Origin of the sequence: Paraglaciecola sp. L3A3, from assembly GCF_009796765.1 — a bacterium.
Lineage (GTDB): Bacteria > Pseudomonadota > Gammaproteobacteria > Enterobacterales > Alteromonadaceae > Paraglaciecola.
This window is the reverse complement of record NZ_CP047023.1, coordinates 785172-842842: the sequence shown is the minus strand read 5'-3', so window position 1 is coordinate 842842 and position 57671 is coordinate 785172. Positions and strand designations below refer to the sequence as shown.

General features: G+C 39.5%; 53 protein-coding genes (2 of these 53 cut by a window edge). 27 read left to right on the top strand and 26 right to left on the bottom strand.

What is annotated here, in order from left to right:
• From rpsG to GQR87_RS03495, 10 genes are all read left to right on the top strand, one after another.
• Positions 1 to 265 carry the 3' portion of a 30S ribosomal protein S7 gene (gene rpsG / locus GQR87_RS03540; protein WP_158966613.1) on the top strand. Its footprint begins 206 nt before the window's first position, so the window shows 265 of its 471 coding nt (coding positions 207-471); the start codon falls outside the window, past its left edge; the stop codon is at positions 263 to 265.
• A 12-nt stretch (positions 266 to 277) separates the two neighbouring features.
• The gene (fusA, locus tag GQR87_RS03535; RefSeq protein ID WP_158966611.1) at positions 278 to 2383 is read left to right on the top strand and encodes an elongation factor G; all 2106 of its coding nucleotides are present in this window, start codon (positions 278 to 280) and stop codon (positions 2381 to 2383) included.
• Positions 2384 to 2454: 71 nt separating this feature from the next.
• Positions 2455 to 3636 (top strand): elongation factor Tu, encoded by a 1182-nt coding sequence (tuf, locus tag GQR87_RS03530; RefSeq protein ID WP_158966609.1) that lies wholly within the window; start codon positions 2455 to 2457, stop codon positions 3634 to 3636.
• 1097 nt (positions 3637 to 4733) lie between these two features.
• Positions 4734 to 5576 carry a polysaccharide lyase family 7 protein gene (locus tag GQR87_RS03525; RefSeq protein ID WP_233267391.1) on the top strand — a complete coding sequence of 281 codons (843 nt, stop codon included), beginning with the start codon at positions 4734 to 4736 and terminating at the stop codon, positions 5574 to 5576.
• Positions 5577 to 5766: 190 nt separating this feature from the next.
• Positions 5767 to 6813, top strand: coding sequence for a YHYH protein (locus GQR87_RS03520; protein ID WP_158966607.1), 1047 nt, complete (start codon positions 5767 to 5769; stop codon positions 6811 to 6813).
• Complete coding sequence (locus GQR87_RS03515) at positions 6813 to 8123, top strand: sulfatase-like hydrolase/transferase (protein ID WP_158966604.1); 1311 nt, start codon at positions 6813 to 6815, stop codon at positions 8121 to 8123. Before GQR87_RS03520 ends, GQR87_RS03515 begins: the two co-directional genes overlap by 1 nt.
• Positions 8124 to 8222: 99 nt before the next feature.
• Positions 8223 to 8729, top strand: coding sequence for a DUF3087 domain-containing protein (locus GQR87_RS03510; RefSeq protein ID WP_158966602.1), 507 nt, complete (start codon positions 8223 to 8225; stop codon positions 8727 to 8729).
• A 15-nt stretch (positions 8730 to 8744) separates the two neighbouring features.
• The gene (locus tag GQR87_RS03505; RefSeq protein WP_158966600.1) at positions 8745 to 9269 is read left to right on the top strand and encodes a sigma-70 family RNA polymerase sigma factor; all 525 of its coding nucleotides are present in this window, start codon (positions 8745 to 8747) and stop codon (positions 9267 to 9269) included.
• Between the two features lie 88 nt (positions 9270 to 9357).
• A complete protein-coding gene (locus GQR87_RS03500; RefSeq protein ID WP_158966598.1) occupies positions 9358 to 10350 on the top strand; it encodes a permease in 993 nt (330 codons plus the stop codon).
• Between the two features lie 21 nt (positions 10351 to 10371).
• Positions 10372 to 10608: a thioredoxin family protein gene (locus GQR87_RS03495; RefSeq protein ID WP_158966596.1), complete on the top strand. Its 237-nt coding sequence runs from the start codon at positions 10372 to 10374 to the stop codon at positions 10606 to 10608.
• Positions 10609 to 10642: 34 nt separating this feature from the next.
• On the opposite strand, the gene GQR87_RS03490 is transcribed toward GQR87_RS03495, so the two are convergent.
• The 10 genes from GQR87_RS03490 to GQR87_RS03450 all read right to left on the bottom strand — a co-directional run bounded on the left by GQR87_RS03490 (position 10643) and on the right by GQR87_RS03450 (position 22700).
• Complete coding sequence (locus tag GQR87_RS03490) at positions 10643 to 11818, bottom strand: aminotransferase class I/II-fold pyridoxal phosphate-dependent enzyme (RefSeq protein WP_158966594.1); 1176 nt, start codon at positions 11816 to 11818, stop codon at positions 10643 to 10645.
• 136 nt (positions 11819 to 11954) lie between these two features.
• Entirely contained in the window at positions 11955 to 13184 is a 1230-nt protein-coding gene (locus tag GQR87_RS03485) for an ABC transporter permease (protein WP_158966592.1), read from the bottom strand.
• Positions 13181 to 13903, bottom strand: a complete 723-nt coding sequence (locus GQR87_RS03480; protein ID WP_158966590.1) for an ABC transporter ATP-binding protein — start codon at positions 13901 to 13903, stop codon at positions 13181 to 13183. Before GQR87_RS03480 ends, GQR87_RS03485 begins: the two co-directional genes overlap by 4 nt.
• Entirely contained in the window at positions 13903 to 15387 is a 1485-nt protein-coding gene (locus GQR87_RS03475; protein ID WP_158966588.1) for an efflux RND transporter periplasmic adaptor subunit, read from the bottom strand. The genes GQR87_RS03480 and GQR87_RS03475 overlap by 1 nt, the downstream gene beginning before the upstream one ends.
• 220 nt (positions 15388 to 15607) lie before the next feature.
• The gene (locus GQR87_RS03470) at positions 15608 to 16213 is read right to left on the bottom strand and encodes an outer membrane beta-barrel protein (protein ID WP_158966586.1); all 606 of its coding nucleotides are present in this window, start codon (positions 16211 to 16213) and stop codon (positions 15608 to 15610) included.
• 191 nt (positions 16214 to 16404) lie between these two features.
• Entirely contained in the window at positions 16405 to 17304 is a 900-nt protein-coding gene (locus GQR87_RS03465) for a fructose bisphosphate aldolase (RefSeq protein ID WP_158966584.1), read from the bottom strand.
• Positions 17305 to 17496: 192 nt separating this feature from the next.
• On the bottom strand, positions 17497 to 18015 hold the full coding sequence (locus GQR87_RS03460) for a DUF6436 domain-containing protein (RefSeq protein WP_158966582.1): 519 nt from the start codon (positions 18013 to 18015) through the stop codon (positions 17497 to 17499).
• 3 nt (positions 18016 to 18018) lie between these two features.
• Positions 18019 to 19518, bottom strand: coding sequence for a methyl-accepting chemotaxis protein (locus GQR87_RS03455; protein ID WP_158966580.1), 1500 nt, complete (start codon positions 19516 to 19518; stop codon positions 18019 to 18021).
• 630 nt (positions 19519 to 20148) lie between these two features.
• The gene (locus GQR87_RS22135; RefSeq protein WP_199271684.1) at positions 20149 to 20319 is read right to left on the bottom strand and encodes a hypothetical protein; all 171 of its coding nucleotides are present in this window, start codon (positions 20317 to 20319) and stop codon (positions 20149 to 20151) included.
• Positions 20320 to 20348: 29 nt separating this feature from the next.
• Complete coding sequence (locus tag GQR87_RS03450; RefSeq protein ID WP_158966578.1) at positions 20349 to 22700, bottom strand: peptidase U32 family protein; 2352 nt, start codon at positions 22698 to 22700, stop codon at positions 20349 to 20351.
• Positions 22701 to 22816: 116 nt separating this feature from the next.
• Here GQR87_RS03450 and GQR87_RS03445 point away from each other — a divergent pair, with 116 nt between their 5' ends.
• Positions 22817 to 23497, top strand: a complete 681-nt coding sequence (locus tag GQR87_RS03445; protein ID WP_158966576.1) for a glutathione S-transferase — start codon at positions 22817 to 22819, stop codon at positions 23495 to 23497.
• 26 nt (positions 23498 to 23523) lie between these two features.
• Here GQR87_RS03445 and GQR87_RS03440 read toward each other — a convergent pair whose 3' ends face one another.
• The 4 genes from GQR87_RS03440 to GQR87_RS03425 all read right to left on the bottom strand — a co-directional run bounded on the left by GQR87_RS03440 (position 23524) and on the right by GQR87_RS03425 (position 27224).
• Positions 23524 to 24888, bottom strand: a complete 1365-nt coding sequence (locus tag GQR87_RS03440) for a hypothetical protein (protein WP_158966574.1) — start codon at positions 24886 to 24888, stop codon at positions 23524 to 23526.
• A 71-nt stretch (positions 24889 to 24959) separates the two neighbouring features.
• Positions 24960 to 25619, bottom strand: a complete 660-nt coding sequence (locus GQR87_RS03435) for a phospholipid-binding protein MlaC (RefSeq protein ID WP_158966572.1) — start codon at positions 25617 to 25619, stop codon at positions 24960 to 24962.
• Between the two features lie 326 nt (positions 25620 to 25945).
• The gene (locus GQR87_RS03430) at positions 25946 to 26608 is read right to left on the bottom strand and encodes a phospholipid-binding protein MlaC (protein WP_158966570.1); all 663 of its coding nucleotides are present in this window, start codon (positions 26606 to 26608) and stop codon (positions 25946 to 25948) included.
• Positions 26609 to 26681: 73 nt separating this feature from the next.
• Positions 26682 to 27224 (bottom strand): acyloxyacyl hydrolase, encoded by a 543-nt coding sequence (locus GQR87_RS03425; protein ID WP_158966568.1) that lies wholly within the window; start codon positions 27222 to 27224, stop codon positions 26682 to 26684.
• Positions 27225 to 27412: 188 nt separating this feature from the next.
• On the opposite strand from GQR87_RS03425, the gene GQR87_RS03420 reads away from it, so the two are divergent.
• Both GQR87_RS03420 and GQR87_RS03415 read left to right on the top strand, forming a co-directional pair.
• Positions 27413 to 28396: a LysR family transcriptional regulator gene (locus tag GQR87_RS03420; RefSeq protein WP_233267390.1), complete on the top strand. Its 984-nt coding sequence runs from the start codon at positions 27413 to 27415 to the stop codon at positions 28394 to 28396.
• Positions 28397 to 28520: 124 nt separating this feature from the next.
• Complete coding sequence (locus GQR87_RS03415; protein WP_158966566.1) at positions 28521 to 29021, top strand: prepilin-type N-terminal cleavage/methylation domain-containing protein; 501 nt, start codon at positions 28521 to 28523, stop codon at positions 29019 to 29021.
• 125 nt (positions 29022 to 29146) lie between these two features.
• Here GQR87_RS03415 and GQR87_RS03410 read toward each other — a convergent pair whose 3' ends face one another.
• Complete coding sequence (locus GQR87_RS03410) at positions 29147 to 29308, bottom strand: hypothetical protein (protein ID WP_158966564.1); 162 nt, start codon at positions 29306 to 29308, stop codon at positions 29147 to 29149.
• 433 nt (positions 29309 to 29741) lie between these two features.
• Here GQR87_RS03410 and GQR87_RS03405 point away from each other — a divergent pair, with 433 nt between their 5' ends.
• Together GQR87_RS03405 and GQR87_RS03400 are read left to right on the top strand one after the other, a co-directional pair.
• Positions 29742 to 30248: a regulatory protein RecX gene (locus GQR87_RS03405; protein ID WP_158966562.1), complete on the top strand. Its 507-nt coding sequence runs from the start codon at positions 29742 to 29744 to the stop codon at positions 30246 to 30248.
• Complete coding sequence (locus GQR87_RS03400; RefSeq protein WP_158966560.1) at positions 30245 to 32017, top strand: DEAD/DEAH box helicase; 1773 nt, start codon at positions 30245 to 30247, stop codon at positions 32015 to 32017. Before GQR87_RS03405 ends, GQR87_RS03400 begins: the two co-directional genes overlap by 4 nt.
• 370 nt (positions 32018 to 32387) lie before the next feature.
• Here GQR87_RS03400 and GQR87_RS03395 read toward each other — a convergent pair whose 3' ends face one another.
• Positions 32388 to 32606 (bottom strand): hypothetical protein, encoded by a 219-nt coding sequence (locus tag GQR87_RS03395; protein ID WP_158966558.1) that lies wholly within the window; start codon positions 32604 to 32606, stop codon positions 32388 to 32390.
• A gap of 133 nt (positions 32607 to 32739) precedes the next feature.
• Positions 32740 to 33840 (bottom strand): mechanosensitive ion channel family protein, encoded by a 1101-nt coding sequence (locus GQR87_RS03390; protein WP_233267389.1) that lies wholly within the window; start codon positions 33838 to 33840, stop codon positions 32740 to 32742.
• 426 nt (positions 33841 to 34266) lie between these two features.
• On the opposite strand from GQR87_RS03390, the gene GQR87_RS03385 reads away from it, so the two are divergent.
• The 3 genes from GQR87_RS03385 (at position 34267) to GQR87_RS03380 (ending at position 36945) form a co-directional block, all read left to right on the top strand.
• Positions 34267 to 35163 (top strand): ABC transporter substrate-binding protein, encoded by an 897-nt coding sequence (locus GQR87_RS03385; protein ID WP_233267388.1) that lies wholly within the window; start codon positions 34267 to 34269, stop codon positions 35161 to 35163.
• A 68-nt stretch (positions 35164 to 35231) separates the two neighbouring features.
• Positions 35232 to 35474: a hypothetical protein gene (locus GQR87_RS22315; protein ID WP_233267387.1), complete on the top strand. Its 243-nt coding sequence runs from the start codon at positions 35232 to 35234 to the stop codon at positions 35472 to 35474.
• 310 nt (positions 35475 to 35784) lie between these two features.
• A complete protein-coding gene (locus GQR87_RS03380; RefSeq protein WP_158966556.1) occupies positions 35785 to 36945 on the top strand; it encodes an MltA domain-containing protein in 1161 nt (386 codons plus the stop codon).
• Positions 36946 to 37093: 148 nt separating this feature from the next.
• On the opposite strand, the gene GQR87_RS03375 is transcribed toward GQR87_RS03380, so the two are convergent.
• The 3 genes from GQR87_RS03375 to nadD form a co-directional block, all read right to left on the bottom strand.
• Entirely contained in the window at positions 37094 to 37234 is a 141-nt protein-coding gene (locus GQR87_RS03375) for a hypothetical protein (RefSeq protein WP_158966554.1), read from the bottom strand.
• Between the two features lie 208 nt (positions 37235 to 37442).
• Entirely contained in the window at positions 37443 to 38540 is a 1098-nt protein-coding gene (locus GQR87_RS03370; protein WP_158966552.1) for a glycoside hydrolase family protein, read from the bottom strand.
• Positions 38541 to 38650: 110 nt separating this feature from the next.
• The gene (nadD, locus tag GQR87_RS03365) at positions 38651 to 39223 is read right to left on the bottom strand and encodes a nicotinate (nicotinamide) nucleotide adenylyltransferase (RefSeq protein WP_158966550.1); all 573 of its coding nucleotides are present in this window, start codon (positions 39221 to 39223) and stop codon (positions 38651 to 38653) included.
• 189 nt (positions 39224 to 39412) lie between these two features.
• Here nadD and GQR87_RS03360 point away from each other — a divergent pair, with 189 nt between their 5' ends.
• From GQR87_RS03360 to larB, 4 genes are all read left to right on the top strand, one after another.
• Entirely contained in the window at positions 39413 to 40591 is a 1179-nt protein-coding gene (locus GQR87_RS03360; protein ID WP_158966548.1) for an aldo/keto reductase, read from the top strand.
• 144 nt (positions 40592 to 40735) lie between these two features.
• Positions 40736 to 42037 (top strand): LarC family nickel insertion protein, encoded by a 1302-nt coding sequence (locus tag GQR87_RS03355; RefSeq protein WP_158966546.1) that lies wholly within the window; start codon positions 40736 to 40738, stop codon positions 42035 to 42037.
• Positions 42034 to 42834: a hypothetical protein gene (locus GQR87_RS03350; RefSeq protein ID WP_158966544.1), complete on the top strand. Its 801-nt coding sequence runs from the start codon at positions 42034 to 42036 to the stop codon at positions 42832 to 42834. The genes GQR87_RS03355 and GQR87_RS03350 overlap by 4 nt, the downstream gene beginning before the upstream one ends.
• Positions 42827 to 43483 carry a nickel pincer cofactor biosynthesis protein LarB gene (gene larB / locus GQR87_RS03345; RefSeq protein WP_158966542.1) on the top strand — a complete coding sequence of 219 codons (657 nt, stop codon included), beginning with the start codon at positions 42827 to 42829 and terminating at the stop codon, positions 43481 to 43483. Before GQR87_RS03350 ends, larB begins: the two co-directional genes overlap by 8 nt.
• 343 nt (positions 43484 to 43826) lie before the next feature.
• On the opposite strand, the gene GQR87_RS03340 is transcribed toward larB, so the two are convergent.
• The 5 genes from GQR87_RS03340 to GQR87_RS03320 form a co-directional block, all read right to left on the bottom strand.
• Entirely contained in the window at positions 43827 to 46445 is a 2619-nt protein-coding gene (locus tag GQR87_RS03340) for an ATP-binding protein (protein ID WP_158966533.1), read from the bottom strand.
• Between the two features lie 154 nt (positions 46446 to 46599).
• On the bottom strand, positions 46600 to 47430 hold the full coding sequence (locus GQR87_RS03335; protein WP_158966531.1) for a spondin domain-containing protein: 831 nt from the start codon (positions 47428 to 47430) through the stop codon (positions 46600 to 46602).
• A 444-nt stretch (positions 47431 to 47874) separates the two neighbouring features.
• Positions 47875 to 48552 (bottom strand): NAD(P)H-binding protein, encoded by a 678-nt coding sequence (locus GQR87_RS03330; RefSeq protein ID WP_158966529.1) that lies wholly within the window; start codon positions 48550 to 48552, stop codon positions 47875 to 47877.
• A gap of 341 nt (positions 48553 to 48893) precedes the next feature.
• The gene (locus GQR87_RS03325) at positions 48894 to 50333 is read right to left on the bottom strand and encodes a sulfatase-like hydrolase/transferase (RefSeq protein WP_158966527.1); all 1440 of its coding nucleotides are present in this window, start codon (positions 50331 to 50333) and stop codon (positions 48894 to 48896) included.
• Between the two features lie 63 nt (positions 50334 to 50396).
• Positions 50397 to 51932, bottom strand: coding sequence for a sulfatase (locus tag GQR87_RS03320; protein WP_158966525.1), 1536 nt, complete (start codon positions 51930 to 51932; stop codon positions 50397 to 50399).
• Positions 51933 to 52247: 315 nt separating this feature from the next.
• On the opposite strand from GQR87_RS03320, the gene GQR87_RS03315 reads away from it, so the two are divergent.
• Positions 52248 to 52964 (top strand): ZIP family metal transporter, encoded by a 717-nt coding sequence (locus GQR87_RS03315; RefSeq protein ID WP_158966523.1) that lies wholly within the window; start codon positions 52248 to 52250, stop codon positions 52962 to 52964.
• A gap of 127 nt (positions 52965 to 53091) precedes the next feature.
• Positions 53092 to 54360 carry a sulfatase-like hydrolase/transferase gene (locus GQR87_RS03310; protein ID WP_233267386.1) on the top strand — a complete coding sequence of 423 codons (1269 nt, stop codon included), beginning with the start codon at positions 53092 to 53094 and terminating at the stop codon, positions 54358 to 54360.
• Positions 54361 to 54373: 13 nt separating this feature from the next.
• Here the strand turns inward: GQR87_RS03310 and GQR87_RS03305 are convergent.
• Positions 54374 to 55527 (bottom strand): IS3 family transposase gene (locus GQR87_RS03305; protein WP_158966521.1). Its coding sequence is split into 2 segments (ribosomal slippage): positions 54374 to 55254 and positions 55254 to 55527, totalling 1155 coding nucleotides; the frame shifts between segments, so codons are not numbered across the junction.
• A 121-nt stretch (positions 55528 to 55648) separates the two neighbouring features.
• Here GQR87_RS03305 and GQR87_RS03300 point away from each other — a divergent pair.
• From GQR87_RS03300 to GQR87_RS03290, 3 genes are all read left to right on the top strand, one after another.
• Entirely contained in the window at positions 55649 to 56053 is a 405-nt protein-coding gene (locus tag GQR87_RS03300) for a hypothetical protein (protein WP_199271683.1), read from the top strand.
• A 162-nt stretch (positions 56054 to 56215) separates the two neighbouring features.
• Positions 56216 to 57448: a class I SAM-dependent methyltransferase gene (locus GQR87_RS03295; RefSeq protein ID WP_158966519.1), complete on the top strand. Its 1233-nt coding sequence runs from the start codon at positions 56216 to 56218 to the stop codon at positions 57446 to 57448.
• 9 nt (positions 57449 to 57457) lie between these two features.
• A protein-coding gene (locus tag GQR87_RS03290; RefSeq protein ID WP_158966517.1) for an NAD(P)-dependent oxidoreductase crosses the window boundary here: on the top strand, positions 57458 to 57671 show its 5' end (the start). Its footprint extends 824 nt past the window's final position; only the first 214 of its 1038 coding nucleotides appear in the window; its start codon is at positions 57458 to 57460; its stop codon lies off the right edge, out of view.

Genomic DNA, 57671 nt, shown 5'->3' with positions numbered 1-57671 from the left:
CCGCCCTACAGTCGAGGTTAAATCTCGTCGTGTTGGTGGTTCTACATACCAAGTACCTGTAGAAGTTCGTCCCGTTCGTCGAAATGCACTAGGTATGCGTTGGTTGGTTGACGCTGCTCGTAAACGTGGTGAAAAATCAATGGCTCAACGCCTTGCAGCTGAAATGCTCGATGCTGCAGAAAATAAAGGTTCAGCGGTTAAGAAACGTGAAGACGTTCACCGTATGGCCGAAGCTAACAAAGCATTCGCTCACTACCGTTGGTAATAAGAGAAAGCTATGGCTCGTAATACGCCCCTTGAGCGTTATCGGAATATTGGAATCGTTGCTCATGTTGACGCGGGTAAAACCACGACAACTGAGCGTGTCCTTTTCTACACTGGTTTATCGCATAAACTAGGTGAAGTGCATGATGGCGCAGCCACTATGGACTGGATGGAACAAGAGCAAGAACGCGGTATTACCATTACTTCCGCAGCGACGACCTGTTTTTGGTCGGGAATGGACAAACAATACGAACAACATCGAATCAACATCATTGATACCCCAGGACACGTAGATTTCACTATTGAAGTCGAACGTTCTTTACGTGTACTCGATGGTGCTGTTGTGGTGTTTTGTGGTTCGTCTGGAGTAGAGCCTCAATCTGAAACAGTTTGGCGTCAAGCTGATAAATACCACGTTCCGCGTATGGTATTTGTTAACAAAATGGACCGAGCTGGAGCAGATTTTGAACGTGTAGTAGAACAAATTAGAAAACGATTAGGTGCTAATTGTGTGCCTATTCATCTCAACATAGGTGCTGAAGAAACCTTTGAAGGTGTAGTTGATCTTATCAAGATGAAAGCCATAGATTGGAATGAATCTGATCAAGGTATGACTTTTAACTACACAGAGGTTCCAGCAGATTTACTCGACCGTGCGACAGAGCTTCGTACTGAGTTAATTGAAGCTGCAGCTGAAGCAACTGATGAGTTGATGAATAAGTATTTGGAAGGCGAAGAGCTAACCGAAGAAGAAATCAAATTTGGTCTACGAAAACGTACTCTAGCGAATGAAATTGTACTTGCCACCTGTGGTTCGGCATTCAAAAACAAAGGTGTACAAGCGGTACTTGATTCAGTTATTGAATATTTACCTGCACCCATGGATGTTCCACCTATTAAAGGTGTGCTAAACGACAAAGATGAAACTGAAGCAACTCGTCAAGCTGACGATAGTGCTCCATTTTCTGCGTTAGCATTTAAAATTGCTACCGACCCCTTTGTTGGTACTTTAACTTTTTTCCGTTGCTATTCCGGTGTTGTAAACTCAGGCGACTCTGTTTATAACCCAGTAAAAGCTAAGCGTGAACGTTTTGGCCGTATAGTTCAAATGCATGCTAAAGACAGAGAAGAGCTTAAAGAAGTGCGCGCAGGCGATATAGCAGCAGCAATTGGGCTGAAAGATGTGACAACAGGTGACACTTTGTGTGATCCAAATCATATTATCACCCTTGAGCGAATGGAGTTTCCGGAACCGGTTATTTCTATTGCTGTAGAACCTCGCTCTCAACCAGACCAAGAAAGAATGGGTATCGCACTAGGTAAACTAGCGGCTGAAGATCCTTCTTTTAAGGTACACACTGATGACGAATCAGGACAAACAATTATTTCAGGTATGGGTGAACTGCACTTAGATATTATTGTGGACCGGATGAAGCGTGAGTTTAATGTTGAGTGTAATGTAGGTAAACCTCAGGTTGCCTATCGCGAAACAATACGCAAAAAAGTTGATGCTGAAGGTAAGTTTGTTCGTCAATCAGGCGGAAAAGGTCAATATGGCCACGTCTGGTTAACTATCGAACCTAATGAAGAAGGCGCTGGATACGAATTTGTCAACAAGATTGTAGGTGGAACGGTTCCTAAAGAATTCATTTCATCTGTTGATAAAGGTATCGAGGAGCAAATGCAAAATGGTGTAGTAGCTGGATACCCGGTGCTTGATGTAAAAGTCACCTTGTTTGATGGTTCGTATCATGATGTTGACTCTTCAGAAATGGCGTTTAAAATCGCTGGGTCGATGGGATTCAAGAAAGGGGCTGCAGAAGCAAACCCAGTATTACTTGAGCCTACTATGAAAGTTGAAGTTACCACTCCAGAAGACTGGATGGGTGACGTAGTCGGTGACCTTAACAGGCGCCGCGGTATGATTGAAGGCATGGATGATGGTATTGCAGGTATAAAAATAGTACATGCAAAAGTACCTTTATCTGAAATGTTTGGTTATGCTACTGACTTGCGCAGTGCAACTCAGGGGCGTGCGTCATACTCTATGGAATTTTATAATTACTCGGAAGTGCCCAGTAATGTCGCAAAAGCGATTACTGATGCACGACTGTCTTAGATTTTTAATGAAGGTCTGGTCTGGTCTCTACACTAAAAAGAGCCAGATTTTTAACTTAGGAAACCAGTAAAATGGCAAAAGCAAAGTTTGAACGTACTAAACCGCATGTAAACGTCGGTACTATCGGCCACGTTGACCACGGTAAAACAACATTAACAGCAGCTATCACAACTGTATTGGCAAAAACTTACGGTGGTGATGCATCAGCTTTCGATCAAATCGATAATGCTCCTGAAGAACGCGAGCGTGGTATTACTATTTCAACGTCTCACGTTGAATATGACACCCCTACTCGTCACTACGCACACGTAGATTGTCCTGGTCACGCCGATTATGTTAAAAACATGATCACTGGTGCTGCTCAAATGGATGGCGCGATTTTGGTTGTTGCTGCTACAGATGGTCCTATGCCACAAACTCGTGAGCACATCTTGTTAGGTCGTCAGGTTGGCGTTCCTTACATGGTTGTTTTCATGAACAAATGTGACATGGTTGACGACGAAGAATTACTAGAATTGGTAGAAATGGAAGTACGTGAATTACTTTCTGAATACGAATTCCCTGGTGACGACCTTCCTGTTATCCAAGGTTCTGCTCTTAAAGCTCTTGAAGGCGAAGCAGAATGGGAAGCGAAAATCATTGAACTAGCTGAAGCGCTAGATACATATATCCCAGAGCCAGAGCGTGATGTTGATAAGCCTTTCCTACTTCCTATTGAAGATGTTTTCTCAATCTCTGGTCGTGGTACGGTTGTAACTGGTCGTGTTGAGCGTGGTATTTTACGCACAGGTGATGAAGTAGAAATCGTTGGTATCAAAGATACAACTAAATCTACTTGTACTGGTGTTGAAATGTTCCGTAAGCTTCTAGACGAAGGTCGTGCTGGTGAGAACGTTGGTGCACTTTTACGTGGTACTAAACGTGAAGACGTAGAACGTGGTCAAGTACTAGCTAAGCCTGGTTCTATCAACCCACACACAAGCTTCGAAGCAGAAGTTTATGTATTGTCTAAAGATGAAGGTGGCCGTCATACTCCATTCTTCAAAGGTTACCGTCCACAGTTCTACTTCCGTACAACTGACGTAACAGGTGCTGTAGAGCTTCCTGAAGGCGTAGAAATGGTGATGCCTGGTGACAACTTGAAATTTAAAGTTGAACTAATCAACCCAATCGCGATGGACGAAGGTTTACGCTTCGCTATCCGTGAAGGTGGCCGTACTGTTGGTGCTGGCGTTGTAGCTAAAATCCTTTAATTGTCATAGACATTAAATGATTCAAGAAAGGTCACTTCGGTGGCCTTTTTTTATGGGAGCCAGCATCTACAGTACGGCCCCAAGCGGATACTCCGTGACTATTTTGTCTGGAACAAAAGTATTCGTCACGTCCATGTGACTCACCTGCTACGCAGGCCAGCTAAAGCTGTTCTGATTTGTTCCTACAAATCTTGGTGAACATGCGCAGCATGGCCCCGAAGGGGTGAAATCAGAATTTTTAGTTGCGCAGCAACGCCTGATTGAACGGAAAAACAAGGATGTTTTTTCTGGGTGATGATCATCATGGATGTGTGACATACATCAGTTGAATAGTGTGCTGGCGTAGGCAGATGATTGCTCCTGCATAATCGGTACTTCCGCCATCCCTGGCGGTCGTCACTAAAATCCTTTAATTGTCATAGACATTAAATGATTCAAAAAAGGTCACTTCGGTGGCCTTTTTTTATGGGAGCCAGCATCTACAGTACGGCCCCAAGCGGATACTCCGAGACTATTTTGTCTGGAACAAAAGTATTCGTCACGTCCATGTGACTCACCTGCTACGCAGGCCAGCTAAAGCTGTTCTGATTTGTTCCTACAAATCTTGGTGAACATGCGCAGCATGGCCCCGAAGGGGTGAAATCAGAATTTTTAGTTGCGCAGCAACGCCTGATTGAACGGAAAAACAAGTATGTTTTTTCTGGGTGATGATCATCATGGATGTGTGACATACATCAGTTGAATAGTGTGCTGGCGTAGGCAGATGATTGCTCCTGCATAATCGGTACTTCCGCCATCACTGGCGGTCGTCACTAAAATCCTTTAATTGTCCTAGACATTAAATGATTCAAAAAAGGTCACTTCGGTGGCCTTTTTTTATTGCTTTAAAAAGTGTTACTTGGAATTTTAAAAATTGGTAATGTCTATATTGGTCATTTGTTTAAATGATGTTATTACCAACAGATATTTAATTAATGTTATAGTTATTACCAATTTGTATATTGCTCGCTTTTTTATTTGAATTACACGATGCATTTCTTAAATTGTTCTCTTTTAAATAAGCTCAGGTTCGGGCGATTAATGTCTAGGTGATTGTTATGTTGTATATGTCTTTAAGTGTTGTGGTTGTATCTTTTGTTTCATTGTTTTTATGCGCATGTAGTGGCAGTTCTGCAGTTAAAGATGGGAGTATCAATGTATCTCCTACTGAAACTGAACAAGTAGAAGATCCTGATAAACAAGATGTTCATACCACTCTTGGTGTATTTGATATGAGCAACTGGGATAGAGAAGGTGCAGATCCAAGAGTGGGTGATAATATGGAATTTGATGCTTTACGCGAGCAACATGTCACACCAAACGGCAATGGTTGGAGACACGAGCTTAAAATCAAATCAGAAAAGCGTGTCGCTATGACAGAAGTGTACGAAGACTTCCAAGCCAATATAAAAATAGAAATGTCTGATGGATCTAAAACAATAATTGCTCAGCACCATGCCAGTGATACAGGTACCATAATGAAACTCTATGTTGCTGATACCAGTGAATCAGGGTTTACTGCCAATACTGCTGGTGTCGAAAGTGATAGTGTTGCCAGTAATGGGATTTTTGATGTGTATGTTAGGTTAGCAAGGGAAGATGGCTCAGGCGAAGACAAACAATTGTTAAGCACCATAATCAGTGGGCAAACAATTGATTTTAGAGTGATAAACGATCATGGTTTTGTCACAGTTTCTGCTTTCGGCGAAAGCTTTTCACGAACTGTTGAAGATAGCACCGAGTCATATCTTAAATTCGGTAATTACCTACAAGCTCAAGATCCACAAACTAGAGTAAATGTCGATAATTCAAATGATTGGGCTAACTTCTATGCCGTCCAAGGGATCATTGAAAGTTTGATAACCTTTTCTAACATTAACTACCAAAGAGATGTCGATTAAAGAACACACTAACGATAGATCCTTTCTAGTGCAGCGAATAACGATATGAGGCGAAATCTCTTTTAACCAGTACACTCAGCCGTCTAGTTTAATCACCTAGGCTTGTAAAATAACTGTAAAGGCCTTTGACTTATCACCTCTCCTCTTCAAGACTGTGCCTTAGTTTTGGTTATTATTAAGAGAGATTATTGTGCAATTAGCAATTCGTTTACTGAGCTTATCTTTGTGTTTAAGTTTAGTTACCTATGTCGCGGTGCATGCCGAAGCAAATAGCAGTCATACCTCAGCTAAACATATTGGGAAAATAGACATTACCGATCTAATACTTGGTAATACTTCAGGTAGTTGTATTGATTACGTGAATAATTACGTGTCTTCAGTTACCGATATTCAAAACAAAAAACAATTTTCTGGCAAGCTAGATATTCAATATAAGCAAGATACCTGCACGATCAATTCTAACAATATCCCTAATCACAACTTCAACGATGAAAACGCCCGGTTTGTGACTCCTGTGACTGAAATCGCCCAAGAATTTGTTATTCCTATCAAACCTACATTAGCCGACAATCCTACTCCATTAGGTCACAGAAGTTATCAAGCTGTAATGTTGAACGGTGTGGTAGTCGATATATTATCCGCTGGTTGTTATCGTCCAGATGGTAAACGTACGGACAAATATGGCAATGTAAAAATAGGCTGTAAACCTAATGATAAATGGGTCACAGATCCACTCGGTCCAGGTGCTGGCTTTGGCACTGATGAACATAATGCCCATGTACAACCTGGTGGCGTATACCATTATCATGGCAATCCTATGGCCCTATTTGATCAAACTCCTACTAAACAAGGCTCGCCAGTAATAGGTTTTGCTGCTGATGGCTTCCCTATTTTTGGTAGTTTTTTTAAAGATGAAGACGGCAAAGTTCGTAAAGCTCAATCAGGTTATTCATTGAAAAATGGCCAACGACCAAAATCTGAAAGTGATCCTGGTGGACAATATGATGGTATGTACATTGATGATTATGAATTTACAGCCCACGGTGATTTAGACCAATGTAATGGTATGACAGTAAATGGCCAATATGGTTACTATGTAACAGATGTTTATCCTTGGATTTTAGCCTGTTTATCTGGTGAACCTGAGCCTTCGTTTAACAAAAAACGTAGAGGTAGAGAGCAAAACTCTGGTATAAACCGCCCAAACAAACAGAAAAAGAATACGGATAATTTTTAATGAAAATCCTACTACCTATTTGTTGTTTTTTGTTGAGTTTATGCTCATTCCATCTGCAGGCTACCCCAACACAAAAACCTAATGTTTTATTAGTGATTGCTGACGATATGGGCTTAGATGCAAGTGCTTGTTACCAAGTAGGAACGCAACAAGCTAGCATGCCAAATTTAGAGCAACTTTGCGCCATAGGTATGACTTTTAATCATGCTTATGCGGCGCCGACTTGCTCCCCTACCCGAGCGACGATTCTCACCGGCAACTATGGATTCAGGACCGGGGTTGGTTTTGCGATGTCTCGTAAACAGGATAGTATTTCCAACCAACAAGAGAGTTTATTTGAATTAGTATCGCAACAAGGTTACAGCAGTGCTCTAGTGGGTAAATGGCATTTAGCCACCGAAAAAGATGGCTTGAATCAGCCAGCGAAATTTGGCATCAATGAATATTTCGGCCCCTATAGAGGTGGGGTTAAAGACTATGAAACCTGGAGTGCTGTGCACAATGGACAGGAAAAGAATATCACTGGCTACGCAACTAGCGTACTAACTGATTATGCAATTGATTGGCTTTCTAAACAAACGAAGCCATGGTTCTTGTGGTTAGCATATAACGCACCACACGTTCCTTTTCATCTACCCCCAAAAGAGTTGCTTACAGTAGACAAATTACCTGCAAACGACGCCAGAGCCATAAAACAAAACCCTTTACCCTATTTTAATGCGGCATTACAGGCTCTGGATACAGAAATGGGTCGCTTGTTAGCATCATTATCTGCAAATGAAAGACAAAACACTGTAGTTATTTTTGTTGGAGATAATGGTTCTCCCGGCCAAGTTGCACGAAAATTGTATAAAAACCGAGGAGCTAAAGGCAGCATTTTTGACGGTGGCACCCGTGTACCTCTCATTGTACAAGGACCTAAAATCCAACAAGGGAAATCGAATGTGTTAGTCAATAGTACGGACCTGTACGCCACTATCGCCTCAATCACAGGGGCTAAGTCTAAAGCGTTAGATTCTATTGATTTCAGCCCTAGTTTTAGTGGCCAAGCAGTACCAAGAAAACATATTTATGTGGAACAATTTTCGAGTGGAAAATCAAACAAAAAAGGCCCAACTTTTGGCTGGGCAGTCAGAGATAGCCAATACTCATTAGTTGTACCTGAAGGTGAAAGACAAATGTTGTTTGATCTGACCAAGGATCCATTACAACAAGAAGATCTACTGAGTACTGCACAAAGTTCTTCTTTTGAAAAATTAACTAAAGAGCTTTTGTTAATCAAACAGCAACTAAAAACAGATAACAGATAACAGATAACAGACCATAATAATTGTGATTATAGGCTCCAACAGACAGCATCTAATGGCATAATCAGTTTTTATCTATTTCACATTTACTTTTAGGTCATTATGCAACTCATTGGGATCAATAAAACACGTTATCGTAAACATTTAAACATTGTTATCACGGCATGTATCGCGAGTTTAATCATTGGCTGCTTAGGTATTTCACAATTATTGATTCACTTATTTCCAGATGAAAGTGGTAGCCATTTTCATTGGAATTTAGCCGGTGTTGTCATCACATGTATCTCTATAGCTTGGGTACTACATAAATACCGGCAACACGATTTTATGACCGAGGTAGTATATGTGTGGGAATTGAAACAGAGCCTGACCAAAATAAACCGCAAGATGCTAAAACTAAAAGCGGCTAGCAAGAAAGGCAATGTGGATGCTCTATTAGCGCTGCACTATTGTTATGCGGGCTCTCGCCAGTTATGGGAATTGGACGACAACACAATCGTGATGGACGAATTAGCAGTGCAACAAGCTGAGCTTGACGTACTAGCCGAGCAGTATAATGTCACGTTACATGCCGATGATTACGACCCCACAACTTTGAAGCAGTTTTAAACGGTTTAGAATACAGTGAAATGTATAACCCAAGCGATTCGAGACCACGAATCAGAGCTGAGAGCATTTTTGCGTAAAAGAGTGTCTAACGTCATAGTGGCAGAAGATCTATTACAAGAAGTCATATTACGGCTAGTTCAGCAAGGACATAAGTTTTGTAGTATCAGCCAACCTAGAGCATGGTTATTTCGTGTTACTCGTAATGTACTTGTCGATTACAACCGCCAACAAAAGCAAACCGTTGAATTATCCTCAGATATCTGCCAACCAGAGCATGATTTTGACAGCATAACCTTACTTAGCGAATGTGTCAGTCGCAATTTGGCTCGCCTGCCTGAATCAGATAAAGACATAGTCGAGTGCTGCGATCTAAGTAATAACACTGTGAAAAACTATGCACAAACCCAAGGTATTTCATTGCCAGCGGCTAAAGCTCGTTTGCTTAGAGTTCGACAGCGACTGCGTGATGCTATCGAACAACATTGTCATGTGCAGTTTGACGAAAATGGCAAAGTTTGCGGCTATACCAAGCCAGACTGATTTACTTGCCCTATCAATAATTAAAATAATTGTGCATCCTTTTTTGTATTAATGCGTCTACATTAATAACAGGTAAGAGAGACGCACTATGTTCCAAATTTTTACAGATTTAGCCAGTTGGTTAGTATACGACTTGATGGGATTATCATCCGCTACAAAGTTAGGCGATGCCTTACATTTCTTTGTGGAAGATGTGAGCAAAATTTTTGTGCTACTTCTGGTGATGATTTACCTTATCGCTTTAATGCGCGCTTCTATAAATGTTGAAAAAGTCCGTGATTTTTTAGCAGGCAGAAATCGAGGCGTTAGCTACTTATTGGCTTCTGGGTTTGGTGCCATTACGCCATTTTGTTCCTGCTCAAGTATTCCTGTATTTCTAGGCTTTACTTCTGCAGGGATCCCAGTGGGTATTACCATGGCGTTTTTAATAACCTCACCTCTGATTAATGAAGTGGCTGTTTTACTATTATTGAGCCTACTTGGCTGGAAGCTCACCCTAGCCTACGTTGTTGTCGGTATGCTGGTTGGCATATTAGGTGGTCTATTTCTTGACAGTATTCGAGCAGAGCGTTGGTTACAATCCTTTGCGGCAAAAGCCCTACAAAATGGCCGTGCAGAGCAAACGGTTAGCACCGACTCTACAAGCCTTAAGTTAACCTTCAAGCAACGTCATAACTTTGCTAAAGCCGAAGCTTTAGAGATATTTGGCCGGGTCTGGAAATGGGTCATAATAGGTGTCGGGTTAGGTGCCGCCTTACATGGCTTTGTACCAAATGGCTGGATAGAAGAACATCTTGGTGCGGGAGAATGGTGGTCGGTTCCTGCAGCGGTATTGGTAGGTATTCCTTTGTACTCTAATGCCACTGGTGTGATACCTGTTATGGAAAGTTTAATCACCAATGGCCTGCCCATTGGCACTGCACTAGCGTTTTGTATGAGTACAGTCGCCGCAAGTTTTCCTGAGTTTATTTTACTTAAACAAGTTATGCAGTGGCGCTTACTCGCCACTCTATTTGCCATGCTGTTAGTGTCATTCACAATGATGGGATGGATCCTCAATAGCTTATTATTTCTGTTATAAAATCTATCAAAGGAGTCAAAAATGAAAATTTTTAAAGTATTAGGCAGTGGCTGCACAAAATGTAAAAACACAGTGCAGCTGATTCAATCAACCGCTAACGCACTAGCTGTAGAAGTGACAGTTGAAAAGGTAGAAGATCCCGCTCAAATCATGGCCTATAGCGTCATGTCTACTCCAGCAGTTGTGATGAATGAAACTGTGGTGCATAAAGGTGGGATCCCCAGCAAAGAGCAAGTCACTCAGTGGTTGCAAGACTGATAATATTCTTTGGCACTGTTAACTCTGTGAGCTTTTAGTTATGTAAACTGGCCATAAAAATTGCCAAGCGCCGCAAACCTTCTTCAAGCTCTGACTCGGCAGAAGCAAAAGACAAACGTACAAACTGTTTGTCGTTTTGTTCGCTAAAGTCATTGCTTGGAGTTAGAGCAACATGGGCTTGTTGTAATACTTGTTCACAAAAGTCCATTGCCGACAGTCCTGTAGTCGTCACATCAATATACAGGTAAAAGGCACCATCAGGATGAACCGGCACGGGTAAACCACATTTTTCTAATCCGGCTAATACCAATTTTTTGCGGGAAATAAGCTGAGCACGTCGTGATTCGCACACTGCAATAGACTCAGGAGTAAAACATTGTAAAGCCGCTTTTTGCGCTAAGGTCGATGGGCAAATATAATAATTTTGTGCCAGTCTCTCCATCACATCCACTGCTTGTTCCGGTACCACGCACCAACCTAATCGCCAGCCTGTCATACCAAAATACTTTGAAAAGCTGTTGATCACCAACGCCTCATCGTCAACAGATAAAGCGGTTATGGGCTGTGAACCATCTTCGCCATGATGTAAGTTGAGGTAGATTTCGTCCACAATACGCCATGCGCCTTTGCTGCGGGCAAAATCACACATTGCGGCTAGTTCATCTGGTGCTATGGCTGTGCCAGTCGGGTTAGAAGGAGTAGCTAACATTAAACCTCGGGTATTGGGTTGCCAGTGTTGTTCGAGTAAGCTTTTATTTAACTGAAAATGGGTATCAGCTTGAGTCGATACCAATTGTACTTGCCCGCCAAAACCTTTTATAAACTCCTTATTACAAGGATAGGAAGGATCAGCCATAATCACTTGGTCGCCTTCATCTACAAAAGCAGCTGATAACAATAGCAAAGCTGCTGATGCTCCAGCAGTCACCACAACACGCTTGGGATCGATCTCTACTTGATGAGTGGTTCGGTAAAAATTAGCAATAGCCGCACGGAGCTCTGGTAGGCCTAGAGCTGAGGTGTAGGGTAAAGGCGCATCAGTCGCCAGTTGTTGCATTGCACTTGATACAGCAGGTGGCGCACCAAAATCAGGTTCACCTATATTCAACTTAACAACATGTTTGCCTTGGGCTTCTAAACGAGCGGCTTTTTCACTAAAAGCCATAGCAAAAAAAGGAGAAATGGCTAGGGCCCTTTGTGAATACTTCAAATGACAACACTCAACTGAATAAAAAATAGTAGTCTGCTATTTTGCCATTTGTAACTATGTAAAACACCTTTTAAAACGTTTTAATATTTAAGTACAATATGAATAATCATCTTGTACTTAATGTTTGAGGTTTAGCTTATTCGTACCTGAGTGCATCAATGGGTTCTAAACGTGACGCTTTTAAAGCAGGATAATAGCCAAAAAACACCCCAATAAAAGCCGAAAACCCCAAACTCATTAACACCACATCGGAATTAATCACACCACCAGCACCAATGCCATAATTGTTACCCAAGAATACAAATAGGTAAGCGATAATAACGCCTATGCCGCCACCCAAGCCACACAACACAATAGACTCGATTAAAAACTGTTTCAGTATATCTGCAGGTTTTGCTCCTACAGCCATACGTAAACCTATTTCACGAGTACGTTCAGTTACAGACACCAACATAATATTCATGATGCCAATGCCCCCTACCACTAAACTAACTGAAGCAACCCAAGCCAATAAAGTATTAAACACTTGCATGGTCTCAGCACGTGTGGCTATCATTTCAGAGACATTGCGGATCCTAAACAAATCATCACCGTTAACGGGTATACGCATTCTTTGTCTTAATAGCCGTGACATTTCGGCTTCAATATAATCCATGTCTTCACCATCATAGGCACTAACTTGAATAAAACGCACTGACTTAGGATTGGTTGAATCTATACCTGTAATTTTGTTACGTACTGTTTTGATGGGTAAAAAAATCACATCATCTTGGTCTTCGCCACGGGCATCTTGGCCTTTCGCTTCTAATATTCCGACAACCGTTACATTGAAGTTTTTTACCCGCATGGTCTGACCTATGGCTTCACTGACACCAAATAACTCTAGCCGCAACCGCTCACCAATAATGGCTACTTTCGCCCCGCTGTTGATCTCTTGAGTAGTAAACTCACGACCTGAAGCTATAGGCCAGTCTCGCACTAAAAAATAACGGTTATCAATACCGCTGATCTCTGTTGACCAATTCAGATTACCATAAATAATTTGCCCATTCGACGATAAATATGGCGCAGCTGCTTCAACACCCGGCACTTGGCTTTCAATCAAATTTGCATCGTTTTCATTAATTTTGACTACAGATGCAGCACGCGCTCCACCACTAGAGCGACGAGCCCCAGTAACAAAAAATACATTACCACCCAAGGACTTAATTTGTTCGTCAACTTTTTGTTGCGCCCCCGCGCCCATAGCCACCATAATAATTACCGCCGAGACACCAATAATAATGCCTAACATAGTTAAAAAACTACGTAACAAATTGACGCGTAATGCAGTACTGGCAGTTTTTAATAATATAAAAATCCTCATTTTAGCAATCCCTCACTTGCTAATTTGGGCTGTGGATTGGTTTCATCAGCCACCAATTCACCATCACGAAAGGTTAATTTACGTTTAGCAAATTCGGCAATTTCAGGTTCATGGGTGACTAATATTATGGTTTTGCCTTGCTGATTGAGCTGTTGAAATAAAGCCATCACTTCTAAACCTGTTTGCGTGTCTAAAGCCCCCGTTGGTTCATCAGCTAATATCATTACAGGCTCGTTAACCAAAGCTCTAGCAATAGCCACACGTTGCTGTTGCCCGCCAGATAATTGCGACGGATGATGATCCATACGACTACCTAAACCCACTTGTTCTAAACAACTTTTAGCCCGCTTTGGCCAGTCTGATTCAGGCACTTGGCTATACAATAAAGGCAAGGTCACATTGTCGAGAGCACTAGTGCGTGGCAACAAGTTGAACTGTTGAAAGACAAAACCGATACGTTGATTACGAATAGTTGCCAGCTCATTTTTAGATAAATGAGAAAGCTCAATACCATCTATGGCAATACTGCCTTCACTGGCAATATCTAAACAGCCCAATAAATTCATCATTGTGGATTTACCTGAGCCTGATGATCCCATAATAGCAACAAATTCACCCTGCTCAATTTGTAAGTCAACGCCTTTTAATGCATAGACTTTTTCCTCGCCCATTTGATAGATTTTTTTGGCTTGTTTAACCGTAATTAGTGCAGGTGACATTAGCTGCTTACTCTTTGTGCACGAACAATCACTAAATCACCAGCTTGCAGGTCTTCAGACTGTATCTCGCTATACTCTAAGTCAGCAATGCCCACTCTGACATTAATACGTTTGGGCTGCTCATCACGTAGCACCCATACGACTCCTCGTTGAAAATTATCATTACCTTCTTTCGTTTCACGAGGTTTACGACGCTGTTGATTTAATCCTTGGTATTGTTCCATTTGTTCAGGCGTTAAAAATCCACGTAACTCAATATCCAATTGACTACGAATTTTTTTCATAACATCGTTACCACCTGGTGCTCGGCCACCACCTCCTTGATCACCACGAGCAGCCTCTCTTGCTGCCGACATATTTTCTTGCATACTAGCTAAGGCCTCAGCCATTTGTGTCTGTTGCTCTGGGGTTAACTTAAGTTGTTCCGCTAGTTGCTCTACCTTAGAAGACATATCTCGGCCATTACCCTGGCCGCCTGTGGATTGGCCTTCAGGCGTAAAACGTAACGCAGAGTTACTGACCCGCAACACGTTATCTCTATGGCCTAAAATAATATCAACGTTGGCTGTCATACCTGGCAGTAATAACAAATCTTTATTTTCAAGACTAATAATCACTTTGTACGTCACTACGTTATTGGTCACTGTGGCCGATTTACGCACTTGCGTAACAATCCCAGTAAACTTACGTTCTGGGTATGCATCAACAGTAAACTTCACCTGCTGATTTTGTTTAATCCGACCAATATCGGCTTCATCCACATCAGTTTCTATTTGCATAGAAACCAAATCTTGGGCAATTGAAAAAAGAGTCGGAGCAGATAAACTTGCCGATACCGCTTGGCCTTTGTCCACTTGGCGATCAATCACCACTCCATCGACAGGCGAGCGAATATAAGTTCTATCTATGTCTAGTTTGGCTTGTTCTAAACTGGAGATAGACTGTTGAACTCTAGACTCTCCCACTAAAATTGCTGCTTTGGCAGTTTCAATACTTACCTGAGAAAGTTGGTATGAGGTTTCACTAATATCTAACACTGAGGCGCTAACTAAGTTTTTTTCACGTAATTCACGAGTACGCTGGTATTCTCGTTCAGCTAATTTATGTTCTGTTTCGGCTTTTTTAAGTCCGGCTTGCAACTGTACTAAGGAGGCTCGTGCAGACGCTAAATCAGCCTCACTTTGGCGTAACTTAGATTGCACAGTGCGATCATCGATACGCGCAATAACTTGGCCGCTGGTGACCACATCATTAAAGTCTACATTAAGTTGTGAAATCAAGCCTGACAACTCAGATCCCACATCAACAGTTACAACAGGTGAAATAGAACCTGAAGAATTCACCGTACTTTCAATTTTGCCTAGGGTGACTTCCTGAGTGTGATATTTAATTTGCTCATTAGTTTGTTCCGGTACCCACCACCAGTACAAAACCGCAGCGAGTAGAACAAGAGTCGTCGCTTTACCAACAGTTTGTAATTTCATTATTCCCTATACCTTGTCAAAATAAGGACGAGTGTCCCAATGTAAGAATTAAAGCACAAAAAAACCTTTAGATATGTCAAGGTTGTGTAAAGTTATTTAGCCAAGCTGTTTCAAGACGTAACGCCCTGGTATCCCTAGCTATTACTTAAATCAGTTATAAATAATGAGCAATAAAAAGGCCACATAAAGTGGCCCATATCAACAAATACAATCATTGAGTTTAAAAGTTATAGCTAATCCCAACATTAGCGGTAGTAGACACAAGATCGTCCATATCAAATTTTTCAAAACCCGCGCTCATACCTATGCCCATATCCCACTCATATTGCCAGCCCACAGCTAAATATAAACCAACACCATCATCATCAATTACCGTTCTATGTCGGCGATTAAGTTCATAATTATATAATTGAGCGCCAACTTTTGCATAAAGGCTATTGCGTTGAGTAACTGGCACAAGGCCTTTCACCGCAGCCACTAAGTTGGAATACTCCACCTCATTTACCTCCAAGCCAAATAAAGAATCATTATTATTTGTTGAGCAATGCCAATCATCATGCCTATCTTCATAACATTCCCAATCATCCACATCAGCGCCTATATTTAAACCCACTTCTAATGCAAAGTTTTCTGTGATTGCATAATTATAAAAGCCATAAACCTGAGCAACTCCGTCACCATCGGCAGTTGAATTGTTAAATTCAATTCCCCCGGAAGCAATATGGCCACCAAAACTGTGGGGGTTGGTAAGAGTGTCAGCAAAAGCGCTAATAGAGAGCGATGCGGTAAAAGCTAATAATAGCAAAAATGTTAATTTTCTATTCATCGATGTAAACCTTAAGTTAGAAGTAAACTGGATGGCAATAATTTACCCTAAAGAAAATAATTAAGTAGCAAGTTTTTGTCTATCAAGTGTTAGATTTTGTAAGAAAGTCTCTTAATGCAATCTAAACCTAACAGTTACACAATAAGATTAACGACTGTTATTGGCCAAGCCACAACAGTCCTAATACAACTTTAATTATTCGACGCCTGATAAATACTATCTATCGACTCATTTATGGTCGACTCAAATTCATCATGAGACATAAGATCAAATAACTCTTCAGATAAGGCTCTAGAAAAACTCGCCACCATACCGGTATTTTCAGCCAACAGACGATTGGCCTTTTCGCGGCTATAACCGCCAGACAAAGCCACCACTTTCAATACTCTGGGGTGAGAGACTAGTTTGTCATAAAAACCTGCAATATTGGGCAGGGTCAATTTTAAGATCACTTGTTGAGGAGCAGGTAGAGCATCCAATTGTTGCAACAAAATTTCTCGTAATACAGGCTCTGCCGCACCTTTATCTGCACTATAAATATCAATTTCTGGCTCTATTATTGGCACTAAACCTCTTGCTAACACTCGGGCAGCAATAGCAAATTGCTGGTCGACTAGAAGGTGAATACCAGTATAATTGGCCAATCGGATCAAAGAACGCATTTTGCAGCCAAACACATTTTTGCCGACAGCTTTATCTAATAAGTCATTCAAACGGCGAATTGGCTGCATTAGTTGCACGCCTTTATATTCAGCATCTAAACCTATATCAACTTTCAAAAAGGGCACTACCTTTTTGTTTTGCCATAAATAATCTGCAGATGGCAAACCTGCTATTTCATTATCTAAAGTATTTTCAAACAAAATAGCCGCTAAAATCCGCTCTCCAGAAAAGGCTTCACTGGTGATAATCCGAGTATTCATTTTATGCACTTTTGCCAACATTTCCTTATCACCTGAATATTGGCTCTCAGCTATGCCATATAGCTGTAACGAGCTTTTTATACTGCCAGTACTTTGGTCAAATGCAGCAATAAAACCTTTTCCCGTTTGTATTTTTTTTAACATTTCTAAGCGAGTTTGAGATGACATGAGCCGTTTCCTTATGGGGTAATTATTGAGATTCAGATAAGACCTAAATGCGTCCCTCTAACATCAACAACTATTACAGTTCGCAAGTTATTGCTAGATAGCAAAACCTCATTTGACTTAAGTATAGTCATATTAATTAAGGTATCTGTGCTATTAATTGCAATTAATGATGACATGATTCTTTACATCACTTTAGGTATTGCAATAGCAACCTTTGGCTTCTGTTACCAAGATTGTATTTTCAATAGAGATACTATTTATCTTGGTTATCAGCCCATCGACTAAACTAGTGCTTTGTAGGCAAGCATAACCTTCTGAATATGGACCTAAATAAATTAACTCCTTAAACATCCCGACAATTGCGACTGATGGAGTCGATGGAATATAATCTGCCAACTCTGGAAATTGATGCAAATCAATGTAGATACTTTTAAAACCTTGAACATCCATATCAGCAGAAAATTGCCGGATATGGTTGTCTGCTATAGTTTCGCAGAAACAGTTTTTATTCGTGAAATGTAATAAAGATTTATCAATATCAGGGTGAATTTTTTGCAGTTGATTTAATAGTTTTTGTTCGTAACCTGTGTCTGCTATGGCGGTTGATAGTTTTAGCTCGGGATCGAAGTCAGTTAACTGGTTTTCCGATAGATAAAGAACCCCAGCTAAACATGATAAAAACCAAAAAGTAACAAGCCACTTTATAAACATAAATCACGAAACAGAAAATTGTTTAAGCTGACTGTCGAGGGCCTCGCATAACTCACTCAACTTTTGAGCATCTTCACTCATAGCGATAACATCTACTTGCTCTTTTTCTGACAATTCACTGAGTAGCTGTGTTGAATCCACAATAGACCTCACTTTTTTGCTCTGTAAATCAGCAGAAGTGGCCACTCTAGCTATATTATCAGAGATTTTTTCGAAGTCTTCTATTACTCGATCCATACTCAACATAGTCGTATCAGTAGACTGAGCAGCTTCATCCACAATGGCAACACAGTCATTCATCTCAATGACAGATTTATTGGCGCTGACAATAAGATCTGATGTGATTTTTTCTATTTCTTCAGCACTATTTTTAGACTTAATTGCGAGATTACGAACTTCATCTGCTACCACAGCAAATCCCCTGCCATGCTCTCCTGCTCTAGCTGATTCTATCGCAGCATTTAAAGCTAACAAGTTAGTTTGCTCTGCTACAGACTTAATTGACTGCATCACTTCTGCGATGTTATTACACTTAAAGCTCAAATCTTCAATTTCAGTAGACGCAGAAGAAAGGGTATCCCTTAGCTTTAATACATTCTGACTTGACTGATAAATAGCTTTTTTAGTATCAGTAGTATTATTTTTAGCTTGTTCTGTATAAACACTTGATTGGGTTGAATGTTCGGCTACATCTTCTACACTTGAGCTTATCTCCATTATTGATGATGCAATATCTTGCACTCGTTCTGCACTCAATTTTACCGAATCACTTAATGTGTCAGAAGAATTATTGACTTTTTGGACTAGCGAAAAAACATTTCGGCTAAGTACATTAGACTCAGCAATCAAGTCTTTAAATGCAATAATTAAGCGCCGGAAATTAAAAATGTTTTTAGTCTGCTCTGGAATGTCAACAGTTAAATCAAGCACCTCTTTTTGTAGCATAATCTTTGATACAATATCGTTTAAGATCAGTGGACCTTTTGATTCCTCAAAACTAATCTTAGCCATGACCCCCAGTAACACGCCCTCAACAATTGCAAATACAGCATGAATAAGCAAAATATAGAAAGTAAGGCGATTGTCTTCAAACACCACTAAACTACCACCATTACTTTGTACTATAAAAAACAAAATATGGTGAACGGCTACAACGGCTGTACTTAACGCTATGACCTTCCAATCTCTAAAGTATGAAAGAAAAGCTAGTACCACAAATATTTCAAAATGTAGCTCTGTCATTCCATAAGTTTGTTGAATATGTAATGCCGCAAATAATTGCACTGCAATAGCAAAAGCATATCGACTCATTACCGAGCTTGCATGAGTAAAACTAAGTATTATTGGAAGAATAAGTATAGGTAAGCCAATTAAAAACGGTGGCAGCCAATTCGAGGTCATTAAGCCAATAAGTGCAGAAATCAACCATTGCACTAATAGAACGACTCTGAAAATTTTATTGGCACTTTCAACCCAAGGGTACTTCATAATTCTAGTATTCACCGCTCATCCCTTTTTGAATAGATTATCGAAAATTGTACATGAATGACTATAGTCAATTAGTCGTATTCTTACGATTTGATTTGCTCGAATATAAACCACACAGACAATGAAAACATAGCAGTCCTATTAACAATACACCAAATAATTTCCAGCCTATTTTATTACCCTAAATTATTTCTATTCTATTGATAAGCGAATGACATATAAAATTTTGTTATTCGATATTTTCTCTAATTCTTGCTCAAAACTATCATTCCAAAATTGTAGGCAAAGTTTTAGCGTTTTAACCCTTTGTCATATTCCCTTTAAAATTGAAAAACCATCAGGCCAGCCTTTTGTTTCACAATTAAGTCTTTTAACAATAGTTTATCCACTCCAGCCGCCATAGACTGTATCAATATCTTTATTCTTTCCATTTAATAGCATTAAATGCTAGGTTATTTATAATATAATTATTTCACATATTATCGGCCAATAGGCTGAGAGCACAGCACTAGAATATGAAAAAAGCATACATGAGCTGGTTGTCAATTTAGGCATGAAAAAATTTGCACATTTGCTTTTTTGAGGACTAGGACTCAATGCCCCTGCAGCTGAACCTGTTTATTGAAAGAATTATTTTTTAGGCAGCTAATCTTTTTTCTCAATTGTCACTTCAATATTTTTGCTAGTCCCAGCAAACCACTTTTGCACATAGATACTACCGATCACAGGTGGCATGCCGTCTTCTGGTACTTCTTTATAACGCACACTATTTTTATTCTGTTTCTCTAATTCAAACTTCACTTTTTTTGCTGACATAGGTCGTTTATTCCTTTGTTAATGTTTGTCTATAACCCAGTGTGATACTGACTAACCGTTGATTCAGGTACTAAGTTATTTAATGTGCCGGGTACGCCGCTATCACCTGCTAACAAGTCTTCGAATTGTTTAATCAGTTCCTCTTTGTCAGGCATTTGTTTATCACCACTGCCGATATTGGTTAAATCAATCATAAAGCCGTCAAACATATGGCTTAGATCTTTGATGATCTCTATATTTAAAAACTGATCTTGATTATAAATGCTAGGGTATCCAGCTTTTTGTTTATCAATCGCAAACGACACCCCTTTGAGATTGGTGATGCTGGTAGATTTATCACATGACAACATACAGCCATTATCTATCCGAGGCTTTTCACAGCCTACACTTTGTTGGAAAAAACACTGCCTGCTGGTCATTAATAAAATGGGGTGATAAATACTGTAAAACAATTTAAAGTTTTTAGGGCGAGCGATCTTTTGCATCTGTTGTTTGTTTATTTCGTTCGAAATAAAAGCACCACTACAATCAAACTCTTCTTGTATAGCCATTAAAGCGTAAGAGTTAGTGATATTCAAAAATGGCCCAGCTATCCACTTAATACCAAGTTTGTAGGCTTCATAAGCGATACCTGTGTTGTTGGTGACGATTAGCGGTGGCATCACTTGTTGTAAAATATTTATAGCAACATCGTAGTCTTTACCTATTAATACCGCTGGAAACCAGGGAATAATCTTCGGCTGTTGTTTGAGTAAATCTACGTACTTTGTACAGTCACGTTTGTAGGCGTCAGGTAATTTAAAGTACACATCTGCGTCAGTACTATCGGCTAATACAAAGTCAGCAGGGTCACAAATTAAAATGGATAGTTTAACGTCTGAATCTGCGGCTTTAGGGTAATTTTGTAATGCAGGCAATGTCACAGCAGGCAACACCGGCTTGTTATTATTTAATAAACGGGCGACTTCATTTTTAAGTAGGGTTAACTCTTTGAAGGGTAAACTCACACCATCGGCTAAGTCTTGCATATTCATTTCTTGCAATGTGAACTCTGCATTGTTGAAACTTCTAAAGCGCTTGTCGAGGGCAGCTTTAAGGCTGTCGCTCTGCTCTTTAAGCATTAACTGGCTGCTGGACAGCACAATAAATTCTTTGTTTTCAACAACCGCCAACTCAGCTGAACCTTGCTCGTTAGTCGCGGTATTGGTGGAGACGGTCACGGTTAATGGGCTATTTGGCTCACCAGAAAAGTGCAAAGTTAAGCGCGGTTTTTCAATATTTAAATACTTAATTTTGTCTTGTACTGTGGCATTCATCTGGGTCTTTTCATCGTGCAGTGTTTGCCCTACATCATGAATTTGCACTACTGAAATAGTATCAAACTTTTCATTAACCTCGTTTGTCTCAGTAACCTGTACTTCGCCAGTTGGTGGCGCGGCATTTTTAGCTAGAGCGTGAATTTTAGAATTATCTCTAGGGTTATCAATGAACATAGATTGGTTCAAATCGCCCCGTAAAAAGGCATTAGAAAAGTCACGATTAAAGACTTTATACAGGCGTTCGCCGTCTTCTAACAACTCACCTGTTTTTAAAAAACCATCAATTTGTTTACGAAAGCTATCAACCACTGTATGTACATATGTCGCACCTTTAATCCTCCCTTCAATTTTGAATGAATCTACTCCTGCTTCTATCAAGGCCGGTAAGTCAAAAAATGCCGAGTTGTCTTTAATATTCAGTGGAAAATTATTTCCTGACGGTGTGGTTTCGTATTCTTCGCGGCAAGCCTGACTGCAACGCCCCCTATTACCTGAGTTACCGACACTGGCAGAGGTGGAATAACACAAACCCGAAAACGCCACACACAATGAGCCGTGCACAAACACTTCGGTTAATATCTCATTTTCGCGACTGGCAGCTGTGATCGCGGTGATTTCTTTTAGGTTTAGCTCTCGAGATAAATTAACCCGCGAGGCTCCTAATTTTTTCAGAAAAGGAATTTGCCCTACATTGTGGGTAGTGAGCTGGGTCGAAGCATGGATATCTAGAGTCGGAAAATGTTTAGTGATTAAATTAAACAAACCAAGATCTTGCACTATCACACCGTCTAACGTGGTATTCACCAGCTTACTCAGTAGCTTGGCTAAGGTGGGAAATTCTCGTTCTAAAATAATGATATTCAGGGTCAGGAAAATTTCACATTGATAAAGGTGAGCCAGTCGTATTACCCCAACAAGTTGATCAAATGAAATATTAGCCGCACGATTACGGGCATTAAAAGTATCTAATCCGCAATATACCGCATCGGCACCAGCAATAATCGCTGCTTTAATGGCATCAATATCACCACCTGGGGCTAATAATTCAATTTTATGATTCATTTTTACAACTTGTTGTTTACTAAATTTAAAGGCGGCATATTACCCGTATATTTAGTCGATGAATATCGATACAGTAGATTAATACCAGTAAATAAGGCGATCACAGTTAATTAGCGATGAATGTCCCAAAAACCTACCCTATACTTTATTCTTTGCGCAATTGCCCTTATGCCATGCGTGGCAGAATCGCCATTTATAAAGCCAAACAGCCGGTGTCATTACGAGACTTAGTATTAACCAATAAACCAGCAGAAATGTTAGCCAGTTCCCCCAAAGGCACAGTGCCTATTTTGGTGTTGCCGAAACAGCCGGGCTCAACAACAGAAATCGTGCTTGAAGAAAGTTTAGAGCTGATGTTATGGGCCTTGTCCCAGAGCGATCCTGACGATCTCCTGCACTCAGAACAGCCGCCAGCTTTACCGAATATGCTCGGTGAAATTGCTCGATTTGATGTTGGATTTAAACAATGTTTAGAACAATACAAATGTGCCAAACGTTATCATGAAAGCACACTAAGCGATTGCCGACAGCAATGTGAAGTTTTTATTCAAGAGCTTGAACAACGCTTAGAACAACATGCCTTTTTGTGGTCGGATAAAGAGTCTCTGCTGGATATAGCCCTGTTACCTTTTATTCGACAATTTGCCCGTATCGAACGGCAATGGTATCTGCAAGCCCCCTACCCTAAAGTCAGGCAATGGCTGAACCGATATTTGCAAAGTGTGATGTTTACTAAAATCATGACCAAATATCCTTTATGGCTGGATAATCGTGAAGATCTGTTATTCCCAGAATAAGCCAAAAGAGACCATTATCTTGGGGCTCAATCAGACTGAATAGCCTCAATATTAATAATGTTAGAGCGATTTAGGGTAATTTTGAATCGTTGTGTTTGTTGTTGCTGTTCTTTGTCGGTATGCATTAACACCACATTAATTTGATAACGCCTTTCAACAGCTTGTTTGCTAATTTTACTACCATCTGAGGAATATAAACGCCCTTCACCTTTTTTTAAAAAACGGATAAAAGGGGTTAAATTAAAATAAGTTCTTTGTTGAATCGCATCATAACCAGGCAGAAAGCTTTTTGAGTTAACCTTAATGTCACTACGAAAATGCAACAATTGGGCGGCTTGTTTGTTTTGATGACGTCTGGTTTGAAATAATTGATCTACTTGTTCGGGTAAATCTTTATTGCGGATATATTGCAACCAAATAGTTTGAGTCGCCACCTTGGCTTTAGTCACTGTATGGCTATAAATTATTTTCCACTTGGGTAGCCCTTTTTGGATCCAGCGCCAAATAACACCGGTGATATCATCCTTAAATGTTTCTCGTAAACCATAAATCACTCCCAACATACCCAGTAAGGCTATAGTCACTTCAGTAAAATTGGTACGGGCATTTAACACCAGCGCCATAACAAAAGTCATAATAAAAGCAGTCACTACTCCACGTACAATGCGTTTTAAATTACTATTCAAGCTTTTAATTTGTTTTTGAAATACCACGCCGTATTCGATTAGGCGTTGCAACAATCGCATTTTATTGGTGATACGATTTGGGTCACCTAAAGTTAACTGGGAGTTATATTGGTTCTCTTCTCGGTATTCGTTTTCTCTGCGGCACAGAGCAAGCAAAAAATTTCGCTCACTAGAAAAGTCACTACTTTTAGGCGCTCTTGATAATAATTTTAAAAATGACTGCTCTACTTGCCAACTTAGGTAATTATCGGCATTTTCAAAATAGGCTCTGAGTTTTGTATCTGAAGGGGTATATCTTCTGAGCTTTTTCAGTAAGCCCGAAATTTGTTCGGCAACTTCTATCGCTTGGGGATAAAACTCTTCACACTCTTTAAGCTTAAGGGTTTGTTTTATGTCCGTATCTAAAGCAATACGAATTTGATAAGAAAATAAATTCAGGTTTAAACGATAGTCACTTTGTTCACCTTTTTTTTGGCTGATAAAGCGACTTCTAACTAAAGGCAAATGTAGCTGATCGGCAAAATAAGCACTATGAGTTTGAATACTGCTATGAAAATATTGCTCTTCAGCTAAAGTCTTAGCGCTAATGCCCATTTCTTCTGGTAAAGAGAAATAGATATCAAGGATTTGGTGGTCACTCGGCAACAAAGGATAACTAACTTTAATAGAAAGGTTTTCATCCTGAGTGAGTTTAACTTTGTCCACTTAACTCCTTATTAATTATTACGGGCTAATGAATAACCAATTATGCCTGATTTTCACTTTATTACCCAAGTTTAGTTATTCTTAGCAAGCTCCAAAGGCTCGCTGTTTTTAGATTTCATTACATCTATCACAGCCTGAATACCTTGTTGACGAATAAGCGAAGCAAACTCAGTTTGTTTACTCGACAATAAACTAATGCCTTCGGCCACTAAATCATAGGTTTTCCATTCTTGTGTTTTTGAATTTTTACGCAACTTAAAGTGAATGCTGATGTCTGGGCGCCCAGCGCCTCGAATTATACTTTTAATCGTCATACTTTTCGTATTTTTAGCCTCTTTGACAGGCTCAAATATTAGCTCTTGTCCACCATAATTAGCCAATGCCACCGCAAAATTAGAGATTAAATAGAGTCTAAATTGCTCTACATATTCTGGAATTTGTTGCTTAGAAACCGATTTGAATTGTTTACCTAATACTTTAAACGCAGCAAATTTGTGGTCAATGTGAGGCATTAATTCTTGTTCAATAATAGTCCGTAAATGTTCAGGATTAGCTTCAATACTTTGCTGTTCCAACTTAATTCGGGCGAAGGCAGCATTAGTCACTTTTTCCAAGCCTAATTGTGGATTATCTTGCTCAGTTGCAAAACTTGAGTTGGCTAAACCCAAAAATAGAATAACAAATACCACTTGGCAGAGTTGTTTAATAAAGTTAGAAAATACTATATTCATAAGATAAAAATCCGAGTTGAATTAAAAATAAATTTAAAAATACGGGATTAATTTACCTTAATAAAAATGATTAAGTAGTGAGCTTTTGTTTAGCAAATGTCAGTTTTTGTAAGAAGACTACCTATACTGGGATCCCAAAAAACACATTATCTAATTGAGGAAACTAATACCAATCCACATTGATAATTGATCTCGCACTTATCAATGTGGATTGCTATAAGACTAATGCTGCCATATAACACCTAGTAACCTTGGTACTTAAATTTCAAGAATTATAAGCCTTCATTTATCTCATCGTATCTCGTATCTCGTATCTTAAAATATTATTAGTTAGAATTTTTAGCCAACTCCAAAGGCTCACTATTTTTAGCCTTCATTACATCTATTACAGCCTGAATACCTTGTTGACGAATAAGCGAAGCAAACTCAGTTTGTTTACTCGACAATAAACTAATGCCTTCGGCCACTAAATCATAGGTTTTCCACTCTTGTGTTTTCGAGTTTTTACGCAACTTAAATTGAATATTGATATCTGGATAACCTGCTTGCCTAATAATAGCTTTAATCGCCATACTTTTAGCATTAGCACTATCTTTAACTGGTTCAAATATTAACTCTTGTCCACCATAATTGGCCAATGCCACGGCAAAATTAGAAATTAAATATTGTCTAAACTGTTCCACATATTCTGGTATCTGTTGCTTAGGAACAGACTTAAATTGTTTACCTAATACTTTAAACGCAGCAAATTTGTGGTCAATGTAAGGCATCAATTCTTGTTCAATAATGGTCCGTAAATGTTCAGGATTAGCTTCAATACTTTGTTTCTCAAGATCTATTCGTGTGAAAGTTGTATTGGTCACTTTTTCCAGTAATAACTGGGGATTATTAACTTCAGTGGCAAAACTTGAGTTAGCTAAACCAAAAAGTAAAATAGCAAATACCGCTTGGCTAAGATTTTTAAAGACTTTAAATAATTGTGTGTTCATGTGTGTAGGCTCCTTATGAGCATGTAAAAATTAAATATGTACTAAATTAGATTATTGAAAGCTCGTAACTATTTCAGAATGTCTTGGCATAAGACACATTCAAAAAGTCTACACCTGGGTTATGATCATCCAAGCCACCGTTTGAATAATGCATATAACGAACAGCCAATGAACTATCCAGTTGCTGGCCAAATTGCAAAACTAAACCGAGTCTGTCTTCAAACTGATAATGAGAGCCAATATCCTTGCCTGCAAAGTGAGTATCATTAACCAATGAAACACCTATACCAAACTCCCACTTGAGGGGATATTTGCCATACAAAGTATCGAATTGGTTAGAAAAGACCGGAGACAATGCCACCGCATAATTAGTGTCATGTTGGTTATGCGGGCCATACTCCCAAAAATTCACACTGACTTCCCAATAGACATCAAGAGAACCTAACCAATCGATTGACGTGAATTGAGTATTATAAGGACGATAAGCCAAGCGCACCCCTGTTATGTCATCTTCACCATACAAGTAGTCAATGGCGACAGCTTGCTCACTAGCTTGTACATTTTGACTGGGCAGAGAAACAGCTGATATAGCTATTAACAAGATGAACCAACGCATAATAAAAATATTCCAATAAGTTAAAAAGTGACTTGTTACACAGAAAATAAATCAATATTTGCCTGCGACGATTTTTGATATGGCTATTATGCAGCGCATAAAAACATAAAAATAATTATATATTCATATGGAATACATTTTATTTTGTGATGTATAATCCAACCACGATTTTGCCAATGGACATATTTATGCGCCCACAAGAACTCAACCTTTTAATGGTATTTGATGCCATCATGACTGAACGTTCCATTACCCGAGCAGCAAATAGATTAGCGATGACTCAGCCAGCGGTATCTAACGCGGTAAGTAGAATGAGAACAGCTTGGAAAGATGAGTTATTTGTTAAAGATGGTCGTAATATTCAACCCACATTACATGCGCAGAATTTATGGAATCAAATTCGCGAGCCGCTTATTTCCCTGACCGAAGCGGTTGATCCTAAAAGTTTTGTTCCAGCCACAGCTAAACGGACATTCCGCATTGCCGTATCAGATATATTAGTCGACATGGTGTGGGCAGAGCTACGTTGTACCATTGAGAAAGAAGCGCCTGGGGTCAATATTCATGCAGTGCCTTACACCATAGTCAATACCGAACAAGTGTTAGAAGATGCTGAAGTAGATATGGTAATTGGCAGTACCGGTCTTATTTCTAACACCTTCAGAGCTGAGTATTTATTCTCCCCTATCTACGTTTGTGTAATGAATCATGATCACCCTCTGGCCAAAGCAGAACTTAGCTTAGAAGAATTTGCTGCTGCTGATCATTTGTTAGTTTCATTGTCTGGCGATACAACCGGCTATACCGATCAAGTCTTGCTACAACACGGACTATCGAGACGTATTGCAGTTACCGTAAACCATTTTTCTACAGTTGCCGACTTAATAGCTCGCAGTGACCTGATATGTGTCACCCCAATTTCTGCCGTCGCCAAAGAAATTATTGCCGGTAAGATTTCAGCCACTAAACCACCAATAGAATTAATGCCTCAACAAGTTTCCATCATGTGGCACAAACGACAAGACAGAGACCAAGGTTTAATGTGGCTCAGAGAACATTTAAAACGCATCATCAACCGCAACGTCGAACTTGAAACAACCCAAGTTATGGATAGTTTATGCAAGAATAATTCTTCTATGTGTAAAAAAACGCAAATGCTAGAAGCTATTTAAAAATCCAGAAAAGCTCTTGCTAGCAACGAGCTGCGAGGCAAAAGAAAAAAAACGGCTAAATGCTTGTTTGCAATATAATTTAGTGTTGTTATAGATAACTATATTAATAGAGAATAATATTTATATGCATAAAAATTTACAAAATGGTTTTACCCTAATTGAGCTAATTATAGTCATAGTTATTTTAGGAATTCTGGCCGTAGTCGCCGCTCCTAAGTTCATAGATTTAAAAGGCGATGCCGTAGCTGCCGAATTAAAGGCTGTAGAGGGGGCGTTAAAATCGGCCAACTCCCTAATTTATGCTAAAGCAATTATGGCAGGGCAAGAAAAGCTTGAGCCCGGCTCGATTACCACCAACGGAGTGACTATTAGTACCACTATAGGAAATCTCACCCCTTTAAGTGCCAACGTTATTTTAGCCCTCGACGGGAATTACCAAATAATGACTAACGCAAACGATACAATTACCGCTGATTGGGGTGTATATGATGTACCTGGTGGGAAATCCATGTATATAGTCCCCAAGGGCTACGCAACCTTTGATAGCTGCAGTTTACTTTATAATATTGACACTACAATTACAGCCGATCCAATTTACTATGCCGTAACCAATAGTGGCTGTTAGCCTTAAATTTGACTGTTTTCAAGGTATGTAATGATAGGACACACATACAAAAAGGCCTTAATATAAAGTAAGGCCTTCCATAAGTTACAGTATATGAATACAAGCTAAGTCTGCTCTTCATTCAACTACCTAGGCAATGACACTCTTCTTCTTGCCAATAAACTGGGATAATCCACACTTACAAAGAATACATTGCCTGAAGCAATGGTTAAGCCAAAACCACCCCCTGTTAAATCAGAACTCACTGGTAAATCTAAAAAGATGTCGACAATGAAAATTTCACCCATTGTCACTGTATCGTTATAATCAAATTCTATTCAGGCTGCAGTGGGAATTCACGCAACATAAACACAAGACCTCAGAGTATTTAACAATCACTAGCGGATTTATGATTTTCGTCTGTACTGACTTTTTAGTGAATAGCCTGTAAGTATTATCGGCGAAGTCGCGTTAATAATTCTCTGTGAAAGTCATTGACAAATTCTTTTGCTTTTCAACGCTGTTCATTTGTAACCTGCTGAATATTAAGTATAAAATAAATTGACACAACACTTAGTAACCCAAGTTCAGCTTATGTAGAATATCATTTACCAAAACAGCAATTTCAATTTAACTAAATCAGGCTTTGTATCATGTTAATGTTGAGGATCTTGCCAAAGTATTAGGTTGAAGTACTAAGTAATGAAGAATCTGGGTGAATAACATTGGAAAACCTGAAAGATGTTTAAAAACAAGCAAGATGCCAAACCTAAGGAAATAACCTACGAACGAGTCAAAGGTTATTACTTGTGGTTGATCGGTAAATATGGAGATTACACAGCAAAAACCTTAATACAAAAGGCCAACACATTATTCAAAGAAGACCCCTCATTTAATGAAGAAGCCCTTAACTACCTTATCGAGCAAGGCATTGTTGATGATCTTCGTTATGCTCAACGCTTGAGCCAAAATTATTCAGAAAAGAATATTGGTCCCAACAAAATAAAACAAAAACTCTATGCCAAAGGCTTCGCATCCCAAATCATCAATGAGTGTGTAGGATCACTAGATAATACTGAAGATGACTATTTAGCTAAGGCACTAGCACTTAAAGTAAAAAAATTTGGTGAGCCCCCTATTGTCGATGAAAAACTTAAACAAAAAGCATTGCGACATTTGATTGGTCAAGGATTCTCTTATTCAATTGCCAATAAAGCGATTACCACCTTAGGTAATGAGGATTTGTGAGCCAGACATTCATATTACGAGATTACCAAATTCAAGCTGTTGAGGCTGCTGTAAAGCACTTTCGTCATGGTGATGATCCAGCTGTAATTGTATTGCCTACCGGTGCAGGTAAAAGCTTAGTGATTGCTGAGTTGAGCCGATTGGCAAAAGGTAGGGTTATTTGCCTTGCCCATGTGAAAGAGTTAGTTGAACAAAATCATGAAAAATTTCTTGCTACGGGTTCGCCATCTGGTATTTTTTCAGCAGGGCTAAACCAAAAAGAGAACGCCGCAAAAACTACTTTTGCCAGTATTCAGTCACTGTCTGCTAACTTAGACTCTTTTCAAGTCCCTGTCAGCCTGATTATTATTGATGAATGTCATCGAGTGGGCCAAGACGAAAGCGGGCAATACCATAAAACCCTAGCGCATTTTCGTACCCTTAATCCTAACGTCAAGGTACTGGGCTTAACCGCAACCCCTTATCGATTAGGCAGCGGCTGGATTTATCAGCATCATTACCATGGTTACACACGCCCCTGCACCGACTCTTTTTTTAAAAAATGTATTTTCGAACTACCCCTGCAACACATGGTAAAAAAAGGCTATTTAACACCGCCCATTCATTATGATGCGGCTATTGCCCATTATGACTTTAATTTGTTGACAGAAAGTTTAGACGGCGAACAAAACACCGATGATATCGCCTTAAATGAACTCATCCACAAACATCCACGGGTGACCAAGGCGGTGACCGAGCAAATCATACAGCTGAGCCAAGACCGCCAAGGGGCGATGATTTTTGCTGCGACCATAGAGCACGCACAAGAAATTTGTGGTTATTTACCTGCTGAGCAAACGGCCCTAATTACCGGCAGCACAAAAATAAAACAACGTGACGCACTAATAACCGCGTTTAAAGCCAAACACATTAAGTATCTGGTGAATGTATCGGTATTGACCACAGGCTTTGATGCCCCCCACGTAGATGTCATAGCTATTTTGCGGCCCACGCAATCCATCAGTTTATTTCAACAAATTGTAGGTCGAGGTTTGCGCTTGAGTCCGGGCAAAAAAGACTGTTTAGTGTTGGATTACACCAATAATGGTTACAATATTTTTCAGCCAGAAATTGGCGAAATAAAGCCCACCCAAGATTCAGTTGCAGTACAAATCCATTGCCCTCAATGCGGTTTTGCCAATGCATTTTGGGGCAGGAAAGACCCACAAGGTAATATTCTTGAGCATTTTGGTCGCCGTTGTCATGGTTTGATTGGGAGCTCAGATGGTGCTGCAAGCCCAGAAATAGAGACCCAATGCACTTACCGTTTTCGTTTTAAATGCTGTCCTTATTGCAACCAAGAAAATGATATCGCCGCTAGACAATGCCAACACTGTTCAGAAAAATTAATCGACCCCGATGATTTATTAAGAAAAGCCTTAAATTTAAACAATAACAAAGTATTGCGCTGCGCGGCCATTACCCCAGAGATTAACAAAGCCGACAAGTGCTTAAAAATCACCTACCACGACGAAGACGGTTTGACGTTATCGGAAACCTTCCGCTTTAAATTTAAAAAATCGAGACAATCCTTTAACGACTTATTCGCACGCAGAATAGCCAACGGCACACAATCTATTCAGTTCAACTCGCTAGAAGAGTTAGAACGCTTTTTACCTCACCTGCCAACACCAGACTTTGTGATAGCCAAAAAGCAAAAACACCACTGGCAAGTAACCGAGCGGTTATTTGATTACGAGGGGCCTTACCGAAAGGCGAATGAGTTGTAGGTTGGGCTTCAGCCCATCAACTTATCTAACGATGACCAATCATTGCTGTCTTGACGCCCTAAAGGGCGACCTACAAGCAAAAAGCTGATAACTAAAGATATTTAACCTACAAGGGCACAGAGAACACAGAGAAAAAGACTCCCCCTGTAGGTTGGGCTTCAGCCCATCAACTTATCTAACGATGACCAATCATTGCTGTCTTGACGCCCTAAAGGGCGACCTACAAGCAAAAAGCTGATAACTAAAGATATTTAACCTAAAAGGGCACAGAGAACACAGAGAAAAAGACTCCCCCTGTAGGTTGGGCTTCAGCCCATCAACTTATCTAACGATGACCAATCATTGCTGTCTTGACGCCCTAAAGGGCGACCTACAAACAAAAAGCAAATAATCGATGATCCCACCCCCTCTTTCCAGGCAGTCCCCCTTCTTTTTGATTAATATCTTGAACCCAAAAAAATGGCTTGTTGCTCTCCCTAAACAACATAATTGTTTGATTAATAGTTAATGCCGCTTTTTCCATTGACTTTTTACAGTAACCAACTGCATATGCTTTCTGCATGTCAATAATCATCAGAGCTAAATTCATTCTTTTGTCGCTTATTTTGATCCGATATTATTACTATAACTTTGTACTGACCCTGATATTTATTTCTGATATTTATTATGGATTCTCCATTCTTTGTGCGCACACAATACGTGATCTAAAAATGCTTAGCACATCACTGTGATTTGTTCCTCAACACCTCATCACTGCCTTCCTGATTGAGATTTACCGCACGAATTGGATATGGAATTATAATTCCTTCTTGGGCGTACCTTTTGTGTAAAGCTTTGATAAATGCTGACCTAATAAAAAAGCGATTAAAATACTCTTCAGCCCGCAGCATGACAGTTAGGTTAATACTGGAGTTGTCAAAGCCGGTAAAGATTACAAATGTGTCATATTCGGGGATACCCCATTTGTGACTTTTAAGCACTTGTTTGGCCACTTCAAGTGTCACTCTCTCTACATGATCTAGGTCAGAATCATAGTGCACGCCGAGATCTACTGGCACCGACAGCTGTTTTTCTGGATAGTAATAATTAATAATTTTCGATTGAGCCAGTTTACTGTTAGGCATAATGACCACATTATTTGGCAGCATTTTTATCCATGTGGAACGCCATCCAATTTTATCGACAAAGCCTTGCTCACCAGAATCTAGTTCAATAAAGTCCCCTACTCTGATGGGTTTATCTGCCAGCATTTGAATACCTGAAAAAAAGTTTTCTAAGGTAGGTTGTAATGCCAGAGCTACCGCAAGAGAACCAAGCCCTAGTGAAGCCACAAGGGGTGTAATGGAGATACCCATATTGGTTAATATGATTAATACACCAATAACAATAATCACGCCTCGTAAAAGGCCCCTTAAAAGGGTACCACTACTGCGTAAACCACTTCCTTTGGAAATAATGCGAGTAATGGTCATACGTGCAAAGTGATCGGTAAAAATTAGCATTGCTACAATAGTGAACATCACCGCTACTAGGTTAACCTGCGTCCCCCAGGTATTAACGGCTTCGTCATAAAGCTGCACAAAGGTAACGGTTGTTTTTAAGCTAATGGATACAATCAATAAGCTTAAAGGGCGCTTGGCTGCTCGTACCGTAATGCCTAACCAGTTGTAATTAGTTGGCTGATTCAATGCTTTCAGGTAGATATATAAAAAACGTTTGATGAGCCAAAGACCAATCAAAACAATGCAGAAGAATATGGGCCCAATCGCCCAAATAGGCACCAACTCTGTGAGCGAGTTAGAAATATCGTCGATGACTGACAAGAGCTATACATCCTGTTAAAAGCTTAAATATTAATCAAAGCAATTTTTACACCACTAAGGCTTACAACTTTTGTAAGGTAGCTTATTGAAATATACCCATAAAGTAGCCTTGCCAATACTGTATAAAATATAATCGCACTCCATCTATGCAACACTGCACCACATTAATGGCAAATTAAATAAGTCAATTAACCTGTGTCCGTACGTCGAACTTAGGTTAATAAGCAACAGGCAAACGTTCAAACAACTAGAAAATGGATTTTGGTTTACCGTGATTGCTGAATAGTGTTAACAGGGGTTGTCGGAATAACGTCGATGAAATTACGACAATATTAATGCAATTTGTTGAACTTACGAACTTAACCTACTAGATTAAACTCAGGAATAAAGGAGAATAATATCCGCATTCTAATCGTTGCACTTACCGTGGTTTTAGCCTTTCCTGGGTTTGCTAAACAACAGCTAAAAATAGCTGCGTCTATTTCAAATAGTTCCCAACGTGCCGCCTATTACAATTTAATTCAAGCATTCGAAGACGCCAATCCTAATATACAAATCAAAATAACCTCTTACACCAGCGAGGAATACAAAGCTAACTTTCCAAAAATGCTGGTATCAAACCAATATGATGTTTTATATTGGCATGCTGGCGAGCGTTTATTTGAATATATTGAACAAAATAAAATTGCTGCAATAGACCATATAATTGCAGCAGACGAAATGGCTCAACTATATGACAAAGCGGTGATTGATGCGGTTTCATTTAAAGGAAAAAGCTTTGCGTTACCGATATCCTATTATCAAATAGGCTTTTATTACTTTAAACCTTTGTTTTCCAAATTCGACCTTTCTGAACCCCAAAATTGGCAGCAATTTCTTGCTGTATGTGAAGCTCTCAAAAAAAATAACATCACTCCTATTTATATAGGCAGCAAAAGCAATTGGCCTGCCACCGCTTGGTTTGACTATTTGAATTTACGACTAAATGGCATTGCATTTCACCAAGAATTAGTAGAAGGGCAAATCTCTTATTTAGATGTCAGGATTACTAAGGTTCTTAGAAAGATTGAAGAAATATCAAGGGCGGGATACTTTATTAAAAATCATCAAAAATTAGAATGGAAACAGGGCCTTCCATTATTATTTAGGGGGCTCGTAGGTATGTCAATGCTAGGTAATTACGCTGTTCAAGCATTTCCAGAAAGCATTAAAAGCGAGATTGGTTTTTTCAAATTCCCGCTTTTTGAAGGACAGTCAGTTTATTACGAAGAGGCACCGCTTGATGTGTTGGTCATACCGCAACAAACAACAGAAAGAATTTAACCCAATCCTTCATTGAATTTGCCGTTCTCAGTGAGAGTCAGAAAAAATTCAACAACAACCTCGGAATAATGTCACCCCATAAAAGTGCGCAACAAAATAATTCAAGCCTTACACAAGAAGCTTATGAAACCATCGTTAACGCAGAGGGAATAACTCAGTTTTTTGACCGCGATAGTAAAAAAACTTACGCGGATCAAATTATGCCTATTATCGATGCGTTTATGGTCAACCTAAACGTTGAAAATACTCAAAAAGCCTTAGAGAAAGTGAGGCTAAATATACTGAGTCATCAGTCATTTAAAAATAATTAACGTAGGTTATTGCTGCTCTTAAATTTTGCATCCAGCCTGAGCTGATGCTGTAAACAAATTTCGAATTAGACTCTGTTTCAACTTTTGCTTTCTAGATGTCGTCAGCAGGCACTACCAGAATGATATAATAGAACTAATCATTTCCCCGGTTTTGGCTTATCCATGACTCACGGCTCGCTAATATTGTGATAAGTTCTGTAGGGTGAAACTGGATTATTTAGCAGCAATGCAAATGCTTGGTGAACCTGATAAATAAGTGTAATACCCTTACATCCATAAAATAAAAAGTAACTATTGGTAAACTGCTTAGATGAAACCTTTCCCCAATTTTTCCGCTTGCTGGTTATTTATTTTGGTCAGCATCAGTTTTTCTAGCCATTGTGCATCGGCTAAGTTTGTTTTAGAGGAAAGCCCTGATTTTGGACAAATGCAATTATTTAAAACTAGCGACCTATGCAAGGTTGCCAAAAACACTCTGCAATATATTGCTCACAACAATGATTATGAGAATGAAAGTGCGCAGCCACCGCCTATGGAGTTACTAGTCAAAAGCGAGAGCACTGCACAATTGCTGAACAAAGAATTGGTAAAAGACACACTTGAATTTATTTGCAGCACCTACCAAGATGATGTACGTAATAAACGACAAAGTCGCTTACAAGACAGTCAGTTTTTACGAGAAAACTTTCACTTTTATCGTTGGCATCCAGATACTGACCAAGCCCAAGCCATTGCGCAAAAAAGTACTAACCAAGTTAAAAGCAGACTATTAAACAACATTCCTGACGAGCAGTTATTTATTACCAAATATTACACTAAATTATTAACCGCAAGTTCAGTGAAAACCCCTGAATTTAATCATGCTTTATATGCTTTGCCATTTGATGAAGCTAATTTGACCTTAGACGAAGCTGAGTTACAAAAGTCGAAATTAACTCGTTTTAAATATACTCGCCAACAAATTATGCAAGGTGTGCTTTTACAAAAGAAATTAGCCAAGCCACTGATATGGTTAACAGAAGCCGGTTTACATGACGTGTTATTACAAGGCACGGGGGTGTTAAATGTTGACGGTAAAACCCGCTACTTTAATGTGCATCGCAATAACGGTATTAGCTACGATTACAGTATTGGTAAAACAGCACAAGGGCGCTATTGGTATTTTGCAGAAGTCCCTTCAATAATGGGCTACGGAACCGAAATAGGTAACAAAATTGAAGTAAAACCACGGGTTACATTTGCTGGTAATGTTGACCAATTAGGCCTAGGTAAGCTGGTCATGATTAACTATCTAAACAATGGCGCTTCAGTGAGTCAAATGGGAATATTAGCCGATACCGGCGGCGCATTTGATAACAACTTATTCCAACTAGATTTTTTAACCGACAGCTATTACGGCTGGGACGATTACTACAAAGCGAATAAGCACTTACCTGATTATGCTAATACTTGGATCTTGATCAAAAAATAACAACCAATACTTAGAGCTGATTATTAGCATTTAGGGCAGAATAAACCGCCCCAACCTTTTTCAACAAACCTAACACCGCAGGTCCTTTCATATGGGCGCTTAGGGTGTAAGGTATGGTATCTTACAAAAGTTCTTTTCTTAAAAAGAGCTATGCCAACAATAACAAAGCTAGAAATTTTGCAAAGGGGGTAATATTTCGCTCGACACTTACTGTTTCTAAGGCCTCCATATAGTCAGTTCTTCGCTCAACTGGCACAACAGTCCAAGAGTAACCACCAGCAGTCATCATCAAATTCACCGAAAAAACAGCTTCGCTGATGTTTTGTCTATTGACCTCCCAGCGCCTCAGACCTCGCTAACTTTTACCGCAATTTAATGAGCAACCGCCAGAGATGGCGGAAGATAGAACAAGTCGTTATCGAGACAAGCGGTAAACAACACACGCTTAATCTGCTTTTTTGATTTTGCTCTATGTACTTAAGCTTTTTAAAAGCCCGCTATTGTTTAAGCGGAATGAATAACGAATGAGTATCACCGTTCTTCAAAAATATTCCTGCTGTCATTACCAGCGGTTTACCGTTTTCAGAATATATCCCCATTCGCTCATATCGATGAACTTCCACGGTTTCCCCTGTTGTGGTTACATACTCTTTATCAGCCACTTTATAATGTTTGGCTCTTTGCCAATTTAAACCGTCGGTTGAGGTTAACATTCCCATATAACCAAATGCATGATACAAGTTATAATAACGCTTACGCTCTGCGTCATACCAAACTTCTGGATCTTCTGAATTATAATTAATTACCACAGGCTTATGTTGCATTTTCCAAGGACCTAGAGGGTTGTCTGCTAATAACGCAGCCTGCATTCGGATAATCTCATTCGGTTTTTGATCCGGTTGATCACCACGAATAACCATTAAATAGTCACCTTCAGGGCGCTTAGTAACCGTGACGTTATTTGACTGATTGGCAATGGGTAATTGAGGTTCAAATACGGGTCTAGCAAAGCGTTTCCACGGTCCTTCGATATTATCAGCAACCGCAACCCCAATACGTTGGTTTAAACGCATCATGCCACGTAAATTATCAGGCTTCCATTTACCGTGACGAACTTCTTCAAGTTGCGCTGGCGTTAAGTCCGTAATGCCTGAATTTGTCGACATATAGTAAAGGTAATATTTGCCGTCAAATTCATACACCTTAGTACAATGCACTGTGTATTGATCCCAATGACCATCGCCTCTTCCACCCATGACTTCTTGAACTTTTGTCCACGGCCCGGTTGGGCTATCAGAAACAGCACGAGATACAATGCCATCGGTTAACCAAGAATAAAAACCATGCTTTTTAGGCATTTGGTCGTAAAACAAATGATATTTTCCATCTTTGCCTTTAACAATGGTTGAACCCCAGTTGAAATATTCATCATCATGAAAAATATTTTCTTGCGCAACCGGCAACATAGCTGCTGACAAGTTATAATCATCGGTGTCTTTGGCCTTTGCTTCTAATGTAAATAAAATTAATGTTAGGGATAAAAAAAGGCTAATATAGCGGTGGCGAATAAACGAGTGTTGTATATTTTTGTTCATTGTTACTTTTCCATATTATCGAGTTAATAGCACTCGTATTGCTTAGCATACGGAGCCATGAGTAATTTGTTATTCCCTTCTTTCATACGGTTATCAAGTACCGATGAATGTTAGAGATAAAAACCTTTATCTTGAATAAAATCGTACACTTTAGAAGGTAAGTAGTGGCGGATATCTTTACCTGCTTTAATAGCTTCCCTTATAAAACTAGAAGAGATTTCCATTCTGGGGGCAGGTACGAATTTAATATTTTCCTCCTCTTTGTATTTCTCAACATCTTCTTCTAGCCGCGGATATATATAGCGTGTAAATTTATCCTGAATTATTTGGGCGCTTTTCCAACGAGGGAAAGTGACTAGACCATCCGATCCCATTACAAGTACAAAGTTTTTATTGGGGTAAAGCTCATTTAGATAAGCTAAAGTATCAACAGTATAAGAAGGCTTAGGCATATTAAACTCAACATTACATACCCTAAACCTTGCATCATCTTTAATCGCTAATTGCAGAATATCTAAACGAAACTGCTCATTTAACAGTGTTTTCTTCTGTTTAAGAGGGTTATGCGGACTAATCACAAACCATAATTCGTCTAGGTTGGTAAACTCGACCATATAATTTGCTATGGCTAAATGTCCTATGTGAATTGGGTTAAAAGAACCAAAATATAATCCAGTAAACATGGCCGGTTATTTCTCAATAAAACTTATTTGTCTATACACAATTAGGTCACCGCCTAGTAAGTTAAACATTATTGATTGACGCAAAAAGTTAACAATTTTATATTTAAAGTATAAAGTTTAATTGCGACATGTTCAAAGTGTTATTCATGACGTATTATACATAATATTCAAATTAATGAGATTAATAGAATGACTAAGCCAACAAATTCGCGAAGAGATTTCTTTAAAAAAACTGCTGCAGCCTCCATAGGGCTCACGCTAACACCCAGCTTGTTGGCAGAAACGAATAATCAAAAAACACCCAAACCTTTAGATCAGATAAAACCTATTTGGCGAAACAAACAAGATGGCGTTGCTTATCGAATGATGGGCAGAACTGGAATGATGGCTTCTGAGGTGGTGCTTGGCACTTTCCCTTTTACTGACGACTCTTACGATCGAGTATTGGACTATGGGATTGATCGAGGCATTAATTACATAGATACGGCGCCGGCATATAGCAATGGACAAGTTGAGGCGACCATAGGTAATTATCTTAAAAAGTCTGGTAATAGAGACAAAGTATTCCTATCGACTAAGTTAAGTTTTTACTATGGGTATATAGACAGAGTAATTCGAGATATCGAAAAAGGCTTACCACAAGGTAAAAAAGACGCTTTGCTTAAAAAAGCCAATGCAATGATTGAGCAGCGTTCGGTAATGAAACCGGGTTACCATATGAATTATTTTACTGGTCAAGAAGCACAATTCCCCAAGACATATTATCGACATTTGATGCTTCAGGAGTATGGTTTCAAATCTGAGTGGCGAGGTAAAATTAAGCAGCACGCATATAAGTTACTCGAAGACTCACTTAAACGTTTACAAACCGATCATCTAGACGTATTACATTGCCCTCATGGTATCGCTATGCCCGAAATGATGGACGATGAAGTGCTTCAAGAAGTATTGGCTGAATTTAAACAAAAAGGTTTGATTAGCGCTTCAGCCGTTTCCTTTCATAATGATGTGACGGGGCATTTGGCAAAAGCTATCGAGGTAGATTATTACGATATCACTATGTTTGCCTACAATATTGCCAATCATGCTGCCCTAGAGAATCTCATGTTCAAAGCCAAACAAGCGGGAATAGGTATGGTAGCCATGAAAGTAGCTAAATTATTATGGTTAAAGGATCAGCCAGAATGGCGCCTCGAAAAGTTAAACACCGCTATTCCCGAGCAAGGTATGTCTAAATTTTCTAAAGCATATTTATGGGCTTTACAAAACCCTAACTTGTCATGCTGTGTTTCTGAAATGCATACAATAGATATCATTGCTGATAATTTAAAAGTAATGGGCAGAAAAGTAGACATTCAAACAGTGTAAAACCATATACTGAGTCACTTAAGCCTGTATATTCTAATAGCTTAAAAACGGTGAGAAAAACATCTATATGCGCCCTATTATTAGTTTTTGGGGCTCTTTAAGAAGTAAGTCATTCATCTGAGTTGGCACTATTAATAGGTAAAAATGAAAGCTAAAGTTGAAAATTCTCATATACATTTAGACATAGTTGGCGGTATTGCTGGCGACATGTTTATCAGTGCGATGTTAGACACCTTTGAGGATTTACAGTCATCTGTGCATTCGGCTGTTGCACTAGTCGTGCCAGCGAATATTGGCACTGCAGAAGTATTGGTGGGAGTGAATTCAGGGATCAGTGGCCTGACATTTTCTCTACAGCTTAATGAAGTCAATCACACTCATACGCCACAATCACCTCAGTCTGAACATAGTCACATTCATGAGGGTGAGCACAATGAGCATGCTCACAGACATGATCATTCTCATAACCCAACCCATAGCCATAAAACAACCTATCGTTATTTATGCCAGTTAATCTCTGACAGCGAACTAAATAGTGATGTGATTAAAGTGGCGATAGAGCTGCTAACAATTATTGGCAAAGCAGAAGCAAAAATCCACAATAAAACCCTTGATGCTGTGCATTTTCATGAGTTAGCAGATTGGGACTCTTTGATGGATGTGGTAGCAGCGGCTGTTATTTTGAGTGCCTTGTCTAGCTGCAGTTGGAGTACCTCAAAATTGCCTATTGGCGGTGGCTTAGTCAATACACAACATGGCCTTATTCCTGTTCCCGCCCCTGCCACCGCAGAAATATTGCTCGGTTTCGAATTTTTTGATGACAATATTAAAGGTGAGCGCATTACACCTACTGGGGCTGCAATACTCAGGTATTTAGCCGACCATCAGCTAATAATCCCGGCGCCTCAAGGTCAGTTGCTAGCCACAGGATATGGTTTAGGCACAAAGGTATTTCCAGGCATGCCAAACATTCTGCGCGCCATGCACTTTGATACCCATAATAGCCAAGACTGCCAACAAGATACGGTAGTGATTATCGAATGTGATATCGATGACATGACCGGTGAAGAAATCGCCTTGTCACTTGATTTACTCAGATCACAACAAGGTGTAATTGATGTGACAGTACAAACGGCGAGGGGTAAAAAGAATCGCGCGGTAGAATTAGTGCGTATTTTAGCTTCAAGCCAGCATTACAAAAAAGTAATGGATACCTGTTTTATACAAACCACCACCATTGGCCTGCGCTATCGTTTTGAAACAAGACGTTACTTACCTAGAGAGCCCCACACACAGCAAAAGTACGCTTATAAAAGTGTGTTGCGACCAAACGGTGAGTCGACACAAAAAATAGAGCATGATGAATTAACCTCATTGGATACATTGAGTCAACGTAGAGCAGTCAAATATAAAGTGGAAACAGACAACAAAAAAGGTCATTCGTGAACACAAATAAAGTAAAAGAGCTTGTTCATTATCTTGACCAATTTCCACAATGTTCTATTGCCGTGAGCGGCGGTATAGACAGTATGTTACTGGCCTATATTGCCCATCAACACTCCACTACAAAGGTCAAGATGGTGCATGCTTATTCTCCTGCGGTACCAGTTAGTGCACTAGAAAGAGTGAAGGCTCATACCAAACAATATGGCTGGGACATGTTAGTTATTGATGCAAAAGAGTTCGATGACAAAAATTATATTAACAATCCGGTAAATCGTTGTTATTACTGTAAAAGTAACTTGTATATTCGCATTGGTGAGCATACACAAGGGGCAATATTCTCTGGTACCAATATGGATGACTTAGGTGACGTTAGGCCAGGACTAGCAGCGGCGGTTGAACAAAATGTACAACATCCCTACGTTGAAGTGGGTATTAATAAACAACAGATTTATGCCATCGCAAAGTTTTATAATTTATCGCAATTACATTCATTACCCGGGCAACCCTGCTTGGCGAGTCGAGTAGAAACTGGCATAAAAATCAAATCAGATGACATGCTGTTTATTGATCATATGGAAGAAAAAGTACGGGAGCTATTACCTTCCTTCAAAAAAATACGCTGCCGTATTTCTCATCAAGGTATTTTTATTGAATTGGATCAGTTGCCTGAAGCATCTATATCAGAAAAGTTGTCGGAACAATTACGTCACTTCTGTGCTGAACAAAATAGAATTTTTTCAGGATTGAAGGTGTATCAAAAAGGCTCAGCATTTCTGAATGGCATTACTCATGGATAACTTTGTTTGGGATAAAGATCGAAAGTCGCGCACAGGGGTGGCAGAAGCCGTATTTTGTTCCCATAAAAGTCATACTGATTTACAAGCTATTATTCGTTTTAATATGACCAATAACAGCCCTGTGCTTTTCACTCGTTTATCCCTGCAACAATGGCAAGCATTACCCACTGAATTGCAGGCAGTTCTGGATTACGATCAATGCTCTGCCACCGCTTTACTGAATTTCGGTTCTGAATTATCAACAAAAAAACAGGTGTGTATTGTTACCGCTGGCACCTCTGATTTGGCGGTTGCTACAGAGGCAAAGCGCACCTTGGCATTTAATGGCTATCAAGCACCTATTTTTGCTGATTTAGGTGTGGCTGGTCTTTGGCGCTTAATGGACAAAATAGATGACATTCGCCAATACAAAATTATCATTGCCTTGGCTGGCATGGAGGGCGCACTGTTTAGTGTGTTAGCAGGCTTAGTACGGGCGCCTATTATCGCCGTACCTACCTCAGTTGGCTACGGTGTATCCAGCGAAGGTAAATTGGCATTAGACAGCGCATTGGGCTCATGTTCACCTGGGATTTTAACTGTCAACATTGATAATGGTTTTGGTGCAGCGAATGCGGCCATTAAAATTATGAATCAATTTAACCTGTGACTTAAGAAGCAACAATGCAAGATAGTATTTAAAAACCTGCGAGATCCCCCGCAAGTTCTCTTGCATTCCTACAATGCGACTATCGGGGCAAAACAAAATTAAACCATCCTGAGGATGATATTTATACCCCTCCGTTACAAAACGATTTGATATCTATAGAATCAATATATTGCATGTACTATCAATGACTGTCACACCAAGACTTTTCGGCGTAGCCGTATTCTTAATCTCTGTGAAACTCTGTGACAAATTACTTTGTTTTTTCCTTTTGCTCGAATTTACAATTTTTTTGCTCGTATCTAGCTATTGATTTTAAACTGCCACTTTCTGCTCTTAAACTTTTTCAAGTATCAGACACTTGATGTAATTGCTCCATACAGGATTGTAAATCAGTTAAGTAACGTTTAGCTTCTGTCCATTCTTGCACATCTATTTTTTCTTCGACTAACCCTGCCAAATCACTTAACACTTGAAAACCATAACTGCCAGCAGAGCCTTTTAGATTATGCATCATTCGTTTAATATCCTGCCAATCATCTTTGCCTAAAGCTTGTTGAATAGCGTCTAATTTCTGAGTAAAACTTTGTCGATAGTTATCAATTAACTTATCAAACTCAGTACGAACTGGTAAAGACTCTTCTAGTTCTAGCTCGTTAATATCAAGACTTTGGCCGAGATATTTATCTAACATTGCGTAAAATCTTTGTGTATCTATTGGTTTAGAGAAATGTTCTCTGGCACCGGCTGCTAATACGTCTTTTTTACTACTGGCGTCGACATTAGCAGTCAACATAATAATAGGTGCCTTAAACCCTTGAGAAGTTAATAATTCAGTAGCGGTTAGGCCATCCATTTCTGGCATTTGCATATCCATTAATACCAAATCGAAGGGCGTATGTTCGGCTATTTCAACAGCCTGCTGGCCATTTTCTACCAAGGTTAATTTAGCCCCTGTTTTTGCGACTAAATAAGCCACCAGCTGACGATTATCTTCGTTGTCATCAGCACAGAGTATATGCCCCTCAAACTGCGGGACCTCTAAGCTAGGCTGTACTTTTTGACTATAAAATACGTCTACATCAGCCTGCGATGTCATCATTTTTTTATTCTCAGCTTCGACCCATGGCATATACACTGCAAACTGGCTGCCTAAGCCTTGTTGACTAGTTACCTTAATATGACCGCCTAACATTTCAGTAAGTTGTTTACTGATATACAAGCCTAAACCGGTGCCACCATACTTACGACTACTTGACTGATTACCTTGGGTGAAAGCAGTAAATAATCTTAACTGTTCTTCATCACTCATACCTAAGCCAGTGTCCGACACCACAAAAATAAAGCGCTGGCGGTAAGTATCTAAATGCACTTGTAAATCTACCTGCCCTGCTTCTGTAAACTTAATGGCGTTGTTACATAAATTGAGTAATATTTGTTTTAACCGCGTAGGGTCAGTATTAAATTCAAATGGTAATGGGAAATGTAATTTAAGATTAAATTGTAGATGTTTTTCTAGTGCAAAGCCTTCCATGTGAGTGCTCACTTCATCCAACAAACCTAACACACTTGTATCCATGTTTTCTAACTGGATTTTCCCAGCTTCTATTTTCGACAAATCTAATACGTCGTTAACTATATTGAGTAAATATTTTCCGCCACTATGAATAGCAATCGCCGCTTTGGTTCTATCTTGTTTGCTGGCTTTTTCATCACTTAACACTTCAGAAAAACCAATAATTGAGTTCAGAGGCGTACGTATTTCATGGCTGACATTAGCCAAAAACCGGCTTTTTGCTGCGGTGGCAGTAGCGGCAAGTTGTTGCTCTTTTTGTGCTATTTCGATCTGATACTTAATAGTGTTGGTTTGGCGGATTTCCTCTGCTTGGTCTTTTATTTTTTGTTCACGCTCCATAACGGCACTTTGCATACTAGCGAACTCTTTAGCTAATTCACCTAGTTCACTTTTTTCAGAGATTTCAATTTGTTCGGTATAACTACCAGTAGCAACTAACTTGGCCGCATTTAATAAACGGCCAACCGGTCTTGTGATACTACGAGCAATAAAAAACGAACCAATTAAAGCTAATAATATACCCACAATAAAAAAGGGTACCAGTTCAAATAGAAAGGCGTCTCGAGTTTTAACCCAAGCTCGAATGGAGTCTTGTAGTACTACGACAATTTTATTTTGATCTTTGCTCCATAACTCAAAAGGCATCACAACTAACTCTTCGGTTTGCGCGATACGCATATCTTCCGATTGATTTTTATCGAGAAACCCCTTTGTTAAAGCTAATAATTCTTGGGTAACTATTGAGTTATTTTCAGCGGTGGACAAGACTAAAAAATCACGCTCGTTATTACTCACTATAAAATTAATATCTAGCGAAATAAGTCCTTTAATACGCTGCAAAAATTCTTTATTGAGCTTTTTACCAATTAATAACCAGCCAATAGTCGCTGGCGCTTTGATAGGTTTGGCAGAGACAATAAATGGGTCATTGCCTACCATAACAATCCAAGGCCGTGTTTTTTGCAAGTCATCTAAATCTTTACCTAAAGATTGATCAACTGTGACTTCTTCACCACCATATTGAGTAATCAACATAAATTCTTTGTCTAACACTAAAGCAAGATCTGCTTTTATCCGCTTACCATGATTAAACAACACACTTTTAATAAAAGCTTTGTCATGGCCCTGCCCGATTGCACTTCTTAACGCCCAATCTTTGGCTATGGTATCGACGCTAGAGTCTAGGTGCAGTTTGGCAATTGCCACCTCATTTGAGAATACATTTTTGCCCACATTTAAACGGGCTACGAACTCTCTTTCAGCTTGATTGTAAGCCGCTTGATAGATGCTCCATAAGGTCAAAGTAAACACTAGAGTAAACAGACTGACTACAAGTAGAAATATTTTCTTTTGTAGTGCTGTCCATACTAGCGTGCGGGATTCTTTCATGGTGACCTCAAGGGGGTAATGTAAACAGTATTTTACACAACAAACGAATAGGTGCTAGTTTATATCTCTGAACTCAAGGTCAGTACAAAATTAAACAACCCTCTGCATAGAGGGTTGTTTTTATAGTAGATACCGCAAGTTTTTAAACACTTAACTACGCGGTTTTACGTCTTCTGTAGGCAGCACCCATTGCCAATAAACCAAACATGAATATTGCCGCGGTCATAGGTTCTGAAACCTGTTCAACACGAATAGTGGCGACATTAAAGTTTGCGGGATCAGATAGAAAATCAATCAAACTTGCATCGAGTACTTGACCATTAGCTAGATTAAGCCCAGCAAATGCTGATAATGATTCTGCAGCACGAATACTAGAATCTGCATCCGCTGGGTTATCCATAGGGTTAGAGCCTGAAACAAAAGGCGCAGCATTAACGTTAAGTGCTTCTGTGCCTGCGTCCCACAAATCTTCACCCGTTATTTCAATCACTTTATTTCCTAAGTAATTACCAGCTAAATCAAAGATTTGTAACGGGTCATCACGACCTAAAAAGGTATCATTTGACGGTAACAACATAGACAAGAAAGAAAAGTACATATTACTCATTGGATCAGCAATATTAAACACCATTGAGCCAGACTCACCAGCAAAGAAAGGGCGCATACCTGCATCAGGAAAAATGGGCGAACTGACAGAAGTCGGATCGGCAGCCGCTCTTTCTGCATCTATCGGACCTATCATGCCTAATTCAGCAAGACTCTTTAATCCTGCAGTTGCCACACCACCGACATCAAACGCATCATAACTAGCGCTATGGAATGTAGCAAACACAGGTGTAATGGCTAAACCATTTACTTGTGCATTGTTAGTGACTGTGACTTTTAGCATGACAGCATGTGACTGTGTTGATAAACCTATCAATGCAGCAAGCAGACAAGCACTTACCACAAATTTTTTTTTCACTGTCCCAGTAAAATATTTCATCTTATATTCCGTGTTTTATTAATTAATTGACGTTTATTTTGCAAGCCTAAATTTTTATAAATAACCAGCGAGCAAACTCCCACTCACTCTTAAAAATCAGAGCAGCCAATGCATCATATAAGATAAATTTAAGAAAATGACTGAAGCCAAGGGAGAGTCACTGATTAATGCGTCAAAACCACCCGAACTAGCTTGCAAGCTGTTGTATTTATAGGAAATTATTGAAACATAACAATTCTATCACTTTTTTATAACAGAATAATTAAGTAGAGATTTAGTGCACAAAATAGGGGATAGCTATGAGTTTTAAACCACGTGCGGTGAACTTAAAAGCAAAAGTTAGGAGCTAGGTTCGAGTTACGAGTTACGAGTTACAAGCCTAAAGCACAAAACGCTTGCACCTATCAAACAGACGCTATCGCCGATTATTAAATAGCGATTCGGCTATATATCCTTAGATAAAGCGATGAAATCACGCCAATGTAATATTTCGACACCATCACAGGCGCTATTTTTAAACAGATTCGCCGCCATAGCCTTTCCCAATTGGGTGGCTGTGATACTTCTAAATTTATTGAAAGAACCAACAAAAAGAGGATCAAGTACTGGCATCACAGCAAGAGTAACTGCCTGACTAAAGCCGTAACGATTAGTAGGGGTCATAATCATGGATGGGTGAAACAAACTCAATCGCTCAAATCCAAGAGCTTTTAAGCCTTCTTCAAGTTCGCCCTTAGTACGTAAATAAAATGATGATGAGCTAGCACTTACACCAACAGAACTTAAAAGTTGAAAATGAGTTACACCTGCTTTTTTACATGCAGTGGCAAAATCTAAAACAGCATTTTTATCAATTTTAATGAAATCTTCTTTACACATTTTTGAGGGTTGACCCACACCCAGTGCACAAATTGCACTGTCATGCCCTTTTAAAAAACATGCATAAGATTTTGCTGAAAAAATATCGATTACATGTTGAACCACAGATTGCCCAGCAACATTCTCAGCTTGCCTTCTGCCTAGTAAAGTTAATTGTTGAACTGATGGTATTTTAGATAACGTTAATGCAGCGTGATTTCCCACAGCACCCGTTGCGCCAAACATAATGATTTTATTACCCATCAGAAACCCAATAGTTATAAGTCAGCAATCAGAGTTAACCCCCAACTAATTAATTTTAACCATGATTTCATAATCTTATGGATCTGCAAAGAATAAATTTGACCTCTGTGACCTGTGGTGAATATTTTCTTTTAAGCTCGTAGCGATTTCTTCCTCATATCTACTTTTGTCTATTCCGGCCTAAAAATGCACCGAAATGATATCTTGCTATACACAGCAGGATGGTAAATATTGTAGTTTTACCATCCTTTACTTCTGTGTTCTCTGTGACCTCTACGGTGAGGTTTTTCCGTTGAAGCTTACCCGAATTTCGTCGCTATTGATTACTCGTACCTGCTTGTTTATTCTAGAAAAAATGTCTCATGGTATCTAGGCATTGCCTTCTCGCGCCACTGCACACCTTCTTGATGGATATGGAACCACTTAGGTTGAATATTAGTCCAGCTCCATGCTTCCATTTCGGCTACCATCTCGCGCACCATAAATGGATGTTTTGCCGCTTGATCATTAGTTTCACTCGGATCTTTATCTACATCAAACAACTGCCAAGTTTTGCCACGCTTAATAATTTTCCAATTATCGCGACGAGCTGCTGCTTCAGAAAAACCTAATCTGTGTCGTACTGCATAAATCATTTCACCCGGTCTAGGGCTACTTCCGGTTTGTAGGCTAGAAAAAATATCTTTGCCATCTAGCTTTTTATCTTTAGGGATTTCAGCTTTAGCCAAATTAGCAAAGGTCGGGTAAAGATCTAAGCTAGAGGTAGGATGCACAAATGTTTTGCCCGCAGGAATATGATTCGGCCAATGGAAAAACATAGGCGTGCGATAGCCACCTTCAAGTACATCACCTTTACGGCCTTGTAGTGGCGCATTGTTTGCCCCTAAAGTGGGTTTTCCACCATTATCACTGAAAAATACAATTAAGGTATTGTCATACTGGCCTGTCGCTTTAAGTGAATCAACTATACGTTTTACCCCGCGATCAACGGCATACACCATGCCAGCATAAATTTTACGTTTTTTGTCTGTAATATTGGGAAACTGTGCCATATCTTCTTCTTTGGCTTGCATTGGCGAATGGGGCGCGTTGTAAGCTAAATATAAAAAGAACGGCTGGTTTTTATCTTCACCGGCTTTTTCGATAAAGTTAACCGCCTCACGAGATAAACCGTCTGTCACGTACTCTTTTTCTTCGACCTCTTTACCATTATGTTCAAGAGGGCGCAGATAACCAAAAATGGCGTGATCTAACCCCTGTTTTTTCTGACGTTGATAAGAAGCGGAAAACTTCTCTGGAAAATAATCATGTCCACCGTTTAAAAAGCCGTAAAACTCATCAAAACCACGGTTATTCGGATGAAATTCAGGCTCTTCACCCAAGTGCCATTTACCAATTGCGCCAGTAAAATATCCAGCCTTTTGTAACACTTTACTAATATAAGTTTCTTCAACAGGGATCCCTAACCCACCGGAACGACTTGATCTAGGTAAATTAAATTGAGAGCCAAATTTATGAGGGTAACGGCCGGTCATAATTCCTGCACGGCTTGGCCCACAAAATGGGTGAGCATTGTAGGCAGACTTAAAAACTGTCCCTTCGCCAGCCAATTTGTCTAAGTTAGGCGTTTTAATATCTTTACTGCCATTGAACCCCACATCGGCGTAACCCATATCATCAGTTAAGATAACTAAAATATTTGGACGTTCTGCTTCTGCATAGGCCACACTGGCCATTAAAACTGAAAAGGCACATAAGCCTTGGATAAATTTTTGTTTCATATTTACCTCAATAACATAAGGAGAAGACTCCCCAGTTAACGTTTTATCGAAAATTAATAGTGTTTATAAATAAGCTTTAGCATGATGCTCGAGCATTTTAAGCGCGGGATCATTCACTCGTGCTAATTCAGCTTTAAGTAAGGTCACCATGTCAGCACGTTGCTTTTTATAAGACTTATCTTTGATTAAATTATTTATCTCAAATGGGTCATTTTTCAGATCGTAGAGTTCGTCACGGTTATCACCTGGATTCCAAACAAACTTAAGTTCAGGTGTACGGATAGCGCGAATGCCAAACCAAGAGCCGTTGTACCACTCATACGCATACAAGGCAGTATCGGGTTGTCCGGCCTCTGCTTTATCTCCATCGGTCATTAAAGGAGTTAAGTTATGCCCATCTAGCTCACCGTCAAGTTGTAACCCCATCCAATCAGCTACAGTGGGCGTCACATCTAACAATGAGACTTGGCGGTTGACAATTTTAGGAACTAAATGCGGGTTACGTATCAATAGAGGCATACGCATAAGTTCATCGTAAGCATATGGCCCTTTGTCATATAGACCATGTTCACCTAACATACTGCCCTGGTCGCCCAGCAACACTATGTGTAGGTCGTCATAAATACCTTCTTGTTTAGCGGTTTCGATTAACTCTCCTACAATACGGTCAACCATTGCAATAGCACCGTAATAGAAAGACCTGGATTTACGCCAATCCATATCACTCATGTGGCCAACATCATGCCACGGCCACCAAATACCGTCTTGAGCTAAGGGTTTATTGACTCGTTTAGCTAGATGGTTTTTCGGTAATTCAAGTTTTGCAGGATCGTACATGCTGGCATAAGGCTCAGGCACTCGGTAAGCTGGATGTGGCTGATTAAAACTCACCACCCCAAAGAAAGGACGATCGTCTTTGGCCATTTTTCTCAACATTTCTTTACCATAAACCACTTTTTTGTAGGCTTCGGTATCTTCATATGTACCGTCTAAGGTAATGAAATATTCGTGTTTTTCACCATTTTCATCTGTCTTACCTGCATAGTACCCCTCTACTTGTGGGACCTTCGAATAAGGCGTATAAACTCGCGAAAAACGTTCCTTGGGTTCATGACCTTGGCCTTCATCAAATTCAGCTCCGCGCAATTCAGTACCTCTAGCGCCTAAATGCCACTTACCCACATGGCCGACAAAATAGCCTGCTTCCGAAGCACTTTTAATTAAGCCGCCTTCTTTCAAATCAAGCTCAGCTAAACGAGTGTGGTACAACTCAACATTATCATCTAACCCTGTTTTATGGCCCCAACGACCGGTATACATAGCAGCCCGCGAAGGTGAACATAAACCAGTAGTGGTCATCGCATTATCAAAACGTGTCGATTCAGCGGCAAGAGCATCGATGTTCGGAGTATGCACTGGGCCACCACGATATGAAAACGTGTCAAAACGCATATCATCAAACATTAGAATGAGTACATTTGGTTTATTTTCCTGCTTTACACCTGCTGTGACTTGGGTGTTTAAGTCAGCAGCATGACACGCCGCTTGGCTCAATATACAGATTGCCAGTAAAGATCGTTTTATTACACTGAAGCTCATATCCTTCGCCCTATAAATTACTAATTTTTGAATCATACAACTCATTTAAATCTATAAATTCAACACTCATTAATATGAGACCTATTTAAACATACTACGTTTAAAAGTAAAACCAAAATTACAACAAACAAAAAACGGACAGTTAACATTTGCCTTATTGATTGGAGACTATCCTGAGAATCGATAAATAATGATCTAAAAGGATTAAGTTATTTCTAACAATAAATTCTACAAGCTGATTGACGGCATGCCAAAATAGATGAGAATACTATTCTTGTTAAATTAATCTGAACTTGGGATAAATTAAGGAAAATTATGTCTCTGCTATTTATTGTCATTATCACCACCCTTTTAGCTGGCTTAGCTATGCCATTGGGTGCGTTTGTTGCCCATAGAATAAAGTTTAAAAAACGTTTATATGACCAAGAGTTTAGACATACTGTAAGCGCTTTTGGGGGTGGCGCATTATTGTCAGCGGTAGCTTTAGTACTGGTACCAGAAGGAATAGAAACCCTAGCGCCATTAGCTGCTTGCTCTTGGCTTATCGTAGGTGGGTTAAGTTTTATGCTGCTGGATATTTTCCTCAACAAAATGAATACCCCAGCGAGCCAACTTGCCGCTATGCTTGCTGATTTTATTCCTGAATCAATTGCTTTAGGTGCAGCTTTTGCAACCGGCAACAGTCATGCATTTTTACTGGCAGCTTTAATCGCATTACAAAATTTACCCGAAGGTTTTAGTGCCTACACAGAACTAAGCTCATCTTCGGTTTTTAAAGCCACAAAAATTATAAAGGTCTTTGCATTAATGGCCATACTCGGTCCAATTGCCGCAGTGACTGGCTTTTTATGGTTAGCTGAATCACCACAAATTGTAGCAGCTGTGATGCTGTTTGCTTCGGGCGGTATTTTGTATGCTATTTTTCAAGATTTGGCGCCACAAGTAAAATTAGAAAAACATTGGGCTCCACCTATGGGCGCCGTGTTTGGTTTTGTTTTAGGTATGTTGGGCTTAATGTTAACTTCAGCATAAAGCACCACAACAATTCTATTTATAGCTTATCCACATAGTGATCATTTTAAGGAAATATTTATAGTACTAAGTTAAGCAAAGCTTCTATATAATCACAATAATTGTCAACAATAAACATTCGTCCTTTATGAAAAAATTCCCCCCCTTTCGTTTAGTGATCATCAGCCTGTTAATGCCATTTGTCTGTTATAGCGCTGACCAACGCCCCAATATTTTAGTGATTTTATCTGATGATTCCGGTTATACCGATTTAGGTAGTTTTGGGGGAGAAATAGACACGCCAAACCTGGATCAGTTAGCCGCAGGTGGTCTTCGTTTTAGTTCATTCTACAGCAATGCTAGATGTAGCCCCACTCGGGCCTCTTTACTAACCGGTGTTGATGCCGCACATGTGGGTTTTGGCGGAGGTGTAGTGGGTGATTGGGTACGAGAAATGCCATTTAAAGCACACCGCGGACGTCTACCCTATGAACAACCGTTAATTTCAGAATTACTTGGTGCCAATGGTTACCAAACCTTGATGGCAGGAAAGTGGCACTTAGGTGGTAGTTACATCAAAGAGCACAAAAAACAAATGAGTCCAGCATGGATAAAAACCCATCCGGGTATGGAATTAACCGGATATGAAATGGAACAGGATTACTTAGGTTTACCACCACAACGTGGATTTGATAAAAGTTTTGTGTTTCACGGTGCACAAGGTAATTTGTTTTTTACTCCAAAAGATAAACACCAATATTATGAAGGCAATCAGGTCGCGAAATTAAACTACGATTATCACTATAATATGCGTTGTTATAGCAAGACCCTATTTAATAAACAAAGATATGGCGGTTGTGACGGTAAGTCGGCAAAAGCATTTTACGCAACCGATGGTATGACAGACCGCGCAATTGACATGATTAAAAGGGCCTCTGGACAAGAACCCCCCTTTTTTATGTACGCGGCTTACCGCGCCCCTCATAAACCATTACAAGCCCCAGAAGAACTCGTACAAAAGTATCTAAAACGTTATGCCGATTTACAAAAAATAGCCGATGACCGCCATCAAGGCCTTGTGAATAAAGGGTTATTTCCTAAAGACGTAAAATTTGTCAACAACAACAGCTTATGGACCAAACAAGATCCAGAAAAAATCGAACAGTTTCGCCTGCAATCAGCGGTACACGCAGCTATGGTTGAAAAGATAGATGAAAATGTGGGCAAACTCATTCAGGGCTTAAAAGACAGTGGCGAGTATGACAACACTTTGATTTTTTTCTTTTCAGATAACGGCGCAGCAGCTCACATAGGAGACCTAATGAACACTCCCTATAAAGGCGTGAAAGCCTTATTGTGGGAAGGCGGAGCGCGCGCGCATGCCATTGCTAGTTGGCCAGGTGTAATGGTCAACTAATTTCGGAGAGATTTTAAGCCGCATTTTTAAGTTCATTATATTTCTGATGTGGTGTCATATAATCTAAGACAGAATGTCGACGTTTATAGTTGTAAAACTGAATATATTGTTCAACTTCGCATATCACTGATTGATGGTTTAAAAATGAAAGGTGATTCAGTCTCTCCGTTTTTAAACTTCTAAAAAAACGCTCCATAACGGCGTTGTCCCAACAATTTCCACGGCGACTCATACTAGGTGTGATATCTAATTGAGCAAGCCGTTCTCTAAATGATATAGCTGAATACTGGACACCTTGATCTGAATGGAACATTAACTTATGTGTGTTGGGTGCTTGACGTTTTATTGCATTATTCAATGCTGTTTTTGTCAATTCCGCGTTAGGCTTTGTCGATAATGCATAACCCACGATTTCTTTAGTTGATAGATCTAAGACACATGCTAAATAGCTCCAGCCATGATGATGTCTGATATAGGTTATATCGCCAACCCAATGAGTATTATAGGTATCAGGACTAAACTGTCGCTTGAGTAAATTGGGCGCATATTTATGTTCAACACCTGAATCTGGATAATAATGTTTCTTCTTAGGCCTAATCGCCTTTATGTTTAGTTTTTTCATGAGTGTAGCCGTTTTATATAAACCAATGTTGTGGTCTAGCGCATTCAGTTCAACCTGCATTCTGCGCTTACCATAAGTATTTCCTGTCACTTCTGCTATCGACTGAATCGATGATGCAATATCATCGCTATTAGGAGGCCTAGGGTGGTAATAATAACGGCTACTACTCACTTCAAATAAACGACATAACTCGGTGGTGGTATAGCCAAGTTGAGCTTTCTTCATTTCTTTCATTACATTAAGTCTGGATTGTTGCGTATGAAGAAAGCGGTGGCTTTTTTTAATATTTCATTATCCCTTAATGCTCGCTTAAGTTGCGTTTCTAACGCTTGGATCCTTTGCTGCTCATCTGTTAATGCCTTGGTGTTTTCTGGTGTAACACCCTGCAACTCAGATTGATATTGACGCTTCCAACGTGATACGGCTGATCTGCCTGCACCTGATATTTCTTCAACCTGTTTATTGGTATACCCATCTTCTACCATCAATTTGGCGTATTCTAATTTCTGTTTCGGGGTGAAGGTTACTTTTGCTTTTCTAGTCATGTTAATACCTACGAGATTTTGTTTATTTTAAGCTATAAATCTCTCCAGTTTCATTAAACCATTACAAGGTGTTATCAAACCCGGTACCATTTCTGATGATCTAGTTTGGGTGGGCGATATTGTGCCAACCTTGTTAGATATTACTAATACAGAGTTCCCTGAAAAATTCCACGATGCAGTTCCAAGAAAACCCGATGGACGCAGCATAGTCGCCACTCTCAAAGGCCAAACTATGTCACCACCTGAAGCCATATATTTTAATGACAAAGGCCAACAGAGTTTGATATATCAAGGCCGCTGGAAACTACTTATTGAAGCAGGTTGGTACTTACAAACCTTAGCTGCGCCAGGTATTAATTCCGAATTATACGATTTAAAAAGCGATCCGGGCGAAGCCAACAATCTGGCCAAAGACAAACCAGAACTAGTTAAAAAATTAACCGCGATGTGCGAGAAATGGAAAGCAGAAAACCAAATAGTGGATTACGCTGAGATCATTAAAATAAAGCCCCAAGATCCATATTAAAAACGACAATTAGAATAAACAGAATAGATATGAGGTCATTATATAAGCCAGACTATATTTGTGCATCGTAATATAATCAAGGAATGTTGAATCGAGCAAAGATATTGTTTATTCTGCTTTAATTATTTAATAGATTTTTACGGCGTCCAAATGGAGACAAGCATGCCTGAAGGACAATGTCGATTATGCAGCCATACTCTCAGTAAAACTTTTATCGACTTAGGAAAGTCACCATTATGCGAAACCTTCCTAACATCAAAACAGCTCAATGAAGAAGAACGATTTTACCCATTATTAACACAAGTATGTGAAAATTGTTTTTTAGTACAGATCGCACAGTTTGTTACCCCACAAGATATCTATTTTGAATATCCTTACTTTTCTTCTTTCTCAAAAAGTTGGTTAGAGCATGCGAGCAGTTATAGCAAGAGTGTTAAAACCCGATTTAAATTAAACAACAATTCACAGGTTGTAGAAATCGCTAGTAATGATGGCTATTTACTTCGTAACTTTGTTAACGCAAATATCCCATGCCTTGGTATTGAACCTGCCCAAAACGTTGCTAAATCGGCAATCGAAAACGGCATCCCCACTCTTATTAAATTTTTTGGGGTGAATACTGCGCAAGAGGTAGTGAATGATTTTGGCCAAGCCGATTTATTGGTAGGAAATAATGTACTAGCTCATGTACCTGATTTGATTGATTTTATTGCTGGAATGAAAATACTATTAAAACCTTATGGTGTGATCACAATGGAATTTCCTCATTTAATGCGCCTGATGGAAGATAGTCAATTTGACACCATTTATCATGAGCACTTCTCTTATTTTTCGTTTCTAACAGCCCAGCGCGCATTTGCTGAACATGGCCTCACTATTTTTGATGTAGAAGAATTACACACTCATGGTGGTTCCTTACGTATATTTGCTAAACACCAAGAATATCTAGAGCTAGCGGTTACACCTGCGGTTAATCAATTACTAGATAAAGAAATAAAGTTTGGATTAAACCAACTCAAAACCTACTTACATTTTGAAAAACAATCCTGTGAAACAAAATACACTCTTTTAGACTTTTTAATTTCTGCCAAAAGAGCCGGAAAAATAGTTGTTGGTTATGGTGCGCCAGGAAAAGGAAATACTTTATTAAACTATTGTGGAATTAGAAAAGATCTCCTTGAATATACAGTAGATTTGAATCCTCTAAAACAGGGAAAATTTACCCCTGGAACACATATTCCAATTCATGCACCCGAGCACATTTTTGCAACTCGACCCGATTATGTATTGATATTACCTTGGAATTTAGCTGAAGAAATTAGTCAACAAATGACAGGGATACGTGAATGGGGTGGTCAATTTGTTGTACCAATCCCCGCAGTCAGAATTTTTTAAGGTGACAAAATGAATGTTTTAATAACAGGTACAGAAGGTTATATTGGGACGCGTTTAGCATCTTGGTTATTGGCCGATAACCACACTGTAACGGGCTTGGATACTGGCTTCTATCGAGAAGGTACCCTTTATCATAACCCTATTGAACAACCTGAATTAATATCTACCAAATGTACAGATTTAAGATATATCAAAGCTGCCTATCTAGCACAATTTGATGCAA

Coding starts and splice junctions, on each gene's coding strand:
- fusA (WP_158966611.1), top strand. CDS start 278: ATGGCTCGTAATACGCCCCTTGAGCGTTATCGGAATATTGGAATCGTT.
- tuf (WP_158966609.1), top strand. CDS start 2,455: ATGGCAAAAGCAAAGTTTGAACGTACTAAACCGCATGTAAACGTCGGT.
- GQR87_RS03525 (WP_233267391.1), top strand. CDS start 4,734: ATGTTGTATATGTCTTTAAGTGTTGTGGTTGTATCTTTTGTTTCATTG.
- GQR87_RS03515 (WP_158966604.1), top strand. CDS start 6,813: ATGAAAATCCTACTACCTATTTGTTGTTTTTTGTTGAGTTTATGCTCA.
- GQR87_RS03510 (WP_158966602.1), top strand. CDS start 8,223: ATGCAACTCATTGGGATCAATAAAACACGTTATCGTAAACATTTAAAC.
- GQR87_RS03500 (WP_158966598.1), top strand. CDS start 9,358: ATGTTCCAAATTTTTACAGATTTAGCCAGTTGGTTAGTATACGACTTG.
- GQR87_RS03495 (WP_158966596.1), top strand. CDS start 10,372: ATGAAAATTTTTAAAGTATTAGGCAGTGGCTGCACAAAATGTAAAAAC.
- GQR87_RS03485 (WP_158966592.1), bottom strand. CDS start 13,184: ATGAGGATTTTTATATTATTAAAAACTGCCAGTACTGCATTACGCGTC.
- GQR87_RS03480 (WP_158966590.1), bottom strand. CDS start 13,903: ATGTCACCTGCACTAATTACGGTTAAACAAGCCAAAAAAATCTATCAA.
- GQR87_RS03475 (WP_158966588.1), bottom strand. CDS start 15,387: ATGAAATTACAAACTGTTGGTAAAGCGACGACTCTTGTTCTACTCGCT.
- GQR87_RS03470 (WP_158966586.1), bottom strand. CDS start 16,213: ATGAATAGAAAATTAACATTTTTGCTATTATTAGCTTTTACCGCATCG.
- GQR87_RS03465 (WP_158966584.1), bottom strand. CDS start 17,304: ATGTCATCTCAAACTCGCTTAGAAATGTTAAAAAAAATACAAACGGGA.
- GQR87_RS03460 (WP_158966582.1), bottom strand. CDS start 18,015: ATGTTTATAAAGTGGCTTGTTACTTTTTGGTTTTTATCATGTTTAGCT.
- GQR87_RS22135 (WP_199271684.1), bottom strand. CDS start 20,319: ATGTCAGCAAAAAAAGTGAAGTTTGAATTAGAGAAACAGAATAAAAAT.
- GQR87_RS03450 (WP_158966578.1), bottom strand. CDS start 22,700: ATGAATCATAAAATTGAATTATTAGCCCCAGGTGGTGATATTGATGCC.
- GQR87_RS03445 (WP_158966576.1), top strand. CDS start 22,817: ATGAATGTCCCAAAAACCTACCCTATACTTTATTCTTTGCGCAATTGC.
- GQR87_RS03435 (WP_158966572.1), bottom strand. CDS start 25,619: ATGAATATAGTATTTTCTAACTTTATTAAACAACTCTGCCAAGTGGTA.
- GQR87_RS03430 (WP_158966570.1), bottom strand. CDS start 26,608: ATGAACACACAATTATTTAAAGTCTTTAAAAATCTTAGCCAAGCGGTA.
- GQR87_RS03425 (WP_158966568.1), bottom strand. CDS start 27,224: ATGCGTTGGTTCATCTTGTTAATAGCTATATCAGCTGTTTCTCTGCCC.
- GQR87_RS03420 (WP_233267390.1), top strand. CDS start 27,413: ATGCGCCCACAAGAACTCAACCTTTTAATGGTATTTGATGCCATCATG.
- GQR87_RS03415 (WP_158966566.1), top strand. CDS start 28,521: ATGCATAAAAATTTACAAAATGGTTTTACCCTAATTGAGCTAATTATA.
- GQR87_RS03410 (WP_158966564.1), bottom strand. CDS start 29,308: ATGGGTGAAATTTTCATTGTCGACATCTTTTTAGATTTACCAGTGAGT.
- GQR87_RS03405 (WP_158966562.1), top strand. CDS start 29,742: ATGTTTAAAAACAAGCAAGATGCCAAACCTAAGGAAATAACCTACGAA.
- GQR87_RS03395 (WP_158966558.1), bottom strand. CDS start 32,606: ATGAATTTAGCTCTGATGATTATTGACATGCAGAAAGCATATGCAGTT.
- GQR87_RS22315 (WP_233267387.1), top strand. CDS start 35,232: ATGTCACCCCATAAAAGTGCGCAACAAAATAATTCAAGCCTTACACAA.
- GQR87_RS03380 (WP_158966556.1), top strand. CDS start 35,785: ATGAAACCTTTCCCCAATTTTTCCGCTTGCTGGTTATTTATTTTGGTC.
- GQR87_RS03375 (WP_158966554.1), bottom strand. CDS start 37,234: ATGATGACTGCTGGTGGTTACTCTTGGACTGTTGTGCCAGTTGAGCGA.
- GQR87_RS03370 (WP_158966552.1), bottom strand. CDS start 38,540: ATGAACAAAAATATACAACACTCGTTTATTCGCCACCGCTATATTAGC.
- nadD (WP_158966550.1), bottom strand. CDS start 39,223: ATGTTTACTGGATTATATTTTGGTTCTTTTAACCCAATTCACATAGGA.
- GQR87_RS03360 (WP_158966548.1), top strand. CDS start 39,413: ATGACTAAGCCAACAAATTCGCGAAGAGATTTCTTTAAAAAAACTGCT.
- GQR87_RS03355 (WP_158966546.1), top strand. CDS start 40,736: ATGAAAGCTAAAGTTGAAAATTCTCATATACATTTAGACATAGTTGGC.
- larB (WP_158966542.1), top strand. CDS start 42,827: ATGGATAACTTTGTTTGGGATAAAGATCGAAAGTCGCGCACAGGGGTG.
- GQR87_RS03340 (WP_158966533.1), bottom strand. CDS start 46,445: ATGAAAGAATCCCGCACGCTAGTATGGACAGCACTACAAAAGAAAATA.
- GQR87_RS03335 (WP_158966531.1), bottom strand. CDS start 47,430: ATGAAATATTTTACTGGGACAGTGAAAAAAAAATTTGTGGTAAGTGCT.
- GQR87_RS03330 (WP_158966529.1), bottom strand. CDS start 48,552: ATGGGTAATAAAATCATTATGTTTGGCGCAACGGGTGCTGTGGGAAAT.
- GQR87_RS03325 (WP_158966527.1), bottom strand. CDS start 50,333: ATGAAACAAAAATTTATCCAAGGCTTATGTGCCTTTTCAGTTTTAATG.
- GQR87_RS03320 (WP_158966525.1), bottom strand. CDS start 51,932: ATGAGCTTCAGTGTAATAAAACGATCTTTACTGGCAATCTGTATATTG.
- GQR87_RS03315 (WP_158966523.1), top strand. CDS start 52,248: ATGTCTCTGCTATTTATTGTCATTATCACCACCCTTTTAGCTGGCTTA.
- GQR87_RS03310 (WP_233267386.1), top strand. CDS start 53,092: ATGAAAAAATTCCCCCCCTTTCGTTTAGTGATCATCAGCCTGTTAATG.
- GQR87_RS03295 (WP_158966519.1), top strand. CDS start 56,216: ATGCCTGAAGGACAATGTCGATTATGCAGCCATACTCTCAGTAAAACT.